This is a genomic window from Candidatus Colwellia aromaticivorans (assembly GCF_003333305.1).
Lineage (GTDB): Bacteria > Pseudomonadota > Gammaproteobacteria > Enterobacterales > Alteromonadaceae > Colwellia > Colwellia aromaticivorans.
This window is the reverse complement of record NZ_QOLD01000014.1, coordinates 57,672-112,233: the sequence shown is the minus strand read 5'-3', so window position 1 is coordinate 112,233 and position 54,562 is coordinate 57,672. Positions and strand designations below refer to the sequence as shown.

Here is a 54,562-nt window from a genome sequence, read left to right as displayed (position 1 = left end):
AGCTTTTGCGTTCACTTAGACTCATATTGCAGCTCCCGAAAGTTCGGTTACATTAATTATGAGTCAACGATAGTTTTTAGGACTGACCTTGAAACAGCTAGGGTTACATTTAATGTGAGTCAATTCGTTCCCTAAGATAAATTTACACTGACTATCCGTAATGCGATTTAACTCCTATACTCAAAAATACTGTATTCTTTAAAACATAGGAAACAAATTTATGAGCCAGAAAAATATCATTGTTATCGGAAACGGTATGGTAGGTTATAAATTTTGTGAACGACTAAGCAATAAAGATACTAAAAATCACTTTAAAATCATAACCTTTTGTGAGGAGCGACGTCCTGCTTATGACCGCGTTCGCCTATCTGCTTATTTTGAAGGTAAAACCGCCGAAGATCTCAGTATGGCGAGTATTGATTGGTATAAAGAGCGTAAAATAGAGCTCTACCTCGAAGATAAAATTATCAGTATTGATCGCAAAAATAAAACAGTTACCTCCGAAAAAGGCATCACACTAGCCTATGAAAAAATAGTGATGGCTACGGGTTCAAGCCCTTTTGTTCCTCCTGTTCCGGGTATCGAAAAAGAAGGTGTTTTTGTTTACCGCACCATCGAAGATCTCGAAGAAATTATTGCTTATGCAAAAAATTGTAAAAACTGCGCCGTTATAGGGGGTGGCCTGCTAGGATTAGAAGCGGCTAAAGCAGCTCAGGAACTAGGGCTAAAAACTGATGTAGTTGAGTTTGCATCAAGACTTATGCCCAGACAGGTGGATGACGCTGGCGGAGAAATGCTCAAGCGTCTAATCGAAGCTCAGGGCATGACGGTTAATTTAAACAAAAACACTAAAAATATCGCCGGAGATACCCGTGTTACGGCAATGGAGTTTGCCGATGATAGCGTAATCAACACGGATATGATCATCATTTCTGCTGGGATCCGTCCTCGTGACGATCTCGCTAAAGCAAGCGGCCTGACTGTAGGGCCTCGTGGCGGTGTTTTAGTAAACTCTTCCTTAAAAACCTCTGATGATAATATATACGCCATTGGTGAGTGCGTACTTTATCAAGACATGATCTATGGCCTCGTTGCACCCGGATTTATGATGGCAGATGCCGTGGTTGAACAACTTACCGGCAACTCAGCAGCAACATTTACTGGTGCGGATATGTCGACCAAACTCAAGCTAATGGGCACAGACGTTGCCAGTTTTGGCGATATAGAACCACAGGATAAACCCTGCAAAGATATTGTTTTGAATAACCCACATACCGGAGTTTACAAGAAGCTGTTGATCTCAGAAGATGGTAACACGCTACTCGGTGGCGTTCTTGTCGGTGATGCTTCAGAATATGGTACTTTATTACAAATTTACCAAAACAAAATGCAGCTTCCTGCTGATCCAATGAGTCTTATTCTCCCTAGAAATGACGATGCAGAAAGTGGTATAGGCATTGGTGATCTGCCCAACACGGCGCATATCTGTTCTTGTGAAAATGTGACTAAAGGTGATGTACTTGATGCCATTGAAAATCAAGGCTGCGATTCGATAAGTGCGATCAAATCATACACCAAAGCTGGTACCGGCTGTGGGGGTTGCGTGCCAATGCTGACCGACCTTTACCAGTATAAAATGGCTCAGGACGGTATAGAAGTCAGCAATGCGCTGTGTGAACACTTTGAATTTAGTCGTGAAGAGATGTATCAGGTTGTCCGGGCTACCGGCATTAATACTTTTTCTGATCTTATTGCTCTACATGGGAAAGGCTCTGGCTGCGAAATATGCAAGCCAACGGCAGCGTCTATCTTCGCTAGCGTTTTCAATGAACCTATCCTCAACCATACACCTCTTCAGGACACCAATGACGCCTTCCTAGCCAATATTCAACAAGATGGTACTTATTCAGTTATTCCCGGTATTCCAGGCGGTGAAATCACCCCTGATATGTTGATGGTTATTGCTCAAGTGGGCAAAGATTTCGATCTTTATACTAAAATTACCGGTGGTCAGCGCATAGATTTGCTTGGCGCTCGGCTCGATCAACTACCTGCTATCTGGAAAATATTAATTGATGCCGGTTTTAAATCAGGTCATGCCTACGGTAAATCACTGCGTACCGTTAAGTCTTGCGTGGGTTCTACCTGGTGCCGATATGGTGTTCAGGACAGTACTAGCTTGGCTATTGAGCTAGAAATACGTTATAGGGGCCTGCGTTCGCCACATAAAATTAAGGGAGCTGTCAGTGGCTGCACCCGTGAATGTGCTGAAGCGCAATGTAAAGATTTTGGCGTTATTGCTACAGACAAAGGCTGGAATCTCTATGTCTGCGGTAATGGCGGTATTAAGCCTCGCCATGCTGATCTGCTAGCCTCAGATATTGACAAAGAGTCAGTAATTAAATACATCGACAGATTCTTGATGTACTACATCAAAACCGCCGACCGACTGCAAAGAACAGCGAACTGGATGATGAAACTTCCGGGTGGACTCGATCACCTAAAAGCCGTTGTTATTGACGACTCACTTGGAATAAATGGCGAACTCGAAACGCAAATGCAGCATGTGGTCGACACATACGAGTGTGAGTGGACGAGTACTATCAACGATCCTGAAAAACTCAAACGCTTTAAACACTTTATTAACTCTGATGATCAGGATGAAACGGTGCAGTTCACCAGAGATCGCGAGCAGATCCGACCGCTACAGCACAGTGAAAAAGCCTTGATAGATGTTAACAACTAAACAGAATAAACTGAGATGCTAAACACTGGCATCATTAGTACAACACAATTACAGAGACTGATATTATGAACACAGAATGGATTAATGTTGGCGCAGTTGTAAACTTTACCAAAGATCTAGGTTCCTGCGTAAAGGTCAATGGTCTGCAAATTGCAGTTTTTAACCTCTCGAAAAATAATCAATGGTTCGCAGTGCAAAACCTTTGTCCGCATGACAAGCGCATGGTTCTTTCTCGCGGCATCATAGGTGATAAGGAGGGTGAGCCGAAAGTAACTTGCCCCTTACACAAAAACAGCTTTTCCCTCAAAAGCGGTGTGCACGTCAGTGAAGGCGATGTTGACGATATAACTACTTACCCGGTAAAAGTCAAAGACGGAAATGTATTTTTGGAAGTAACTGTATAAAGTAAGCTTTATAGGCTGACGATTTTGGGTAGAAGTGGCGCTCGCTAAAAATTGTCAGGCATCAGAATATATTACGCTGGCTAGTTCGATCGTAACCTTACCACGACTTTCGAGACTCGCCATGGTATGGCAATGACACTTACTTATACCAATTACGATTACCCAAGACACTTCAAAATGCGAGTTTCAGGATACCTGAGCGGATCATGATCAAGGCGCAGCTTTTTATTAAGGGTTGTTCAGGAGAGTGTGCTCCTGAGTAACCATTCTCTTCAATCAATGCCTTGCCTAAAAACGTTTCTAATTCCAATTAAAACCTGCACTTTGAATTCACTTCGGTATAGATGGAGAAGAACTTTTTAGCACCCTATAGTTCAATCTGTCCCTTTTTTAGTAGTAAAAACTCCAGAAATAATCTTTTCCACAAAAATAGTGCTAATTTTCATTAAAAACTTACCGTTAACTATTTCAATAGTCGCTAATATTAGCAACAATAGGCTTCTATTATCCTATATACATTAACTGAAGAAGTAACCGCATCATGAAAGCTATAATAAAGTCATCTAAATTAAACAATGTTTGTTATGAAATTAGAGGGCAAATAGCAGCAGAGGCACGTCGTTTAGAAGATGAAGGGCATAAAATTCTTAAACTGAATATTGGTAACCCTGCCCCTTTTGGTTTTGAAGCGCCCGATGATATTTTAAAAGACGTGATTCATAACTTACCTAATTCGCAAGGCTATAGCGAATCTCAAGGTATTTATTCTGCTCGCGTTGCTGTAATGCAATATTTTCAACAACAAGGCATTAAAGATGTTCGTGTTGATGATGTTTTTATCGGTAATGGTGTTAGTGAGCTTATTGTGATGGCAATGCAAGGCTTATTAAATAATGGCGATGAAGTATTGATTCCTGCTCCAGATTACCCATTATGGACAGCTGCTGTCGCACTTTCTGGTGGTAACCCTGTTCATTATGTTTGTGATGATAAAAACAGTTGGTACCCTGATCTTAAAGATATGGAAAGTAAAATTTCAGATAAAACCAAAGCGATCGTTTTGATCAACCCAAATAACCCAACGGGTGCCGTTTATCCTAAAAAAATATTAGAAGGCATTATTGCTCTTGCAAAAAAACATAGTCTAATTATTTTCAGTGATGAGATTTACGATAAAATTTTATTTGACGGGGCTAAACATATTCCAACCGCATCATTGTCTCAAGATGTGTTTATTATTACCATGGGTGGCTTATCTAAAAACTACAGAGTCGCAGGTTTTAGAGCCGGTTGGATGGTATTATCGGGACCTAAAATTCACGCCGAAGATTATTTAGAAGGGTTAACCATCTTAGCTTCAATGCGCATGTGTCCTAATGTTCCAAGTCAACATGCCATTCAAACCGCCTTAGGTGGTTATCAAAGTATTAATGAACTTATTTCAGGCGATGGTCGATTATTAAAGCAACGTAATGTGGCAGCCAACATGATTAATGATATTGATGGTTTATCATGTCACCCTGCTATGGGAGCGATGTATTTATTTGTGAAAGTAGATGCTAAAAAGTTTAACATCACTAATGATGAAAAAATGATTTTAGATTTACTTAAACAAGAAAAAATACTTCTTGTTCACGGTAGCGCCTTTAATATTAAGGCACAAAATTATTTTAGATTAGTATTTTTACCGCATGTTGATGAATTAGTGCCTGCACTAGAAAAAATCAAAAACTTCTTTGCTACTTATAAGCAATTATAATTATACCCAAGCCACTTGAAGATGCGTGTTTCAGGAAGTCTGAGCAAGTTATAATCAAGGCGCATTTTTGTATTAATGGTTATCCCTTAAAAAGAAATGCAACGCAGAGTATGATTTGCTCAGCCTTCCCCGAAGGGCTGCTTTATAAACGTTTTATGCTGCGTTATTGATTTCGACAATGGCGCTACATGGATGTAGCTTATTAGAGAATGCAGGAGCATATTCTCCTGAACAACCATTATCTTCAATCAATGCCTTACCTAAAACGTTTATAATTCCAGCTGAACCTGCATCTTCAAGTGGGTTTGGGTATACACTTAATCATCTGGATGAGAAAGCTCGTCCAGTGTGTTGCATGCAAGCAGAACATTATGAATGATAATACTCATTCACTTCCCCCCCCATTATAATTTATAAAAAAACCTCTTTGGAACGCATTAGATAATGCGTTCCAAATCCCATGACTAAATGAACCTATAGTTGTCCTAAAAACAGAAGATTATAATCAATTTTATAATGTGTCTAATTATGGTTTTTGTTATCATATTTTCTTTTTATCAATATTTTATAAGGTATACGTCAGCTTATGGTTAAAAGTACATTTCTCGCATGGGTTATCAGAATGCCCTTAATAAAGCGATGGGGATTAATGCATTGTGTCAAAAAAGAAAACATAGCTGAACATTCCCATCAAGTAGCCGTTATAGCCCACCTTCTTGCAACGATAAAAAATCAATATTTTGGTGGGTCAATTAATGCTGAAAGGGCTGCAACCGTGGCTATTTATCATGAAATTTCTGAAACTAAATTACAAGATATAAACCACGTAACTAAATATCATAATCCAGAATTAACTAAAGAGTTTAAAAAACTTGAGGAAATAGCTGAACTAGAATGTTTAAGATGTTTACCAAAAGAACTTCAAAATGAATTTAAACCTTTATTAGTACAGTCAAATGTAGAACCCGAATATAAAAAAATAGTTAAAGCTGCAGATATCATTTCTGCGTATTTAAAAGCATCTGATGAGTTGAAATTTGGAAACAATGAATTCACTGACGTAAAACCTAGACTTTTAGAGATGTTAGAAACATACCGAAAAACAATGCCTGAAGTTAATTATTTACTTGATGTATTTGAAGAAAATTGTTTCGTTTCAGTTGATAAATTATCTAATAGTGATGGGTGATATTGCTTTTATTTGTATGATTTAACTTATTGATATTTGGTAAAATATCAACTCATAGCAAAGCAAATCTTAACATTATATTCATATATCGCTTCCACAGAGATATATGGACTCCACTTCCTCTAAATCAGAGACTAAGTCAACTGTCTAGGACTGAAGTTGCTCAGTGAATATGGCTACTCATTTAGGTTTAATAAACAATATTTTATAAGGAGGAGTTTGCTTTTCTGAGATAGGGTACCCATCAATATTCGCGCAGAGCGATTGTCTATATATTAGTCAGTACGATAATGCGTATATATACCCGTAATCATTCAAAGTGTTCGATTCAGAGTACTTGAGCAATTTCAGTTTGAGGCGCGTCAATTAAATCATGGTATTCCCTATTTCTTTGGCGCAACAATAAAATGGGATTGCTCAAGTGCTTCTCCGATGGGGCTAAAAACGATTTACACTGCCTTATTGATTTTGACAAGGGAACAACCATTCTCCGCAATCAACACCTTGTTTAAATCGTTTTTTTCTCCCACTGAAACCTGCACTTTGAATGGTCACGGGTATATGCACTCATTTTGTACGAATAGTGTTTCTAAATATTTGTTTATCCCTTTGCTTTCGAAACTAAAATCTTTTCTATGTTAATTAATCATCGTACCCTCAAAAAATTTTGTTTTTTCGTTAACGATTAAGGAACTTTTGATCTTTATCAACCTTTTCTTATTCAAATTAGAGCTCTCTGCCAAGTTCAACTAGACTTAAAGTAAGTCTAGTATCAGTATTATTCACAACAATCATTATAGGGGTTTAAATGAATATTAAATTTTTTGGAGCTACTCGAGAAGTCACTGGCTCTTGCTATTTAGTGCAAGTTAACAACAAAAACATACTACTTGAGTGTGGCATGTTACAAGGCTCTCATGAGAATGTTCGACATAACCATGATGACTTCCCGTTTGATGTTGCTGATCTAGATGCCGTGATTGTCAGTCATGCACACCTTGATCACACGGGTAGATTACCCATGTTAATAAAAGAGGGTTTTCATGGCTGTATCTATACCCATAATGCCACCGTAGATTTATGTGAAATTATGCTAGTAGACTCAGGTTACATTCATGAGAAGGAGGCTCATTGGGAAAATAAGAAACGCGAACGTAAAGGCTTAACATTAATAGAACCTCTTTATACAACGGCAGAAGCGGAAACAACATTACAGTATTTTAAAGGGCTTACTTATGATGAGGAGTTAGAAATATGCCAAGGCGTTAAACTAACACTCAGAGATGCGGGTCATATTATTGGATCGGCTATCGTTGAATTAGCGCTTGTTGAGAATGGTGTAAGCAAAAAAGTAGTATTTAGTGGCGATTTAGGACATAAAAATGCCCCCATTTTACGAAACCCTTATAAAGTTCAGTATGCTGACTTAGTCATAATGGAAAGTACTTATGGTGATAGGTTACATCGCAGTTGGGAGGATACTTGGCAAGAGATGGGCGAGATTATTGCCAATGCAAAAAGTAACAAAGGCAATATATTAATTCCTGCCTTTACCGTTGGTAGAACACAAGAGTTACTCTATGAATTTAAGCAACACTTTGAGCAGTGGCAGCTAGGTGATTGGCAAATTTTTCTTGATAGCCCGATGGGAATAAAAGCGACTAATGTTTATGCCAAACACCGTGAAGTTTACGATAAAAAAGCGATAAATATGGAACAACACCATGATGGAATATTTGATTTACCTAATTTACATATGTCAGAAACAACAGAATACTCAATGAAAATTAATCAAATTAACTCAGGCGCTATTATTATTGCTGGTAGCGGCATGTGTACAGGTGGCCGAATTAAACACCATTTCAAACATAATATTTGGCGTGAAAATGCTCATGTACTTATTGTTGGCTTTCAAGCTAGAGGAACACTAGGCCGATCGCTTGTTGATGGCTGTGAAAATATTCATTTATGGGGCGAGAGAATACAAGTTAAGGCGAGTATTCACACCATAGGTGGTTTTTCTGCCCATGCTGATCAGCAAGGTTTGCTAGATTGGTATCAATGTTTTGAAAATAAACCGCCAGTAGTACTCGTTCACGGCGAAGAAGATGCGATGGAAGTGCTCGCACAAAAATTAAAGCATCAACATCAAGTCAATGTTGTGCAAGCAAGCTATAAGCAAAATATTATTATCTAACAAGAAGGATATTTTCATGTATAAGCATATTTTATTTGCCACAGAGCTTAATGAAACTAAAAGCTATATCGAGGATAAAGTCACGCAATTGCAACAGCTTACTCAAGCTAAACTGAGTATTATCCATGTGGTTGAACCTATACCTAGCGCTTATTATAGTGGTGAATATGGTGTTATTTCTGGTTTAGGCTCTGTAGATAGCATAGGCACTACAAAAATATTTGAAGAGCGAGCCAAAGAGGTACTACAACCTTTGGCTAAAAGGCTCAATATTTCAGAACAAGATTTACATATACCCATAGGACATACCAATGAAGAAATATTAGCTTTTGCGAAGCAAGAAAACGTTGATTTAATTATAACAGGTAGTCATGGTGTACATGGTTTGCAATTACTATTAGGCTCAACCACTAATGCCATTTTACACGGAGCAAAGTGTGATGTATTAGCAGTGCGGTTCAAAGAGTAAGCTGAGCTGACAGTTAACTATTTATCAAAATAGAAGCTATTAAAATTCACTCTCCTTGATGTAAAGCACAGTAGTTTGCTTGTTTTTTAAACTATGCTAGTTATGACTTACTGTTTTTACTTACGCGCTGAATGAATTTTATTTTAGGAAAAGGAATTATCACCTTATGTTAAAACTAAAATCCGTTGCCATAGACACCTTCAAAGAGAATGTTGCCTACTTACACCGCGACTGCCCTCTTTACCGGACCGAGGGTTTTCAGGCATTAATGAAAATAGAAATCTACATAAAAGGCGATGGTGATCCTGTACTTGCTGTACTAAATATTGTTGATGATTGCACTATTGTTGATATTAATGAACTTGGTTTAAGCACACAAGCTTTTGGGCAATTAGGTAAAGAACAGGGAATTAGCGTAAGAATTGCGCCCGCCAAGCCGCCAATTTCTCTTAAAGCTGTACACCGAAAAATTGCTGGTGAAACGTTGAACAAAAATGAATTTCATCTTATTTGCCAAGATATTTTAGAAAACCGTTATTCCAAAATGGAAATTGCTGCATTTTTAGTTGCCTGTAGCCATAATGGTTTAGAACGTGAAGAAGTCTTCTTTTTAACGAAAGCCATGGTTGATACGGGTAAAAGCTTGAACTGGGGCGAAGCTATTGTGGTAGATAAACACTGTATTGGTGGCATTCCAGGCAATCGTACCACTATGATAGTTATGCCGATAATAGCCGCCCACGGTATGCTAATGCCTAAAACCTCTAGCCGTGCTATTACCTCACCTGCGGGTACCGCTGATACCATGGAGGTATTGGCTAACGTCGAGCTATCCATAGAAGAAATGCAAAAGGTTGTACAGCAACATCGCGGCATGTTGACTTGGGGAGGAACGGCAAGATTAGCGCCCGTGGATGATATTTTAATTTCAGTTGAGCGACCATTATCTATGGACTCAACTGGACAATTAGTTGCGTCTATCTTGTCTAAAAAAATAGCAGCAGGTTCCACTCATCTGCTCATTGATATCCCCGTAGGCGCTTCGGCTAAAATTCATAATAATCAAGAAGCGTTAGCCTTAAGAAAATTATTTGAATATATTGGCGATCTCTTTGCTTTACATATCGATGTGGTGATTAGTGATGGCTCTCAACCCATAGGTAACGGTATTGGTCCTGCGTTAGAAGCAAGAGATGTAGAGCAAGTTTTAAGCAACCAAAAAAAGGCTCCTAGTGATTTACGAGAAAAATCTTTACGCCTAGCGGGCAGAATTTTAGAGTTTGATCCCGATGTTAGGGGTGGCCAAGGTTATATTATTGCAAGAGATATTTTAGAATCTGGCCGTGCTTTTGAAAAAATGCAAGCCATTATCTCAGCACAAGGAGTACAGCAGAAAAAACAAAGTAAGGCCGCGTTAGAGTACTCAGTGATTGCGCCAAAAAGTGGATATGTTTATGCAATAGATAACTTAAAAATAGCACATATAGCAAGCCTCGCTGGTGCCCCTATAGATAAAAATGCTGGCATTGATCTCATTAAAAAAGTAGGCGATAAAATAAAAAAAGGGGACACTCTTTTTACTATATATGCCTGTTTTAAAAGTGACTTTGAATTTTCCACACAATTTGCAAATGAAAATAATGCTTATATCATAGAGAAAAATCCACCCTCGACAGACGATAACTACTTTATTTGATTTTATATATTAGGGTCTGTTGATCTTTCGAGATTGCTTTTGCAGCAGTTTGTTGGGTATTTGTACAAGGCAGAGCCTTTGTCATGTGGTTGTTCAGGACAATATGCTCCTGTATTGTCTTATAAGCTACATCCATGTAGCGCCACATAAAAAGGCGATAACGCCGTAAAAATGACCAACAAACGCTGTCCGAAGGATCCGGCTAAAAGCGTTTTACTCTTTGTTGAGTAGTCTTTGCTTAGAGTGACTAGGCTACACACTACTCGCCGCGATTAAAACGCTTTTATCTCGAACAAAAATTAACCGCGAAAGGTCAACAGACCCTAGGAGTTACAATGGCCATAATATTGGGCTTTGACGATTATTTATCCCCTGCTCAGCAACTAGCAGAAAGTTTATCGATACCGTTTAAACAGGTTGAACTGCATCAATTTCCCGATGGTGAAACAAAAGTGACACTGCCGATGAATTTACCAAAGAAAATTATTATTTGCCGTACATTAAACCAACCTAATGCTAAGCTCATTGAACTGATCATTACTGCTTCAGCAGCAAGAGCGCAAGGTGTTGAGCATATTACCTTAGTAGCGCCCTACTTGTGTTATATGCGCCAAGATATTGCTTTTCATCAAGGAGAGGCTATTAGTCAAAAAATAATAGGGAAATTGCTCGGTGACTATTTTGACCGTGTGATTACTATCGACCCACATCTGCACCGCATAAACAACTTAAATGAGGCAATTCCAAGCAATCAAGCCATTGCTTTACACGCTAGCAGCGCCATGTCTGCCTTTTTAAAAAAACAGTTTAGTCAACCTGTGCTGATTGGCCCTGACGAAGAGTCTGAACAATGGGTTAAAGCGATAGCCAAGCCTCATCAATGGGATTATGCCATCGCCACTAAAGAGCGTTTTGGCGATAAAAGTGTTGCTATAAATTTAGAGAGCAATAATAAAGAAAATATCAACAAAGTAAGCCTGACAAATAGAGATGTTATTATTGTTGACGATATTGCCAGTACAGGAAAAACGCTTGAACAAGCAGTAAAACAAATACAACAACAAGCACCAACTAGCATTTCAATCATAGTTACACATGCATTTTTTGTTGATGACGCCATAACAAGGCTAACCAATATGGACGTCGCTCACATTTGGAGTTCTGATAGTGTACTGCATAACAGTAATGCCTTTAGTATTATAGATATCATAGCAGAACAACTCGAAAAGCTTGATAAAACCATGGTAAACAATTAGTTACAAACATTACAAAGCACCATCAGATGTATGCTCTGTTGGTGCTTTATTTTATACTAAATTCTAGCTAACTAAAATATTTAAGGCACAAGGACAATAGGTATGCCGACATAATGAGCTAATTTATTAGCCACACTACCAAGTAAAATATCAACAAGCTGCGACCTACCTCGTCGACCAACAAAGATCATATTAGCATGATGTTCCTTTTCATATTGATGTAAAGCATCTACTGGCTCCCCCCAAATATATTCACTGGTTAAATGAAGACCTTTTACTTGGTACTTTTCAACCAGAGGCTGTAAAATCTTTTTGTTGGCGTCATGCTCTATTTGTTCTTTATCTAACATAGGTGGTGCAACCCCTTCAACCATCACAGGCTGAAAATCTTGCCAAGTAATCACATACACCAATTTAACACTCGCGCCAGTTTGTTGTGCCAAATGAACAGCTCGCTCAACGGCTCGTTCACTCCATTCACTGCCATCAACGCCGACTAAATATAAAAGCTTACTCATCTAAGTTCTCCTTCTGATAACGTCACTGTTAATACCCATAAAATTGATAGTTGGTGCTGCGATAAGGGACTAATTTATAATGAGGTTGCAAAAATTCGACTAAATCAACCAATTCAGCTATTGTCATTACATCATTAAAATTTCTCATTTTAGATTCACCATCAACAGTAACAATAGCGAGGGGATAACCTCGAGCCAGTTTATGTGAAGGGTTAATAACACTGGTCACAAGCTCAGCATAAGTTTTTACTTTGGTCGAGTTCCCTCCTAATCGAACATTTAAACCAGGGTTGTTTATACCTGCAGCTTGTTCTATGCCATTGATATGATGGCATGCTAAACATTGATATTTCGTCAACACCATGGCTCCCTTATCAACATCACCTTGAGGTAAACTAAAACCTTGGGGTGAATCAGGACCTAGATCACAACTGACGAGGCTAATGCTAATAAAAGCAAAGTAACAAAAAAGTAAATATTTCATAACGGCTCCTTTATACACTATCCAAAAAACTCGTTGAGCAAGGGTTTTATACCCGTGATACCTCAAAATGCGTGTTTCAGGATGCCTGAGCGATTCATGATCAAGGCGCATCTTTTTATTAAGGGTTATTCTCTTAAAAACAGATGCAACGAAGAGCATGATTTACTCAGACATCCCCGTAGGGCTGGTTTAGAAACGTTTTATGCAGCGTTATTGATTTCGACAATAGAACAACTATTATCTTCAATCAATGCCTTGCCTAAAGACGTTTCTAATTCCAGCTGAATCCTGTATTTTGAAGTATCACGGGTATATTTAACTCTAGTTCACAAATTGGTTAAGCTCTACTTTCCTAATACAGAATAATGAGCTGGATCAACTTATAACCATTAATGATGGAAATATTTGTGTAACTCATCTACAACAATAAGAAATAGAGCAATGCCAAGTAAACTAGACCATTGGCTTAATGACACTGGTGCTAACTGTAATAACTCGCGAATTCCGGGTGTATACATGGCACCAATATGTATCCCTTGTGCTGCCAACATACCAAAAAGTAGAAATTTATTACCAAAAAAGTATTGTTTAAAAATAGACAATTTTTCAGAGCGGCTATTAAGCACATGTACGTTCTCAAATAACACCATCAATAATAAAGTGATATTACGTGCTTCTTGCTCAGCGACACCTGAATCTATTTGCCATTTAAAAAGTACAAAAGCTAAAGACCCCATAACAAAAGCATTGACGATAATACGCTCTATCATCAAACGATTAAATATCGGTTCATTGGGCTGACGTGCCGCTTGTTTTAATTCATTACCTTCAGCAGGCTCAAATGCTAATGCAACGTCTTGAATACCGTTAGTAACCAAATTAAGCCACAATAATTGCAATGGGAATAAAGGTAATGGCGTGCCAAAAATCAGGGAAAACATCACCAGCAATATTTCGGCTGCGCCAGTAGAAATCAACAAGAAGATCACTTTACGAATATTGTTATAAACAATACGGCCTTGAGTAATTCCATCCACAATGGAGGAAAAATGATCATCGGTTAAAATAATATCAGCATTTTCTCTTGCTACATCTGTACCGCGAAGCCCCATGGCAATCCCAACATGGGCTTGATTTAACGCAGGTGCATCATTAACGCCATCGCCAGTAACGGCAACAAAATCACCATCAAACATAATTTGCTCTATTATCTGCCTTTTTTGATGAGGTGATATCCGAGCAAATACTTGGGTACTATGAACACAAGTACTGAATGCTGTTTTTCCCTGAGTAAAAGCCAGTTCTAATTGTTCACCTGTCACTGCAGGCATCCCCGCTGTTGCTATGCCTGATTGTTCAGCTAAGGCCAGCGCTGTTTTAGGATGGTCGCCAGTGATCATAGCAACTTTAATCTTCGCCGTTTTACACGCTGCTACAGCTGAAACAACATCATGTCGCAGTGGATCTATCATGCCAACCATACCAATAAAGGTTAAATCAATTAGCGCACTTTCTAGCTTATTTGGCACAGTTTCTAATACTTTATAAGCTAAACCCAATACTCGATAACCGTTACTGGCAAGTTGATCAACTTGTTGTTCTAACCGTTTTTTATCATGTTCATTTCCGCTAAAGTCACACATATCCACTAAGGTTTCAACACTACCTTTAACAAAAAGTATCTGCCTGCCCTGAAACTGATTAACACTAGCACAATAAGCATTTTCTGATTCGTAGGGGATCTGTGCTAATTCTTTATAACGAACTCGAGCATTTTGATAATCAATATTAAATTTTGACGCCAACACTAAAAAGGCCGCATCAACCATATCTCCCTGAGCGCACCAACCATTTGCTGTTTTCTCCAGGTAAGACTCATTCGCCAATAAACCGGCATTAATTAATAAAGTCAGCGCTTCGCTTGATTGTTGACTTATATTTTCTTCCGTCTGAGGGCCATTTTCCCGCAATGACATATCGGTTTGTTCGACTAAGGATACGACCTCACCATGGAGATCAAGGCCATCACCCGTCACCTTAAATGCACTACCATCAACTAGAATTATGTGCTGTATGGTCATTTCATTCACTGTTAACGTGCCCGTTTTATCAGAAGCTATATATGTACAAGATCCCAAAGCCTCCACCGCCAGTAAATTTCGAATGATCACTCGAACTTTTGCCATTCTGCGCATACCAATAGCCAGTGCAACAGTAATTGCTGCTGGTAAACCTTCAGGAATTGCAGACACAGCTAAAGCAACACCGAGCAAAAATACACTACCAAGCTCATCGCCACGCATTAAAGTAATAATAAAGATAAGACTGATCAAAACTAATATGCCGTAAGTAATACGTAAGGTGAAGGCTTCAATACGCAGTAATAATGGCGGCTTTGTTTGCTCACTTTCAATATCTTGAGAGATTTTTCCTATTTCTGTATCTGTTCCAGTAGCAATAACATAACCGCTACCACGCCCATTGAGTACCACGGTGCCAGCAAAACAAGTTTGCTGTTTATTAACTTCACTTTGCTTTTCATCCCTAATATCAATGACATTCGTTGCTTTAATGATAACTTTATCAACCGCCATAGACTCACCAGTAAGCATAGATTCATCTATTTTAAGGCCATTACTTGTATGTAAGACCATATCAGCGGGTATTTTATCTCCAGAGGATAGTTGTACCAAATCACCTGGTACAACCGATTGGCTATCAATTTTTATCAGCTTATTATTACGAATCACATTGGCAAACGAGGGCACCATTTTTTTTAAAGCACCAGCGGCTTTTTCAGCAGAAAATTCTTGCACCGTACCTATAATGGCATTGATGACTAATACCGCTAGAATAAAAGCAGCATTAATTTTTTGTCCAAGAAAAAAGGACAAAATTGCCGCTGCAAATAATACATAAATAAAAGGGCCTTTAAACTGACGCAGAAAAATTAACAGCATTCCTGGTGTTGTAGCTTCAGGCAAAACATTCAAGCCAAACCTAGCTAATGCTTTTTTGGCTTGCTGGTCAGTTAAATTTTTCGGGTAGGAATTCACTAGCTATCAGTGAGTTTTTTAGCAATATCCGGAAAAATAACCGCCATTGCCTCATAGAATATATTCAGTTCTTCATTGTTAACCCCATTAACGGCAATTAACTGAAGTAACTTTTTCATTAGCATCATGCGTAAATTGGGATTATCTTTAAGGTAATCGTTAACCGTTAACAAATCAGATTTCAGATCGCTTTTAAGCGTTTTTACATAGCTATAAAGAACCATTATTTGTTGATCTGACAATTGGAATTCATTTGCCATAATAAGTTTAAATTCTTGCTTTTCATTATCATTTTCAACGCTATCTGAACGAATGATATGATAGAGCAATGATGCTAGAGCAATATGAATAACCTCTGAGTCAGCATGCTCAAATAATTGACTTTCTTCATCTAAATTCTCTAACCAGTGTTTTAATGATTCAAACATACTTTACTCCTGTCCTTAAAATTAATTAACCTGAGATTCAACCAGAAAAACTGAACTGCTGATGGCAATGCAGCCTTTTTTTATCCACAGCAAAACAATAGCAACATCTTCGCCATTACTATTGATAATATTAGGTAGTTTTTCAATCAATCCAATATCAGTACGATTAAATTCATAATAACGAGTATTGTTGGCAAAGGGGTCTGCAATTAACACTATCTTATTAGCGTCATGAGGGTGCTTCCCTAATGCACCAGAAAAAGCTACATGCCCATCTTTAAATTCATTTATGTTAAAAGAGATTTGATATTTAACTAAGTTAGTACGTTGTGGTTCAATAATAAAATATGACATAGTTAACCTTATTTAGATGTTAGCGCTTCATTTTTTAGGATATTGTTTAATATTGTTCTGATAAGTAATGTGATAAATCAAAGTATCAAATAAACTGCCGCCAACTTTATTTCCCATAATTACTGGAATTAAATGACTAAAAACTCGGCCAAATTACAGTAGCAATAACACCACTGTTTATTTCATTTTTTACCGTAAATAAATGATCAATACCGCTAGGCTTGCTGCGCCAATAAAACTAACCACATAGTGCCAATTGAAATATCACAAGACTTCTGATATTCATGCAGATTTACGCCACTCCTGCTGTATGACACCTTATTTATTATATTTTCAGACATGAACAAATATTCAATGAATCATACGATGTAGAAAGTATAGTATTTATCTAGCTTTTTACGTGATATTTTGTTGACTTACATCAAGTGAAAATATAATAAACAGAGGAGGAAACAAATAGTTTGGATGTTCTACATCTATACCCAAGTGAATTCAAAGTGCAGGTTTTAGTTGGAATTAGAAACGTCTTTAGGCAAGGCATTGATTGAAGAGAATGGTTACTCCCTTGTCGAAATCAATAACGAAGTATAAAACGTTTCTAAACCAGCCCTACGGGGACAACTGAACAAACCATCTACTTCGTTTCATCCTTTTTTAAGGGAGTAACCATTAATAAAAAGATGTGCCTTGTATATGGCTCGCTCAGTTGCCCTGAAATCCGCATTTTGAGTTCACTTGGGTATAAAGAGAAAACAATAATAAAATTCACTCACCGAACTTTAGCAATCTCACCGAAAAAACAATACCTATTTTATTAGAAATCGAACCTTAACTATTCCTCGCTTAGTCGGTTAATACTTAATGCACTAATGACACTAAACTTTAACAAAAAAAAAGCAGCCTAAGCTGCTTTTTATAAATTAATAACTAAACTTAAATTAGTTAAATTAGTTAAATTAGTTAAATTAGTTAAATTGAGTTACCACTTTATTAACTATATCTTTAATCATTGATGATGGTGCTTCTTTATCATCAGAGGTAATTCGCTTCACTGCCCAACCATGCCATGCTGGTTGATGAGATTTAACATCATAAACATCAATAGCTAACTTACCTTCAGTGTATTGACGAACATGGGTTTCTGTACTCATTTGTGTACCGTACATACCGCCATAGCGACCACCATAGTAGCTTCCTCCCCAACCAAAACCTGTATTGTAAGTTGTAGGATAACTACTTACTTTGATTTTATCACGATTACCAACAGTATAAGAAATAGCAAAATCTGCTTTTTCAGCATCATCAATTAACTGATAACCTTTAGCCATAAAAGCTTTCTCAATTTCTTCATCAACACGCTGTTTCATTACTGGGTTAATGTCTGCCGGCGGTGCCATTATTTTACCTGAACTTAACCAGGCAAAAGTTTTATAATTTAAGGTGTCAACTTTACTATTTTTATCAAAGTCGACTTTTGCCTCGTAGGTAGTTGAACAACTAGCAACTGTAATAAGCAATACAGCAGCAAATATTTTTTTTATCAAAATCATAACTTTCCCGTTTAATCATAATTATTAGATACGCATACCTTATCTCATGTATTCAGATAATGATGTACCAAATTGTAACTATTAACATATAGTAGAATTATAACTATAAAACATATTTCAATATTTAAACAGATAATCAATTACCGTTATTGTTATAAGATCAACATTCATTAGAACAGCTAATTTCTAATAAATTCTTTGACTTTTTTATTTAATGGTTGACAGCCATAAGTAAACCCTTTAAAAATAGAGCTAAGCATTAACCTTATTTTATAAAATAATTAAATTCAAATAACGCATGATTTTATATACTCATAACCTCAACGTCGTCCTCATGGTCGTAGTGATAGTCAAATCATTACGGGGTTCTGGTTATGCGAAATACTAATTATTAAACAAGTAAGTAAGCAATTAAATAATCAAACCCTCGCTCTGATAAAGATCGGGGGTTTTTTATTTTTGACAATAAGTTAATTCAACTGAAAAGGAATCAACATGACAACAGAACTTTTTACCGGTGCAGAAATGGTAGTAAAAGCGCTATCTGCACTTAAAGTAAAGTACATTTTTGGCTACCCTGGTGGTTCTATTTTAGATCTATATGATGCTATATTTCAGCAAGATGAGATTGAGCATATTTTAGTTCGCCATGAACAAGCAGCAACCCATATGGCTGACGGTTATACTCGTGCTACAGGTAAAGTAGGTGTAGTATTAGCAACTTCAGGCCCAGGTGCTACCAATTGTGTTACGGGTATTGCTACTGCCTATATGGATTCTATTCCTATGGTTGTATTAGCGGGTCAGGTACCTACGACACTTATCGGTAATGATGCTTTTCAAGAAACTGATATTGTTGGTTGCACACGTCCAATTATCAAACATAGCTTTAACTGTCGTGATTTATCCGATATTCCTAATATTATTGCCAAAGCTTTTTATATAGCCAGCACGGGTAGACCAGGTCCGGTAGTAGTTGAACTTCCTAAAGATATGCTAATTCCACAAAACACAGCGCCTTTTAGTATTGAAACTAATGTCAATATACGCTCTTATAATCCCAATATTAAAGGCCATCCAAAACAAATTCGCAAAGCAGCTAAAACAATAAGTGAAGCGAAAAAGTTAGTGGTATATTCAGGCGGTGGCATTGTATTAGCCGATGCATCTCAACTGTTAACCACGTTAGTTGAAACTTTAAAAGCGCCGATTACTAATACGTTAATGGGGCTTGGTGGCATTTCTGGAACGCACGAAAACTTTATCGGCATGTTAGGTATGCACGGAAGCCTAGAAGCGAATAAATCAATGGCTAATGCTGATGTGATTTTAGCCCTTGGTGCTCGATTTGATGACAGAGTCACCAACAACGTTGATAAATTTTGCCCTAACGCTACCATTATTCACGTAGATATTGATCCAACCTCTATCTCCAAAACCATAAACGCCCACATTCCTGTCGTTGGTTTAGTTGATATTGTTATGCAACAGTTACTTGATGAACTTAACGTAATTAACTTCAGCCCTGATGAAGAAGCATTAACAGAGTGGTGGCAACAAATTCATTTATGGCGTGACATGCGTAGCGTAAGTTACAAACAAGTAGCGGGTGAAAAAATTAAGCCGCAGCGTGTTATCGAAGCCATGTATAAAATTACTAATGGTGAAGCTTACGTTGCTTCTGATGTTGGCCAACATCAAATGTTTGCCGCGCAATTTTATCCCTTTGCTAAACCACGTCAATGGATAAATTCTGGCGGCGCTGGCACCATGGGTTTTGGCTTACCTGCAGCGATGGGGGTTAAACTTGCTTTTCCAGATAAGCATGTTATTTGTATTACTGGTGATGGCTCTATCCAAATGAATATTCAAGAGTTATCTACTTGTAAGCAGTACAACTTACCTGTTGTGATTATCACATTAAATAACCGCTCACTTGGTATGGTTCGTCAATGGCAAGATATGGTTTACGGTGGAAGGCACTCTTCTTCTTATATGGAATCATTACCCGATTTCTGTAAAGTGGCTGAGGCTTATGGCCACATAGGCATTAAAATAGATACCTTAGAAGAACTTGATTCTAAACTAGAAGAAGCATTCAGCATAAAAGACAAATTAGTTTTTGTTGACGTTTTAGTTGATGAAAAAGAGCATGTGTACCCTATGCATATTCGCCATGGTGGCATTGATGAAATGTGGATTAAAAAGGGAGTTAAAGCCTAATGACTCACTTGCTAAATAAGAGAAATTCAATCAAAGAAATACATAACATCTTGGCCAATACAAGCAATAAAGGAGTGAAAGCATAATGCGTCATATTTTAGCTATTTTATTAGAAAATGAAGCCGGAGCATTATCCCGTATTGTTGGATTGTTTTCACAGCGCGCTTTTAATATTGAAAGCTTAACCGTTGCTCCAACTGACGATAATAGCTTATCTAGAATTACCATCGCCACCATAGGTGATGACAAAGTTTTAGAGCAAATAGTAAAGCAAGTTAACAAGTTAGTTGATGTGATTAAAATCTCTGAATTAACCGATCGTAAACATGTAGAACGCGAATTACTGTTAGTAAAGGTTGCTGCGATGGGTGATAAAACTCGTACTGAAGTAAAACGCATTACTGATATATTTCGTGGCTCCATAGTCGACATAGGTAAACAAATTTATACGATTGAATTAACCGGCAGTAGTGAAAAGCTAAATGCTTTTATTGAAACATTGAGTAATGAAACTGAAATAATTGAATCAGTACGCTCTGGCTGTGTTGGTATCGCTCGTGGTGAAAAAGCGATGCGAGTATAAAACTGATAACATTACCGAACTCAGCTGCAGGCCTCAGTAGTTTGCAGCGTTACCACAATAGGAAATTTAATGATTAAATTGGGAAAGTATCAGCACTTCAAAGGTAATTATTATCAAGTACTTCATCTTGCTAGACATAGCGAAACCGAAGAGACATTTGTTGTATATCACCCCTTTGATAACAAAGGTGATATATGGGTACGGCCTTTAACTATGTTTAATGAAACTATTACTCGAGATGGGAAAACCTTACAACGTTTTCAGTTTATAGAAGATTAGCGCTCGATTGAGAAATGCTGGTTATTAGCATTGGGGGTAACGCAGCCTTGGAGTATTTTAGCCAGTACAAGTGTGCAATAATTTATTAACATTGATATAAACTAGTTAATTGAAAAAAAGCTATGCTCTTGCCAGTCTACTTTTTTTTGTTGCATTTTGGTTACTTGTGCCTGTTCAGGTCCATGCTTTAACCAAGCTAACATTTTATCCACATTTTCCTGATCGCCTGATAAAAAAACTTCAACATCACCATCGGCTAAATTCTTAGCATAACCACTCAAGCCATAATCAATGGCTTTTTGCTGGCTAGACACTCTAAAATACACACCCTGTACTTTGCCCGACATATGCGCAATATAACTAACATTCATGGTTTATACTCATTTTATTATTACTCTAAAATGAGTATAGACGGTTAAATACAAGACAGGAGAAAATTCACTAACTTAAGTCTGGTTAATCATCTGATTCTAATTATGACTAAGTAACCGTCTGTCGGATTTTTTAATTGAACGGGCATTAAATTGATAACATAGCGCCTAATCGCTGACCACCGAGTAAATGCATATGAATATGTGGTACTTCTTGTCCACCATCTTCATTACAATTTATGATCAAACGATAACCATTTTCAGCAATACCTTCTTGCTTAGCGAGCTTTTTCGCTACACTGATCATACGTCCCATCGTTAACTCATCCGCATCAGTAACCTCATTAATAGTTGGAATATGCTTATTGGGTACAATTAAAATATGGGTACTAACGCGAGGTGATATATCTCTAAAAGCACTCACTAATTCGTCTTGATATAAAAGTGGCGTTGGAATTTCTTGTCTAATAATTTTAGAAAATATGGTTTCTTCAGTCATAAACTACTCATCTGATTAGGAAATATATCAACAGTTTACGTTAAAAAAAATTCCGACTAAACAATTATCATATTTTTTAAATAAATAAGCACTGTGTAATCACTTTTGTTGACCTTAATCAACACGGAGTAAGCCAAAGGTATGACATGCTAATACCATCGGTTATTTAACCCTCCTTGTCCCACTTGTGTAGGTAATGATATGGAAATAGACTTTAGCGAGATCAACTATATACAAGATCCAAACTGGCGTGATTTACATGCTGATTATGAACAGTTTTTATTGTCAATGACCGGTCCAACCGTTATTGATATTACTGGATTAGAGACCAAAAAATGCAGGGTAATCACGACACTTTTACAAGGTAGTGAACCATCAGGTTTAATTGCACTACACCGTTGGTTAACTACCCGAAATGTAAAAGAGCTTCCAAAAACCAATTTACGTTTTATTATTTGCTCTGTAGAAGCGGCTTGTGTCAAACCATTATTATCTAAACGATTTATTGATGGCAGCAAAGATATCAACCGTTGTTTCGGGGAGAAAGAACCTGATAAAATTCAAATAGAAAAATATAAAGGCTGTTACGAAAGGGCACAGTTAATTGAGCAAGCCGTTAAAGAGGTAAATCCTGAGGTGATGGTCGATCTTCACAATGCACCTAACCCCTGTCCTACTTTTGCTGTCAGCTCTAAAATAACGACAGAGACGCTATCACTAACCTCATTTTTTTGCCAAACATTAGTTCTCTCTGATTTACAACTATGTTCACTGATGGAACAAGATTTCTCATGTCCAACTATTACTATAGAATGCGGTGGCCGTGTTGATGAGCAAGCTCATGAGGTCGCTTATGCAGGAATATGCCAAATTGCAAACTGTGAGGACATTGGCTATATTCAACAAGAAAGAGGTGTTGAAGTAATTTACCTACCCCTCAGATTACAGGCTAGAGAAGGTGTCAATTTATCTTATGCTGATCATGATGAAGGTTATAGCGGCATAACACTTAAACAAAATATAGACTACTTCAATTTTGGTGGTGCTAATCAAGGTGAAATGATCGGTTGGATTGATGGTAATGGTCTTGAAAATTTACACTTACTCAATAAACACGGTTGTGATGTTATTGATGAGTATTTTTACATTCGTGAAAATCAATTAGTGTGTAAACAAAACTTACGACTATTCAAAGCAACCTCTGATAAACAAATCGCGTTAAATGATTGCTTATTTTATGTGGTAAAAAAAACAAATAATCGACTTTAAACAAATATTAAAAACGATAAATAATTTTTGGCTCAGCTAAAGCAACATCTGAAAACTTAAGCGCTTTAATATATTGATTACTAGCAAGTTCTGCACTCACTTTAGAAGACGCGTGTACTCTTGCTAATATATCCCCCTTATTGACATGAGTGCCAATAGATAAAATACGATCAAAGCCAACACTGTGATCTATTATTTGATCATTGCTCATTCTTCCACCGCCTAAACCAACCACAGATATACCTATATCACGAGTTTGCATAGTACTAATGTAGCCATGGCACGGTGCTAACACGTCAATAATAACTTCAGCCTTATTCATTGATTGCCATGGTTTCTCTAATAAGTCATTTGGCCCTCCGAGTGCGCTAATCATCTTAGCAAATATTTCTGCTGCCTTACCTGATGCTAAAGCCCGATCAATTTGAAAATTAGCACTATCTTCATCTGCTGCTAATTTACTATTGAGCAACATCGCTTTTGCTAAGCTGACAACGACTTCATGTAACCTAGGCTCACAGAACTCTCCGGTCAAGTATTTCACCGTTTCATCTATTTCTAATGCATTACCTGCGGTATTACCCAATACTTGATTCATGTCAGTGATAATGGCTTGAGTATTAACACCTGCGTCATTCGCAACGGTGGTGATACTTTGTGCTAAAGCGCGCGCTTGATTAAGGTCTGTCATCATTGCGCCATTACCTACCTTGATATCCATCACGAGTACATCAAGCCCCGCAGCTAACTTTTTAGATAAAATAGAAGCGGTAATTAACGGTATTGAAGCAACCGTAGCGGTAACATCGCGAATAGCATACAAACGCCTATCAGCTGGCGCTAGCTCAGGAGTTTGTGAAATAATGGCCATACCTAAATTTGCAACTATGCGTTTAAATTGTTCTAACTTAGGTTGTACATTAAAGCCGGCAATACTTTCCAATTTATCCGCAGTACCGCCGGTATGTCCTAAGCCTCGACCTGAAATCATTGGCACGTATCCGCCACATGCAGCCACTATCGCTGCCAGCATAAAACTGACTTTATCACCAACACCACCTGTAGAGTGTTTATCGACTATAGGGCCGTTGAGCAACAGACCTTCAGCATTTTTAACATCTCCCCAAGAAAGCACTTTTCCTGATTTCATCATGGCACTAGTTAAATATACCGTTTCTTGTTTATTTAAGCCTTGCAGAAATATAGCCATCGCCATCGCGCCCACTTGCGCATCATTAAAATTTGTCGACGTTAAACCATCAACAAATAAACCGATCTCGCTCTCGCTAAGTATTTGACCATTACATTTTTTTGCAATAATTTCTTGAGGTAACATCATGATACAAGCACCTTATACGCGTATGGTCTGTTATGTTTTATTGAGTAAACTATCAGGAGTGAAAGCATCAGGCAGTAATTGTTCTACTGTCCATTTTTGCTGTTCGTTAAGATGATTTACCGCCATCACTAACGCATTTTTTGGAAAAAATTCACTGATCACTTGTCGACAGGCGCCACACGGTGGCGTTAACTTTTCTTGTGCGGTGTAAATCACCAAAGCAGTAAACTTAACCTTTTTATTACTTTGGGTCGCAATAACGCCATGTGCAATGCAATTTCTTTCCGCACATACGGTTAGCCCATACGATGCATTCTCAACATTACAACCTTGAACAATTTTTTTGTCCGCTGTTAAGGCGGCAGCACCTACCTTAAAATCACTATAAGGCGCATAGGCTTTACTAAAAGCAATTTCAGCCGCTTTAGATAATTCAAGCCATTGCTCAACAGTAACGTCTACATTATTTGCAAAAGACATTGGTTTCTCTTATTAACTTAGGTATAAAAAACTGACTAACAAGTCAAAACAGTATAACGAAAAAGTTTCTTATGCTAGTAGCATTGAAAAATCAGTTGGTATGAATTCAAAAAAAAACCGCGCGATTAAGCACGGCTTTAATGCAACTTATCGTATAAAGTTTAAAAGTCGTAACTTATACCAACACGCATTTCCCAAAGAGAAGCATCTTTGTAGAAGTTTTGTTCTTCATTACCCGCATTGAAGCTTTCGTAAACGTATTTACCATCATCTTGAATCGACATTTCGACCATGCGATTACCAACAAATTCACCTTGCTTCATTACACCCCAATCATCATTTAACATATTTCCTACGTTTTTAATGATAAAGAATGCATTACCTCGGTGCCCTTCCATTAAACCAGGGATTTCTTGGTTAACCTTGATATCAAAGCTTACATGCCAATCAGCATTTTGTGCGTTTCGACCCGTAGTTTGACCACGTGCAAGCCCCTCTGCAGCAACAAAAGCGTCAAAAGCGTCCTTATCAAAATCGGCTCCATAAACAACATTTGCATCATCAAGTGTAGGTATATAAACTAATTGACGATCACCGTTCCAGTTACTATCACCAAAAGCGCCATCCGAATCATCATAAGTAAATGAATAAGCTTGTCCTTCACTTGCCTGTCCGAATAAACTAAAGCGAGTTTCAAGACCATCAAAAAGTTCAATACCATAACTAAGGTTCATAGTGAAACGGTGCGGAATTTCATAGTTAGAGGTTGTAATAGGTGGGTTAAGTGCATCTGTTGTCGCTAAATTTCCGTAGTTAGAACCCGCAACTGCGCTTGTCATTGGGTTAGCATCTTCAGATTTGGTAAATGAATAACCAAATGAAGCATCTAAACCAAAATCAAAACTTTTGCTTAATGCTAATGAAATAATAGTAGAGCTACCATCACTGCTTGTATTCGTTAAGACATACTCGTTTGATACATTATCAACACCACTTGCATGAGTTACTGACTGATAAGTAGGACGGCCATCAAACGTATTAGGGCCATATTCTAAATTATAGTCAAGAATCGTCGCTGAATCTTGCTTACGGTTATGGAGTATATCTGCCGAAATAATATAATCATTATCAGTGGTATAAGTCGCACCTAGTGTATATTTCCACTCAGAAGGGATTTCAAAGTTTGGATCAGTCGCATTAACAGAGCCGTTTCCACTGAGTTCATCTAAACCTTGGATGTCATCATGCATCACTTGTGGCACACCAAAACCAGGGCCACGCGGGTCAACTGAAGGTGTATTAAATAAATCTATCTTCGTCCCACTATAACTCACACCAGAATTTGTACAGCTATCCCATGGGTTTATATTCATACACTCTTTAAGCCCAATATTCACTAAACCATCATTCGAATAGGAGTTAGATAACCAAACGTTAGGGTTACCACCAGAATATAAACCGAAACCACCGCGTATTTCTAAATTATCTTCAACTGCCCAATTAAAGCCAACACGAGGTTGTATTAAGTCAATACCGTCCATATTTTTATCATTTCTAACACCATAACGTTCTTCAAATTGTGCATTATAGCGCGGGTTATCACTACTGGTGTAACGGTCATAACGTAAACCAAAGGTTAACGTTATATCAACATCTGTTAGCGTATATTCATCTTGAATATAGAAAGTATGCAGACCATAGGTAAATTCTTGGCTAGCGTCACTAGGGTTATTAGTGCCCGCTGAATTATTATAATAAACACGATCAGCTAGAGCATCTTCATAAGCGTCAATAGAACTAAAACGATATTCACCAACGGTATGTTGCATAAACAAGTTAAATGCCGTTAAACTTTCGTATTCATATCCCGCTGTTATTGTATGTTCATCAAGGTAATAACTACCGGACAATTTGAAGTTAGTACTTTCCCAATTCATTTCATTTGATTGGCGTGAATCATCAGGCCCTAAGAAAATAGTAGTACCACCATGTTTAATTTGTACTTCACCAAAACCACTTGCCGCATCCAATGAAACTTGTCTATTTTCTAGCTCTGTATGACCGACTCTAATTTCAGTAGAAAAGTTATCACTCCAATCAGAGTTAACAGAAGCTACAAAAGAATTTAGTTCCGCACCTGACTCATAGAAGTGATTATCTAAAGTCATACCCCATTCATCAGATTGATCTAATTTAAAGCCGTCATTATAGTTGTAAATAAAACTAGCGCGGTGGTCTTCATTAATGTTCCAATCTAATTTGATTAAGATTTTTTCATCATCAACCGGCATACTTGCAGGAGTGCCGCCAGCGGTATAACCGTATTTATCAATTGATATTTGATTTACACGATCTATATCAGCTTGTGTGACTTGATCACCTAGCGGTGAATACTCAAAAAGCTGAGCACCCTCTAATGTCTCATAAGAGGCAAATAAAAATAAGGTATCATTAATTAATGGTAAGCCAAAATTAAAGCCATAACGTTTTTCAGAATATGAACCATTATCTTGATGCTCACCTTCAATACTGTCACCTTTCATCGAGTCATTGCTGTAGTCGTAAAACACGCTACCGTGCACTTCATTAGTGCCTGACTTTGTTACAGCGTTGATGTTACAAGAGGTGAAACCACCATATTTGACATCAAACGGTGCTAATTCTACCGATACTTGATCAATTGAATCATAAGAAAAAGGAATACGTGTAGTCGGATAGCCATTATCATTTAAACCAAAGCTGTCATTCATACGAACGCCATCAACGGTTAAGCTGTTAAATCTTGGGTTCCCACCACCGCACTGAATAGCATCACTGCGACTTTCATCAATATAAATACGTGGATCTATACGTACAATATCTTTGATATCACGATTTATTGATGGCGCATATTTCAGATCATCAGCATTAAAGTGAGCTGCAGGTCCTGTTCCACCTGAATTCATACTAACAGAACGTCCTGTTACAACAATGGTTTCAGTATTTTCTTGAGGACTTAAGGCCATGCTCACAGGGTATGTTTCACCCAAAGTTAAATAAACATCTTTAACCGTAGTATCTTCAAATTTATTAGAGTGTAGAATAATTTTATATGGACCACCAACACGTAAACCTTTAGCGGTAAATAATCCAGAGTTATTAACCGTCGCGGTTTTTGTCGTTCCTGAAGGCAAATGAATAATAGTAACTTTTGTACCAACAGCAGCATTACCTTTTGGCCCAACAACTTGACCTTTTACTGCTGAAGTAGTGATATTGGCCATTACATCAATTGATATAACCGATGTTGATAAACCAAGCGCAACAACTAATGCTCCAGCTATTCGTGATAGAGAGTAGGTAATCATCTTAGTGTTCCTATGTGTTTCTGTGGGTTAATTATTATTTTTATTCATACTGTAATCGTTTTAAAATTTTTCTGTAAAGTGTGACAAAATCGATTTAAGCAAGATTATTTTATACTTTTATTACATAGCACTATAAATTAACTTAATTTGAGCAAAAAAAATAGAATAAAGTTAAAAACACACCAAAAGGTCAGCTTTTGTATTTCTTGATAAATACCGATATGATTAAACTATTAGAGTACGAATATAACCAACGAAGAATAGCTACTGTTATTTATCACAAAATATAAAGCATTTATCATTGGCAATGTAACGCTATTCAACACTAAATAATTAATAATCAACAAGAAAATTTTGTTCATTATTAGCACTACCATCAAAATTTAATGAAAAAACACCATGAAAAAAAACCAAAAAAAATTAGAGCGATTAGTATTAACAAAATTTTATCTTCTGCCCAAGATGAATTCATCTTGCAAGGCTATAAAGGCGCTACTGTGCAAGCAATTGCTGACAATGCCGGTATGCCAAAAGCTAATGTGCTGTATTATTTTAAAAATAAAGAGAATATTTATCATGCCGTGCTAGAACAAACGTTGAACATGTGGGATGAAGGAATTGGTGATATTTTGCCTGAAGACGGCCCTAAACTTGCCATCGAAAAATTCGTTAAAGCTAAAATAACCATGTCATTTACTTACCCCAAAACATCTAAAATTTACGCCTTGGAAATAATTCAAGGGGCGCAACACTTGCAAGGTTTAACGCGCACCTATCTTAATACATGGGTTCAAGAGAAAGCCAAAATATTCCAGTGTTGGATTGATAATAGTCAAATGCAACCAGTTGATCCCGTAAACTTAATTTTTCTTATTTGGTCATCAACACAACATTATGCTGATTTTGACAATCAAATTTTAACTATTATGAATCGCGATGATTACAAAGAAGATGATATTACCCATGTGACTAATTTTCTCACTGATTTTATTCTTCGCGGTTGTGGCTTAAAACAATGAAACTATTTATTCTTCACGGCAGTGTTAAGTTACTCGTACTTATCTTTTGTAGCTTAGTAATTTCGAGTAAAGGTATGACAATAGAAACACCAACTAACCTGAGAGTAGCCACGTTTAATGTCAGTATGGAAGCACTAAACTATGCTGAAAAAACAAAGCAGGGGGCGACAAAGATTAAGCGTAATGAACTAACGCATGCCTTACAAAATGATAATCAGCAAATTAAAAACATTGCAGAAATCATTCAACGAGTTAACCCTGATATTATATTATTAAATGAATTTGATCGTGTTGATGATAGTGCTACCAATATTCGTTATTTCATTAATAAATATTTAGGCAAGTCGCAACGTAATCAACAAACGATAAACTATCCTTATTTTTATCAAGGCGCTGTTAATACTGGCGTAAAAGTAAACAGTGATTTGAATCATGATGGTAGAAGTAATCAGCTACCTACTGATGCCCATGGTTTTGGTCATTTTATTGGTCATTTTGGTATGGTGTTATTATCTAAATATCCGATTGATGAAAAAGCTATCAGAACGTTTCAAAAATTTAAATGGCATAATATGCCTAACGCATTAAAACCTATAAACCCTGAAACAAATCAGCCTTGGTATACAGAAGAAACTTGGAAAGCACTAAGGTTATCATCTAAATCTCATTGGGATATCCCAATCAGTATCAATGATGAAACAATCCATATCCTTGCTAGTCACCCTACTCCACCCGTTTTTGATGGCCCAGAAAATCGTAATGGAAATCGCAATCATGACGAAATTCGCTTCTGGTTTGACTATATTAATACTAAACAAGGTGATTATATTTATGATGATAATCACCACAAAGGTGCTTTAAAAGCTAATGAACGTTTTATTATTATTGGCGATCAAAATGCTTCTCGTGTTGAAGGAGATGCTGTTATAACGAAAACAAGCCAAGGTATCATTGCGCTACTAAGCAGCGATAAAATTCAAGATTCTCTACCGACAAGCCTTGGTGGCAAATATCATTCAAGTGATAATATTAACGGTATACATCATACGGCCGACTGGAGGATGAGAGCTGATTATGTATTACCTTCAACATTTGGTTTCATTATCAAACAATCTGGTGTATTTTGGCCGCAACAAGATGAAGATACTTACCGTTTAATTAAAAATAGGCAAGCCTCATCCGATCATCGTTTGGTATGGGTTGATGTAGAATTAATACCAAATAAAGTAATGAATTAGTCAATTTGTTACTATATTTGGTATAACTAAATAACAGGAAAAAAATGAGACATTTTCTACCACTTTTATTACTCTTTTTAAGTACAGCATCTTGTGTTAGCACAGCAACACCTAAAAAAGAAACTACACCTAAAAATATTATCATGGTTATCGGTGATGGTATGGGGCCAGCTTACACAACGGCATATCGCTACTTTAGTGATAACCCAAACACAAATGATATTGAAAAAACCGTTTTTGACCGTCATTTCGTCGGTTCGAGTAGTACATACCCTGCGCGAGTATCTGGATATATCACCGATTCTGCTGCCAGTGCTACTGCATTAGCAACAGGTGTAAAAACTTACAACAACGCTGTTGGTGTCGATGTTAATAAAAAAGAACTTCAAACCGTATTAGAATGGGCAAAATTACAAGGAAAAAAAACAGGTGTAGTAGTCACTTCTCAAATTAATCATGCTACTCCTGCCTCTTACTTAGCTCATAATGAACATCGTTATAATTATAATAAAATTGCCGATAGCTATATTGATGATGGCATAAAAGCTGATTTATATTTAGGTGGTGGTTGGAAGTATTTCATTCGCGATGATCGTAATCTCGTTAATGAATTTAAACAAGCTGGCTTCCACTATATTGACAGTTATGATGGATTAAATTACTTACCTTCCCAAAAGCCGGTTTTAGGTTTATTTGCTAAAGTAGGTCTTCCGTGGGCATTGGATGATGTCAACAATCATAAATTAATGACCATGACTAAAGCGGCTGTAACGAAATTAGAAAACACGCAAGGCTTTTTCTTATTAGTCGAAGGAAGCAAAATTGATTGGGCTGGCCATAGTAATGATATTGCTGCTGCAATGGGGGAAATGGATGATTTAGCAAAAACGGTTGAGTATTTAGAAACATACGTTTCCACACACCCCGATACTCTAGTGGTAATGACCGCAGACCATAGTACCGGAGGTCTCGCTTTAGGAAAAATAACTGGGTACTCAGGTAAGGAAGTTAAAAGTAAATATTTATGGCATCCACAGGTCATTAGAAAAATGAACATGTCTCCAGAAGCTATATCTAAAAAAATTGCGGTAGAAGTATTAAGTATTGATGAAATTAGTACGTTACTGACCTTCGACATAACACCAGAAGAATACACTTTACTAGCAAATGCTAAACTTGAAGGTAAAACTGCGGCAACTAGCTATAACCAAATTCAACCTAGTGCACATAAATTGAAATATCCAACTAAGATCAATTCGATGTTATTAAAATCTATAAAAAAGATTATAGATAAAAGAACAAATACAGGATGGGGCTCTATTAGTGCCTCAGCTTCACACAACCCTGTTGATGTTCAGGTATTTTCCTTCGGAGCCAAAAGCGAAATATTTCGTGGCTTTCAAGATAATACAGATATTGCAAAAAAAATATTTACCTTATTAGGAAAATAGCCTACTACAGTGAAGTAATTTTTATTATATGATTTTGTAAATTAAATAATAAAAAAAGCTGAATAAATATTTTTATTCAGCTTTTTTTATCAATCATTAGTGTTAAATGAGAGCAGCACGATAGCTGTCAATAATGAACTAATATAAAGTTAGCTGTCAGCAAGTACCTGATTAAACAACTCAAAACCCTGCTCAAGATCTTCAATTAAATCATCAACATCTTCTAAACCAATATGCAAACGAATTAATGGGAATTCAGCGGTCCACTTAGTAGCACTACGAATAGAATCCACACTAGTAATGCCTAAAACTAAAGACTCAAAACCTCCCCATGAGTACCCCATTTTAAAATGAGTTAAACCATCAAGAAATGCAGTTAATGCCTCTCTATTGCCACAATTTAAGGTAAAAGAAAACAAACCATTAGAGCCAGTAAAGTCACGCTTGAAAAACTCATGTCCCGGACAAGAGTCAAATGCAGGATGTAAAATAGTATCAACCTCAGGTCTACCTTTTAACCAATTAGCTACCTTTAAAGCGCTTTGTTGATGCTGTTTTAAACGTACGCCAATAGTACGAATACCACGTAAAGCAAGATAAAGATCATCAGGTGAAGTACATTGCCCCATTAAGTAGCTATTGTCGCGCAATTGTGGCCAATACTTTTCTGTAGCCGTTGCAGTGCCTAACATAACGTCTGAGTGACCTACAATATACTTGGTCGCCGCTTGTACGCTAATATCAACACCGTAATCAAAGGGTTTAAAATTAATACCGGCGCCCCACGTATTATCAAGCATAACAATACAATCATGCTTATGAGCTATAGCACTAATTGTTGGTACATCTTGAACTTCCATGGTAATTGAGCCAGGCGATTCTAAAAAGACAATAACGGTATTCGGTTGAATCAATGCTTCAATGCCTGCACCAATCAATGGGTCATAATAAGTTGTTTCTACGCCCATTTTAGCCAGAATTTTATCGCAGTAATCGCGCGTTGGCTCATAGGCACTATCAACCATTAAGATGTGATCGCCACTTTTCACAAAAGAAATTATCGCATTAGTAATCGCTGCAGTGCCAGAAGGATAAAGAGCACAGCCCGCGCCACCTTCAAGCTCTGTCATGGCATCACTAAAGGCAAATGCTGTCGTTGTACCACGTCTGCCATATACCATCGTTTGGTTATTACGGTTTTTTAAGGCATTATTCATTTCTGCAACAGTATTAAATACCACGGTAGAAGCACGAGTAACGCTTGGGTTTACTACACCGTTAGTCCACTTAGTTTTACGGCCTGCGGTAACAATTTTCGTATCTTGTTTCATCTTTTTTAAAAGCCTTTTTATACTTATTATATTAACAAAGAAATTGGCTATCTAGCCATCTAAAACATAACTATCTTTATACATTGAAACGGACTTTCTTTCACCTGTTATCTTATTAAAATAAAAAATAACTTATGACAGAACAAAGAAAATAGCACATTACACTTACCTATGCTGTGTTAGCGCCTATTTGTATATTTTTAGATAGGACAAATTTTGTGGGATCAGTAATAGCTCATCAAACTAACGATAAACTAACTGTAATACCAATTGAAATAACGAATCGACCAACTTAGAGTTACGTAGCGAGCTTAGAACAAACAAAATGAGTTAAACATAGTTATTTCTATATTTCATTCATTTTGTGATGTTATCAGTTTGCTGCGAGACTCCCGAAGGGCGAGTTTCAAAGGCTTACATGCTGCGTTATTGATTTTGACAATGGCGCTACATGGATGTAGCTTACTAGAGAATGCAGGAGCACATTCTCCTGAATAACCATTATATTCAATCAATGCCTTGCCTCTAAGCCTTTTAATTCTCGCTAAGTGGTGCATTCACTAATTCAATTGGTATAACCTAGTTATAAATTAACCCAAGTAATAAAACCTATCCAACTTATGACTAATAATATCCAAGGTAATAGTTTACTTTCTAATTTAGTAACAGTGATAACTTCAGGTTTATCAACGGTATATTTTAATTTAGCTTTACGCGCTTTATCTCGTTCACGTGATTTCTTGTTCTGTTGTTTTTTATACTCCGCAATACCCTTTTCTATCCCCTGAGCGATAAGTTTAGTCTGTTCTTTGGTTTGATGTGGGCGTTGAGTGCTCTTTGCCACCTTCATTGCTTTTTCTTGAGTTTCTTCCGATATTTTATTCATATAATTACTTGACTATGTACTTTACTCAGGAGTTCATTAATAACGTCATCTTCGAAGTATCTTGTCGAAGATCCATTGTCTTTTTGCTTGGATTCTTTTCCAATAGTAAGCTTTTCCTAATTGTTCTGCATAGGCATGTATAATTATAATTTCAACTCTATGGATCTAGGACAGTGTTCAATCAAAGATAAACTTAGTTTTTTGGTATACTTAACTCTAATGTACTTACAACTAAATACTAGCTGAATAAACTAATCAGCCACGTAGCTTTGTTCTGGTCAAGCTACATGATACACCAATATCATCATCTTTTAATTATTCAGTCTAAATAGAGAATATTAGAATGGTTTTACGCTCTCATGAGATGAGTATTGTTAAAATAAGTTGATTTGCTTACTTACAATTATTTCAAATGATTTGCCAATAAAAGGTAATACATCATCAGCTATGGGTTTAATTTGCTTATCAATATAATGTTCATAATCAAGATTACCTTTTGATAATTCTACCGGCATAACACTATTTAGCGTCATAACGTACTCAATCTTACTGCCTTTTCTATACTTAGGTTTACGTCCTAAATCCATTAACGCTTTATTGGCAATTAAACACGCTTTTATGTGAGGTGGTGTATTGACGTAATCCTCAAGCTTTCTTCTAATTTTCTTCATGTAAATAAGCTGACCATCGTGCACTCCTGCCTTTATTTCATTAACTGTCGTGCAAATATACTCATCAACAGGTAAGTCATTAAATATAAGCCTGAATAGTTCCTGCTGAAACACTTTACTTATCTGTGTCCAATCACTCCTGACTGTCTCTAGCCCTTTAAATATCAGTTTTCCTTCACTTAAACCAACATACCTTTTCTTTGTGCCAACTTTCTGTCCCTTGACAGCATCTTGTCCACGAATTGTTGGCATTAAAAACTTGGTAAAATGCGTTTCAAATTCAATTTCTAAATAACAGTCTAAGGCTAGTTTTTCATTTAAATACTGCCGCCATTTTTTATTAATAAAGTGCTGTAACTCATTGCCCAATACTTTACTTTGTGCCAACGACTGCTCAGAGCCAACATGCACAAAAATAGAATCAGTATCGCCATAAATAACACGATAGCCTTTGGTTTCAATCCATGACTTAGTCGTTTTTAAAATTTCATGGCTACGCTTAGTAATAGAGCCTGATAATCGCGGATCGAAAAACCGACAACCGGTAGAGCCTAATACGCCATAAAAACTATTCATAATAATTTTAATCGCTTGCGATAAGGCTGCATTTTTTTGTAATTTGGCTTTGTCACGTTCTAACCAAAGAGAGGTGATAATGTCAGGCAAAAAGTGCTTCTCTCTTGAAAAACAAGCGCCATCAAAACCCGATATGTATTTGTCACTTATTTGTGCCGTTTCCACTGTTTTTTCATTCATCCCTTCAATAAGTCCCATAGGGTCTATTTTGAAACTGCGAATAATACTGGGATAAAGTGACTTAAAATCTAGTACTAAAATATTCTCATACAGACCCGGAATTGAGTCCATAACATAACCACCAGGGGAGATAAGATCTGATTCACCATCGCCCATATTAGGGGCAACATAACCACTTCGATGTAACTTAGGCAAATATAAATTAGTAAAAGCGGCCACAGAGCCACCTATTCTATCAATAGCGAGCCCGGTTAATTGTGCCCTAAGTTGAGCAAATTCTAATAGTTGAGTTTTCTCAAATATTAACCAAACCAAACGACAATCTTCTAAGTTATAAACCGCTAATGCAGCTTTGTCATGGTTAAAGTTATGATTAATTTCAGCAATTCTACTTTCCGGTGTGCTATTAGCGGTACTCTTTATTTTTTTACCAATACCTAGCAACGTATTAGCAACATTATCTAGTGAAAAACTGGGAAAGCTATAAGTTGCTGTTTTCAGTAAATCAATGCCGTCTAGTACCACACGTCCCGCTATTTCAATAAACATTTGATCTGTATTATTGTTGTTTTTTCGCCAACGAGGAGCACTACCATCTCGGCCAATTGCAAATTTTATTCCGTGCAAATCCATGCGTTTTTGTAATAAACGAAAGTCAAAATTGATGACATTCCAACCAATAAAAATATCCGCATCAATAAGAGATACTTGCTTAATTAACTCGATTAATAGTTGTTTTTCATCTTCAAGCCAAACAATATATGAGTCAGCACCCGCTTGTGGCTCACCTATCATTAATACCCGTTTAAGTTCACCTTCATCAATGTTTGACCTTTTATTATTGGCACTCTTATTTTTTGAATAAAGTCCAATGGAATAAAGCTCACCAGCCATTGAACATTCAATATCAAGCGATAACATAGACAACACAATCACTGATTTTTCAGCCGAGACTTTGCACTTGGCCTGATTAACCCGATCAAAACTAACACAATCAAAATTAGCTATAGTCTGGCTATCACCAATAAAATCAATATCTGAAGTAATAAACCGCTCCATCAAATACCGGTCATCAGGGCGGATATCATCCTCATAACATTTTATTTGTGCTGACTTTAAACAGTCACGGGCACGATAAAATTGTCCTAAGGTATTAAAATAGAAACCGTGCACAGATTGTTGACCAAACGTTTTTAAGGCTAATAGTTGCTGTTTAACAAGGAAAATTCCCTGTTGTTGTAATAACTGTTCAGCTTGGGCGACTTGCTGCTCTTCAACAAAAAATACCGTTAACTCATTATCAATAATAAGTTTTTTAGCGCCAAAGGCTGTTTTTAGCCATAATGTTATTTGTAAACTATTACCTCGGTCTTTTGCTTGACGCGTTAATAGAAAACCATTTTCAATTTGCTGTTGCATTGTTGGCATCTGTTTTTTTGTGTTGTCAGTTAAATTTATCGACTAGCTTGTTTATAAAAAAACAAAACCTGTTAATATATACAGCAGTGTACTTTATTATTTAAACTTTGGAAACTGCCGTTAAATGTTAACTGACAAGTTAAAACAAGTGATCCGTCAAGCGTATAAAACTATCGGAGAAAACTTAAGCAATTTCAACCCGCGCAAACAGCAAACCTTTTTAATTGCCGAAATAGCAAAAACATTGGCGGGTGAATACAATAAAGATAGAAAAATAATTACCATTGAAGCCGGCACTGGTACGGGTAAGTCATTAGCGTATAGCTTAGGGGCTATACCACTAGCGTTAACACGTGACAAAAAAGTATGTATTTCTACTGCTACCGTGGCATTACAAGAACAATTAGTAGACAAAGACTTACCTTTTTTAAAGAAACATTCAGGTCTTAAATTCGAGTTTACCTTAGCTAAAGGTCGACAACGTTATGTTTGTCGACAAAAGCTCACCCAAGCAGTTTCACATAACTCAGATTCTCCACAAGTAGGCTTCACCTTTGCTGAAAAACCAAAAGCCAGTGATATACGCACGTTAAATGCCATGCACAAAGCATTAACTGATGGGAGTTGGTTAGGCGATATTGATTCATGGAAAACCCAACTCCCTCACCATATATGGTCACAAGTACAAAGTGATAAGCACAGCTGCTTAAAAGGGTTGAGTGAGCATAGCCATTGTCCGTTTCATAAAGCGCGCGAAACCATGGATCAAGCCCATGTTTTAGTGGTGAACCATAGTTTATTATTGGCTGATCTCGAACTAGGAGGCGGTAGAATATTGTCTGCGCCTGATGAAACGTATTACATTATTGACGAAGCTCATCACCTTCCCAAAGTAACACGCGATCATTCCAGTGCTAGCATCACCTTGCGTGGCGCAATAGATTGGCTCACTAAGCTCAGAGAAACTGGCGATAAAATGGCAAAGCTGATTAAATCGCAACGAGCAATTTCACCTGCTTTAAAACTAAGTGATGATTGCCAAGATTTATTGCTAGAAATGCAAAAAGTACTTACCTTTATTGATAATAATGCTAGCGTTTATTTTGCTGAAAACCAAGACAGCAACACCTTTAAAGGTAACAATAAGAATGACGAACAAGTGTATCGTTTTGATAATGGTATTATCCCAAAAACATTAAAAAATTGGGCAGAAGATATTCATGAACTCAGTAAAAAATCACTAAGCCATTTAAATAAACTATACAGCGCCTTAATGGAAGCGGTTAAAGATGGTGATACACAAATGTACTTAGCCGAGCCGGTACTAGGTGAAGCAGGTTTTATGCTACAACGATTAGAAAATTTAACCGCACTTTGGAAAATGTACGCCAAAACTGACAGTGAAAAAGCCGCACCTATGGCGCGTTGGCTACAAAAACAAAACCCAAATAAAGGTAATGCCCGCCAAGATTATTTAGTTTGTGCTTCTCCCATTGAAGTGGGTTTTACATTAGAAGATAAACTATGGAGCCAATGTGAAGGAGCCGTGTTATGTTCAGCCACCTTATTAGCACTCAACTCTTTTGATCACTTTCGTTTTCAAGCGGGTTTAAAAAATGACGATGGTAGCCAATATCAACAAGTCGGCTCACCTTTTGACTATCAAAATAATTCACAGCTAGTTGTTGCCAAGATGACCAATGAGCCAAGTGCAGCAGAATTTACTGACGAGCTCATTAAAAAATTACCCAAATACCTAGCGCAAGGCAATGCGAGTCTGGTGTTGTTTTCATCTTACTGGCAAATGGAAAAAGTAGCGCAAGCATTACGTGAACAACATAAACTCGATATTGTGGTACAAGGTGAGCATTCTCGCCAACATATTATTGAAAGCCACAAAAAACGTTGTGATGAGAATAAAGTCAGTATTATTTTTGGTACACAAAGTTTTTCAGAGGGATTAGATTTACCGGGGAATTATTTAACTAATTTAATTATCACCAAACTCCCCTTCTCAGTGCCAACTTCGCCAGTAGAACAAGCACAAGCAGAATACGTTAGCGCAAAAGGGGGTAACCCATTTATGAGCTTGTCTGTACCTGACACCTCAAAAAAACTAGTACAAGCCTGTGGTAGGCTACTGCGTAATGAGTTAGATGAAGGCGTGATCACGTTAATGGACAAACGGGTAGTGACAAAGCGTTACGGCAAGCAACTACTGGATTCTCTGCCTCCTTTTGAACGAGTCATTGAAAGATAAATTACAGAAAGAAAAATTGTCGATTCTGATAAATTAGTTTGTATTAGGTTATTCTTAACTTATGTTTAACAAAGCAGACAACTTAGTGCACAATGCGGATATTAATTATAAAAGCATATACTTGTTACACTACCTTTTATTGACAATATTTATAAGACTAAACTAGATAGTAAAATGCAAAGACAAAAACCAATAGGAATATTTGATTCTGGCGTCGGAGGGCTTTCAATTGTTAGCGCTATCAAACGTATGATCCCAGATGAAAATTTAATTTACTTCGCGGATACCGAGTTTTCTCCGTATGGAAATAAGTCAAAAGAAATAATTAACCAACGTTCAGAAGATATTATTAATTTTCTCATTAACCAAGGTTGCAAAATGGTTGTGATGGCGTGCAACACTGCTACTGTCAATTCAATTAGTAGACTACGTTCAAAGTTTTCCATCCCTATTGTTGGCGTTGAACCTGCCATAAAACCTGCGGCATTAAATAGTAAAACTGGAACTATCGGTATTCTAGCAACTCAACAAACACTAGAAAGTGAATCTTTTCATTTGCTCAAATCTAAATACTCCCAACAGGTAAACATAGAAACCAAAACTTGTCCCAAGTTCGTTTCTTTAGTTGAAAACCTTAATCACAATAATGAGCAGGCAGTAAAAATAACAGAACAATATATTCACCCCCTTCTATCAAAAGGTTGTGACCAAATAGTGCTTGGTTGTACTCACTTTTCATTTCTCAACGTTGTTATTAAAAGTGTTGTTGGAGATAAAGCTAATATTATTGATACAGCGATTCCTGTTGCAATGGAGGTTAAAAGAAGATTACAGAGCCATAACATGGATAAAAGTGAAAGTGTTATCGGCACTGTTGAATTTTGGACAAGTGGAGATTCAACCAAAGTCATCAAGTCTATAAGTAAGTTATGGGAACAAGACATAAAAGTATTTGAAGCCAAAAATTTAACTCCTGTATCAACTAATTAGAAACACATTGATTGCCCCTGTAACACATTTTATAGGTTATAAAAATTTCAAGACTATAAAAAATATCATATATAGCCACCTATCCTACTACATTTAAAAAGTCGCTAAATGATAGGCAGACTATGAATTAAAGCCTCTTTTTTCGCTATAAAATTATAATAATCACCTCCATATATATCGTAAATACAACATCAAACCCTTCGACTGCTTCACGCTCAGGATAAACGGAAACATTATGTTTTCTCTCAGTTCTCCCCCGTTTGTCCTGAGCTTGTCGAAGGATTAGTTATTATTCGCCATTTGGTTTTCTATTGTTTGTGGGTTTTCTGTTGGCGATGGAGTATGTAATTTCAGCACGACACGGCGATCATAAAAGCTAACTTCACGCTCACTATTGGCTACCACTGGTGACTCTTCACCAAAAGCAAAGATCGCTATTTGTTGTTCGTCCACGCCTTGCGCCATTAACAAGGTTCTCACCGACTCAACTCTGGCTTGTGATAAGGTTTGATTAAGTGATTGTTCACCGGTTAAATCAGTATAACCAGACAAATCAATTTTCATCGCGGGTGAGCCATTTAATATTTGTGCTAACGCTGCCACTTGCTCTTGATAATGCGGCGCTATATCACTTGAGCCTGTAGAAAACTGTAAGCTCATTAACAGGTTGTCTGCTTGCAGTTGTCCAGTTTTATTTTGTTGGTGCTCTAACGCGACTAATTGTTGCTGATATGAGGTTTCTAAGCGCTGTAACTTAGCTTGATATTGACTTTGTACTTGCTCATTAGATAATTGCTTTTGTTGCTCTTTCACCAAGGCACTAGTTAATTCATCATTCTGGTCGTTAACATTAATAAATTTAGCAATAAACACCCCTCCTAGTCCGGCCACAAAAGCGCCTACAGGTCCAGCCACAATAGCACCAATAACAGCTCCGGTACCAAAACCAATATTCTCATTCTGAGTTTCTTGTTGATGTTTATTTACTAGTGTTGAGGTGTTTTCTGTCGCATTGACTGAAGTAGTCACTAAAGCTGCCATAACAAACGAGGTTATGAGTAATTTTTTTCCAGTAATTTTTACTAATTGACTTTGAGGTAATTGAATCGTTTTTTTCATAATGTTTCCTTTTTATACAGTATTTGCTGTTAAGTAGTGTGAATAAAACTCTATTGTTAAACTCTGTTGCTAGATATGAGTTACTAAATATGTGTTGATAAGCCAGTGTTGTTGACAGGAGTTATTAAACCGCAAAAAATAGGCATTACTCTGCTCGAATAAAGGCAAAGCAATGAGCAAATGTGGCAACAATATGGCAATTTCAAAAATTAAGCGCGTTAACGAGTAAAGTTAGATATAGTCAACGTAAGAACGAGTATGAGTGTTAATTTCAGTTTCAAGTTATCCATAAATCAAGACAATCAAAAGTGGACATAAATGAGTAAAAGAATTGCTATCGTAGAAGATGAAGCGGCTATTAGAGAAAACTATGCCGATGTATTACGTAGTCAGGGCTACCAAGTACAAACCTATGCCAATAGATCTACCGCTACCCAAGCCTTTAATCTTCGTTTACCCAACCTAGTAATTTTAGACATAGGTTTAAATGAGGAATATGACGGTGGGTTTGTTTTGTGTCAGCAGCTTAGAGCTAAATCCGCTACTTTACCGATTATATTTCTAACCGCACGTGACAATGATTTTGATACCGTATCAGGTTTGAGAATTGGTGCCGATGATTACTTAACCAAAGATATTAGCCTACCCCATTTAACCGCCCGCATATCCGCATTATTTCGCCGCCAAGAAGCACTAAAACAACCGGCTAACAATGAACATATCACTCGCTCAGGCGCCTTAACGGTTGATAGCCAACGTATGAGTATTACTTGGCAAAACAAGTCTATTGATTTAACTATTACCGAATTTTGGTTAGTTCATGCATTAGCCAAACATCCAGGTCATGTTAAAAACCGCACACAACTGATGAGTGATTCAAAAATATTTGTTGATGACAGTACAATCACTTCACATATCAAACGGATACGTAAAAAATTTATACATCACGACAGCCACTTTGACTGCATAGAAACCGTTTATGGCATGGGCTATCGCTGGTTAAGTGATAAGAGCACTACCGATGTTGAAGCCTAATATGGTTAACGGTAAACGCTTCAAACTACGTTTTGGTCTTAGATCAAAGCTATTATTACTCTCGAGTTTTCTGTTTATTATTCCTTGGTTTGGCTATCAATATGTTTGGGAAATGGAAAAGTATTTGCGCTTTGGACAAGAGCAAACATTAGTAGGCACTGCACGCGCGTTAGCTACTGCGTTGCATGAGCGTGAGAACCTATTTAATAATCAAGCGAGCTTTTTACCTAATGTTGAGCAAGGCAAAGATCTTTATGGTTATAAATTAACGCAAGCCGTTCAATTAGACGGTCTACATAACGATTGGCCTGACTTTAACCAACGCGCACACTTTTATCACCATCAACAACAGCTATTTGCCAAAGAGCCATTAAGTCTTAACTTTAAAGCAAGTGTAGGTAAATACGATAATTATTTATATTTGTTTTTTCAGATCGTTGATAACCAAATGATCTTTCGGGGTAAAAATAACCGTAGCATCACCAACAATGATCATTTAGCCCTATCATTTAGCGATAATAACAACACTTTAAATCGTTTTATTATTAGTAATAAACAAGCAGGTTGGATATCAGCCTTTAGCGTCACTGATGATGACACTAATCTTCCAGCGCCTGCACCACATATTCAAGGGCACTGGTTATTAACACCACAAGGATATAACGTCGAATTAAGAGTACCGTTAGATAATTTAGGCGATAACATTGCTTTTGCTTTTTTTGACGTAGATAAAAACGATAGCGAAGCAGTTTCAGCAATTGGCTCAGCAGATCCCAGTAAAGCCGAAAGTTTGGGGACGATTGTTGTACCCTCGCCCGAGATTGAACGTATTGTTAAAGGGATGCGTTATACTAACTCTAGTATTTGGGTGGTTGATCAACATCACCGAGTATTAGCGAGTGCGGGTTCACTAAAATCAGCCAGTGGTGTATGGCATGCGAAGGAAAAACAGCCCAAAGAAGATGAAAAGAAAAGTCTTTGGTATCAGTTTAAGCAACAACTATTATTACCTCTGTATTATAAAGTTTTAACTAAACCGTCAACAGACTTTATCGACCAACTCTATGATGCACAACATTTACAAGGCTCACATATTGTTAGTGCATTAAGTGGAGAAGCAACCTCTCAATGGCGTTTAACAACTGACAAAAAAGCCTTGGTACTTTCTGCTGCCTATCCCATCTTTATTAACAATCAGGTACAAGGTGCTGTCATTGTTGAAGAAACTACTAACGGTATTCGTACCCTAAGAAACCGCGCTTTAGAAAAGTTATTTACTGTCATTTTAGCCATTATGAGTTTAGGCGCTTTGGCCTTTATTTTGTTTGCCTCACGCATTTCATCACGTATTCGACATTTATCTAACCAAGCCGAATTAGCCATTGATAAGCAAGGACGAATTATTGGCCAAATGCAGGCTTCCAACAGTAATGATGAAATAGGTGATTTATCTCGCAGTTTTACCACGGCAGTTAACCGCTTAAGTGAGTACAATCACTATTTAGAAAACATGTCATCTCGCTTATCTCATGAATTAAGAACTCCCATTGCCGTGGTTAAAACCTCATTAGACAATTTAAGTTTACAAGAAGGACAGGCCGTTCAAACAGACAAAAATAACAGTCCTTATATTGAAAGAGCACAAACCGGCATTAATACATTAAATTTGATCCTCACCAATATGAGTGAGGCTACACGCCTTGAACAAATGTTAACAACAACTGAAAAAATTGATTTTGATTTAATACAGGTGCTTACTGGCTGTATTTCAGGTTATCAACAAGTATATCCAACCATAAAGTTTAGCTTTAACAATAAAATAAAAGATTTTAAAAGCAAAAAATTACTTTTACATGGTTCACCTGAACACATAGTACAGCTGTTAGACAAGGTGATCAGTAATGGGGTTGAATTTAGTCAAGACAAACTCATCACTATTGAGTTACAAAAGAACAATAATAATGCTGAACTATTCATTAGTAATAATGGCATTTTATTACCAGAGAAACTAAGCGAAAGTTTATTCGACTCTATGGTGTCATTAAGAAATATAAACCAAAAAGATGATAACAAGCAAGATGTGCCACACCTTGGCTTAGGTTTATATATTTCTCGATTAATTTGCCAGTTTCATCACGGGAAAATCAGCGCTTATAATCATCAAGCACCTGATGGGGTTACGGTTCATGTTAGCTTGCCTACCAAGGTCTAATAACACCTTTTTTTGACCCGCGCCTATAATGTTAAACTCATATGTACTTAAGGTGTTGTAATTATTTTAATAAATAAAATATCTAGTAAGCACCTTAAAGGTGACATCTTTGGTGGCTTAACCGCTGCAGTTATCGCGCTACCATTAGCATTAGCATTTGGCGTGTCATCGGGAGCAGGTGCTATTGCCGGTGTATACGGCGCCATTTTTGTAGGCTTTTTTGCGGCATTATTTGGTGGAACCGCCACACAAGTATCAGGGCCAACAGGGCCGATGAGTGTGGTAATGGCATTAGTATTAACACAATTAATTGCGAGTCATCCTGACACTGGGTTAGTACTCGCTTTTACCTGCGTAATTTTAGCTGGCTTATTTCAAATATTATTTGGTTTACTCAAACTAGGTAAATATTTTGTGATGGTTCCTTACCCTGTTATTTCTGGCTTTATGACAGGCATTGGCATTATTATTATTTTGCTGCAAATATCACCACTCTTAGGTAACGCAGGCTATAGCAACGCGTTAGCTGCGCTAACAAATATTCCCAACGCATTTAATCAGCAAAATATTTATGCTACTTCACTTGGTGTGATCACACTTTTAATCGTGATATATTGGCCTGAAAAATGGTCTAAAGTAGTTCCAGCACCACTATTTGCATTACTTTCACTATCACTCATTAGCTCAACCTTTTTAACCCAACAAGGCATTTCTGTTATCGGTGAAATTCCGACCGGCTTTCCTAATTTAATAATGCCTAACCTATCTTTAGAGTCACTTTATAATGTTAGTTATTTCGCCTTTTTATTAGCAGTATTAGGCGCTATTGACTCATTACTAACCTCAATGGTTGCTGATACCATGACAGAGACTCATCACAACAGTGACAAAGAGCTTATCGGCCAAGGAATTGCGAATACAATTGCTGGTTTTTTTGGTGCATTACCGGGCGCAGGGGCGACTATGCGCACTGCAATTAATATTCGAGCTGGCGGTAAAACCCCCCTGTCTGGCATCATACACTCTCTGACCTTATTAATTGTAATTCTCTGGGCAGGCGATTACGCTCAGTATATTCCTCATACTGTTCTCGCAGGTATGTTAATTAAAGTTGGTATTGATATTATTGATTGGCGCTTTATTTTTCAGATAAAAAAAGTAGGATTATTTTCGGCTTCTTTAATGTTATTAGTTTTACTACTAACCGTTTTTGTTGATTTAATTACTGCGGTATTAGTTGGGATGTTTGTCGCTAATTTAGTTACCTTAGATCGCTTAACTAATATCCAACTTGACAGCATTACCTTTACACAAGGGAGTGAATTAATAAGTGAAATATCATCAAGTAACATGAATACAGATTTCACTGATGATATTCAAAAAAGCTTGAGTAAAGCCTTAGATAATACTTTGCTATTAGCAATTGACGGCCCTGTTAGCTTTGCTGTTTCTAGGGAGTTATCTCGACGCTTTACTGACAACTTAGCGTTTACCACCTTAGTAATAGATTTATCGCAAGCTAAGTTAATAGGTACAACAACCGGTCTGATGATTATAGATCTTATTGAGCGTACTAAAGCAAACAATAAAACAGTATTGGTTATCACTGGCAACGAGAAGATTAATCAATCATTACACAAATTATCATTAGAAACGTTATTAGATAAAAAATATCAATTCAACAATAGAGAACAAGCACTTAAAACTATCATTTAAAAATTCAAAAATGAAACTATTTGTCATAAGGCATAAATTTACTTCATGACCCGATAAATTAGTAGACGTATCACTAATTACCTATAGGACTATTGATTTAAACACTTTTTTTCATTAATAATAAAATTTTCCTAGACATAAGCCTAGTTTTTAATACAATCACGCATCTTATCAATTTTGATAGATTTCGATTTAATATAATTACCGTCTTGGAGAAGTAAAAATGAATGTTGACCAACATATCAAAGTAGCACAATGGCACTTAGAACAAGCTCGTTTACACAATGTAAGTGCGCACACTTGTGGTTGTCCTGCTAACAAGCATGACCAACGTGCAATCGATGCTGTTGAAGCGGGTATAATCGAAGAAGAAAAAGCTTGTTCTTTAGATGCTAAAGAAGCGCGTGCTTAAGCTTTATTAAAGTATTAAATTTTAATACAGAATAAATTTAAAAAGAGTGATAACAATAGTATTGTCATCACTCTTTTTATTTATACTCGTTCACTGAAACAGGTATCAGCACCCTTTAATCAATACCTCTACTCGCAATAATTTCTCTGTTACTGCCTAATTCGAAAAGTATATCAACTGTTGTAGGTAATACGTTTAAGCCATGAATTGTTAATCTTTGAAAAAACAGGATAAATTCATTCACTTCTGAGGTAGTCATCACTCCATTAGCGCTACCATTATTGATATTAGCTTTTGCTAACTTTTGTTCTTGCTCTAAACGCCATTGAAAAACAACATCAAAGCTTGGCGCCTTTAACATTAGCCAAATATCCATAAAAGAATATAGCGGTTGATAATCATGTTCTAATGAGTAATTTACTTGCCTTCGCCAAATCCCCTGCTGATCAAATTGTGCTTCTAGTGCATTTATCGGTAAGTTTAAGTCATTTGAATTTTCTGCGGGTATACCCCAACACCAGCCCTCAAACAAGACAATATCAACACCTGATGTCACCGTTAACCCATTTTTCATCGGCAAAGGGTTATCTTGGGCTTTATCAAATTGTGGTAAACAAATGGCTTTATTTGTATTTTTAGAATTTTTTAACTGTGCTAACACTGACTTTAATGAATTCACATCATGAGTACCAGGTACACCACGAATTTTAAATAATGGATGATATTGTTGTGCTAATTGTTGACGCTGAAGTTTACCAAAGTAAAAGTCATCAAGTGATAACACGACTACAGATAAATTAAATGTCTTGTTAAGGTAATCTGCTAAGAACTCGGCCAACGTTGATTTACCTGAGCCCTGACAACCATTTATACCAACAAAAAAAGTACTTTTATGTTGGCGGTTAAGCTGCAGATAGTCTTTAGCTAGCTTGTTAGCTAAAGGAATATAATAATCATTAGCTGTATCGCAAAAACTTTTTGTTAGTGAGTGTTTTTGTATAAAGTTTAATAACATAAATTACCTGGTGTTTAGTTATTACCAATATATGTTGCAAAAGCTTCATCAGTAATTGGTTTGCTAAATAGATAACCATGAACAAATTGAAAGTTCTGTTTAGCTAATATGTCACACTGCGTTTTATTTTTCGGTTAAGTAAATCACTGTACAATCGTATATTATCGTTTAACAAACTTTTTATCACCAACGATAAAAGGTTTGAATAAATTTTAATGTTGATGAGTTATTACGAACAAAAGGGAATTTAAGCATAGCAACATAAAACAGTTACCTTGAATAACTCGCTAATGTGTTATTCAAGGTAATAAAGAAAGATTACTTTGCCAACACTAGCCCTTCTCTTCTAGGATCTGCGCCACCAACCAAACCTGAGTTGGTCAGTTCAATGGCATGTAAACCACTATTCAAGTCCCTAATATGCACAGTATGACCTTTGGCTTCCAATATTGGCTGTAGCGTTTGAGCTGTTGTTCCACGTTCTAATGTTGTTACATAATTTCGATTGGTTATCTTCGGTAAATTAATCGCTTCTTGAGGATTTAATTGCCAATCAAGCACCCCAATAATGGTTTGCGAGACATAATTAATAATACGGCTACCACCAGGAGAGCCTACCAACAACTTCAACGATTTGTCTTTATTAAAAATCATCATAGGCGCCATTGAACTTCTTGGACGTTTATTGGCTTGTACTCTGTTGGCAAGCAATTGCTCATTTTTCTTAGGAATAAAAGAAAAGTCAGTCAGTTGATTATTTAAAATAAAACCTTCAACCATCAACGCAGAGCCAAATGCATTTTCGATACTACTCGTCATAGAAATCGCATTACCCTGGGCATCAATAATGGATAAGTGACTCGTAGAAGGTCGCTCAATTGAGTTACCGTCGGTTAATGCTGCTGCACCCTCTGGTATACCGGCATAAGCCTTGAACATATCTTTTTGAGGGTTAATTAATGCTGACCGCTTAGCTAAGTACTCAGGTGACAGTAATCCCGCAACGGGTACAGAAACATAATCGTCATCAGCAATATAGCGATCTCTATCTGCAAAAGCTAACCGAGAACTTTGCGTATACAAATGTATCGCTTGTGCCGAATTAACAGGGTAATTAGCTAAATGAAAACGTTGTAATTGGGCCAGAATTTGAATAACCGCAACGCCGCCTGAACTAGGAGGTGCCATGCCACAAAGAGTATACTCTCGGTAGGGACCACACACAGGCGCTCTTTCTTTAGTCTGATATGCAGCCATATCTTTCATTGTTAATAATCCAGGCGCTATTGCTGAATTTTGAACGGTATCAACTATTTTTTTTGCTATCCAACCTTGATAAAAAACATCAACACCTTCTTTTGCTAGGCTTCGATAAACCTTAGCAAGTTTTTTATTTACTAGAATATCGCCCTTTTTTAATGACTTTCCATTTGGAAAAAAATATTGGTTAATTTCAGTCAGCTTATAAATGCCTGGATTAAAATTAATAGACAGTAGTTTCTCTAAGCGCGGTGAAACCACAAAACCATTTTCTGCCAAAGCAATTGCTGGCTCAAATAAAGCAGCCCATGGCAATTTTCCATATTTACTATGTGCCTTTTTAAATGTAGCCATTACTCCTGGTACGCCAACTGAACGACCACCAACTACTGCGTCAATCCATTTCAAGGGCTTACTCTGTTTGTCTAAAAATAGAGAACTCGTTGCTGCTGAGGGCGCTGTTTCTCTACCATCAAAAGTGGTCATTTCTTTTCGTTTATTATCCCAATACAGCATAAACGTACCACCACCAATACCAGATGATTGTGGCTCCACTAATGTTAAAACTAATTGCACTGCAATAGCTGCATCAACAGCACTACCACCTTGCTCTAAAATAGTATATCCAGCGTGGCTAGCATAGGGATTAGCAGCAGCTACCATAAACTCTTTGCCATACACAGCTTTTTTAGCCTGATAACCAGTTGCGGCTTCAGGTTCACGAATTTCTCGTTTTATATCAGTCGTTTTCAATAGAGAACTTGGCGGTAAAACTGTTGCTGATAAAGAGCTAACAAGTAATAAAAAACTCGCCGTAGTCAAACGGGTAAAACGGGTAAAACTGTGAAACATATACTTTTTTGGCATTGAAATGGGTGTCCATTAAAGAAATTTAAAATATTATGTTGACGGTCTAAACGATAACTGAAACTGATTAAATTGTGCAAACTTATTCAATAAGTCTTGATAAAGACCACAATCAACACTTTGTTTCATATTATTTAATACTTTATCACCTAATTGATTATCATCTAGCTCATTCTCACCTAACTCGTTATCAAGTAATGCGAGAGCAAAACAACATGCTTCAAGGCTTGATAATGCATTTTTTTTAGCCACTTTACGAATTAAGTATTGGCCATTATTGGCAAGCGTATCAGGTAAACGAACTTGTTTTAATGCCTGTAGGTTAGAAGATAACATAAACATACGAAAGGCTTTTTTCCATGTGCCATCGAGGATTATCAGTAATTTTGGCTGTTTACTCTTTTCATCATGGTTGATATTAGTACTATTAAACTCATATTTAGTCAATGATAGTACTTCTGACTCGGCGCTTGGGTAAAGTAACAATGCTTGATGATTCGCAAGCATAATATTCAGTTCATCATGTTCTGAGAAGTCTTCACCAACTAATACTTGGCAATGATTTAGTGAACGACTTAATAAGGCAACAGTACCCTTGGTTTGCTTAACTTCACTAGGATGTTGTAACACTAAAACAGCTGTTGGATTATCAATTTTACAAATGAAGTTACAAATACAAGCAATGATTGGACGTTGACATTTCTCACATAAAATTCTAGACATAAAAAGAAAAGCGCCAATGAGTTTAAACTTTATAAAGCACCATTGTATACTCATGTATACTCAAGCCCTAATAACTTCAGCTTTTAAAACTCTAAACTAAATGAAATTAAACACCTTAGCTATTTCTAGACAACATTTTCAAGTTGTATTAATCATCGCATTACTGTCGGTTATCGCTTTTATTGGTGAATATTTTATAGGTAACTCATTTACTCAAACCTTGGTTTATCAAAGGGAATTAATCACTCAAGGTGAAGTTTGGCGACTTTTTTCTGGCCATATATTACATACCAATGGTTATCATTTGTTACTAAACCTAGCAGCCTTATTTATGCTGTGGGCTTTACATGGACGTTTTTATAGCATAAAAAATTATACCCTTTTATTTTTATTGTGCTCATTAACCACTAGTGTTGGTATCTATTACTTTGAGCCTACATTGATACAATATGTAGGTTTATCTGGCGTGTTGCATGGTGTTTTTGTTTTTGGCGCGCTAATGGATATTAACGCTAAAGACAAAACCGGCTACTTATTATTTTTAGGGGTTTGCCTTAAAATTGCTCATGAGCAATTCTATGGTGCAAGTTCTGATGTGAGCAATTTAATAGAGGCAAGTGTCGCTGTAAATGCTCATTTATGGGGTGCGCTGGGCGGTTTACTATTTTCTGTTATTTACCTTTACATGCTTCATGCACGGTTACCCCTTAAAAATAAATATTAAGTCGCAACCATTCAAGACCGATTCAGTGAACATTGGCATTAAGGTTAAGAAGCCAACAGCTACCGTCATTTTGCGGCCAATGATGATAAACTAAGAGAAAATTTTATTTTACCAAAATCTATGAACACTAATTCTATAAACACTACTCAAGCCTGTTTCTGTGGCGCCAACTGTGATTTTTCATCCTGTTGTCAGCCTTATATTAATAAAGAAATGCTCGTGCAAACAGCAGAGCAATTAATGCGATCTCGCTTTAGTGCATACGCCCTTGGCAATGCACAGTATATTTATGATACCTACGCAAAAAGCAGCCAAGCAGCACAATCAGTTGAAAACATTGATGATTGGAGTAAGGCTTGTGTATGGATAGCGCTTAAAGTATACCCTGTCGTAAATAACGTAAATAACACAACAGAGCAATTCGTTGAGTTTTCGGCTTTTTATATAATAAATAACACCTTATGTGAACTTCGAGAAAAATCACGTTTTATCTTAGAAGAAAGCATGTCACCAACTATAACCGAAAACACAGAAGTCAAAGAACAATTGTCTCTTAATGCTCCCTTAAAGCAATGGCGTTATATTGACGGTGATATTATTTCACATAGTGAGTTGGCAAACATAAAGCGCAATGATCTTTGCCCTTGTAATCATTACCCAACAGCATGGCAATCAAAAAAAGGGAAAAAATTTAAACATTGCTGTGGGAAATAACGTGCAGAATATACAGAACTAACAGAACTAAGCAGTAATAGCGTTGACTAGAGTCGATTTTACTAATGCTGTTTGTACCGTTTTAAGCCAACCTTCTACATTCATCTTTACACGTTTATTGAGTACTTTTGATGACTGCTGATGGGTATGTTTTTCTTGGCAAGTTAGGCTAGTATTACCTAAAACATTACTGGCTATGTGGTGGTTATCATCACGAAAAGTTAACGGCTTTGGTGACAAGGCATTACTTAATTTAATTGACACAAAATCATTATCAGCAATTAATTGACTTTGATTATACTGACTAATTTGTTCAATATTTTTCAATGCTAACGGCGCTTGTTCAGGTAAATCAAAATGCTTTCTTAATGATTGGGTAGTCTGTTTAGATTCATCACTAACATCTGATTGCGGTAATATAAATTGACTGTGTTCCCTAACATCATCACAAAGCATCGCTAACATCAAAGAAAAATCTGCACGTCTTGCTTGATGAACGCTTTCATTTAGCTGTTCACCTAATTGCAGTTCATGCAATAATATTTCTGAATTGGGCGCTATATTATTGTCAGGTATGTTGTTAGCAGCATTAACAGCCAATGAATCACTCTCTTTTTCGTAAAATTATGCTAGTAAAGAGATTATCGACTGACATTATTAAAACTTAACAATTAATTGCTAATATACAGAAAATTAATTAAATGTTTGATTGAACCATTCATCAATAGATTCAAATAATTCAACCGTTGCTTTACGGCTAGGATCAAGCAATTCATCACTGCTTTGCTCAATACTATCTAATACGTCTGAACTTGTTTCTTTTACACTCTGCCAAGCTTCATTGGCAAAATCGGCTGAGTCTTGTTTACCCTGCTCCAGACAAGCGTTCATATCAAACTGTTTGTCGGTATCAAATAAAATATTGGCTTCTTCATTGAGCACTTGTTTATCTTCACAATACTGGCTTATTTCTAAATAAGTTAATGTCCCTATTACCGCTACGGTACCTATTGTTGCCGCCGAAACAGCAGTTACTGCCACTTTTTTACCTGAACGTTTAATAAAACGCTTCGACACATTCGCACTTTTAACTTTGTTTCTGTGCTGCATTTTTTGCACTATTTTTTTAGAGTGCGTTAAATTTTTTAAGCTTTCAATAGGTAAAACGGCATAGCCAAAAAAGGTTAATAAGCTACTAAAAAAAAATTTAATGACAATAACACCTGTAAATATAGTTGCCATTAATGTTGAAATAACCGCTTTCATTATCATTCCTTAAAGCTAGTTTTTAGTGAACTAGCATCTTTAAATTGTTTTTTATCCCACCATGAAATAACTCGCAATAAAGTAAGCTATAAGCGCTAGACTACCACCAAAAACAGAGTAAGGTAATTGTGTTTTAACATGCTCAAGCAGATCACACCCCGACGCAATTGCAGATACACAGGTAGTATCAGATATTGGTGAGCAATGATCACCAAAAACCCCACCACCTAAAATTGCGGCAATAACCAACGATGGTGGTAATCCTAATGATTGAATTAGCGGGACGCCAATCGGAATTAATATAGCAAAGGTGCCCCATGAGGTTCCTGTACTAAATGATATAATACCGCCAACAATAAATAACATCGGTACCACAAAAATAAGCGGTAAATTTTCACCGACAAACCCCGCGATAAAAAGGCCTGTACCTAATTCTTTTAAACTTGAACCCAACGCAAGAGAAAACAAGACGATAGTCACTAAAGGTAATAACTCAGACAGCCCTTCAAAGCCTACTTCTACCAACTCTTTATGAGAGTAGCGTTTTGCCAAAAGAAGTAAAAAATAAGCAACAGCTAAAGCTAAACATGTGGCATAAAGTACTGATTTACTACCGCTACCTTGAGTAATATCACCATTACCTGTCCAGTACATAAAAAAGAACATCCCGCCAATCATACTTAATAATGGTACTAACATAAAACGCGCTTTAGTGGGTTTAACTAATTCTTCTTTTAAATACTCTTCATCCTTCACTTCTTGCTTATGCAATGCTAATTCTGATTGCTTCATTGGACCATGAATTTTATCTGTTATGACCGTATAAGCCACCATCAATAGCGCTATAATCGCATAAAAATTATAAGGAATAGTGCCCCATAATACTGACATAGATGATTGCTCTAACTCATAAGTGTTAAGCAAGCCCAACACATAAGCTCCCCAACCATTAAGCAGCACCAAAATACACACAGGGGCAGAG

At 36.8% G+C, this 54,562-nt stretch carries 45 protein-coding genes and 1 pseudogene (1 of these 46 running past the window's edge); 24 read left to right on the top strand and 22 right to left on the bottom strand.

Features of this window, described 5'->3' with window-relative positions:
* Nucleotides 1–220: 220 nt before the first annotated feature.
* From nirB to DWA31_RS02535, 8 genes are all read left to right on the top strand, one after another.
* A complete protein-coding gene (gene nirB, locus DWA31_RS02570; protein ID WP_114325105.1) occupies nt 221–2,746 on the top strand; it encodes a nitrite reductase large subunit NirB in 2,526 nt (841 codons plus the stop codon).
* Between the two features lie 65 nt (nt 2,747–2,811).
* Nucleotides 2,812–3,150 carry a nitrite reductase small subunit NirD gene (gene nirD, locus DWA31_RS02565; RefSeq protein ID WP_114325104.1) on the top strand — a complete coding sequence of 113 codons (339 nt, stop codon included), beginning with the start codon at nt 2,812–2,814 and terminating at the stop codon, nt 3,148–3,150.
* Between the two features lie 541 nt (nt 3,151–3,691).
* Complete coding sequence (locus DWA31_RS02560; protein WP_114325103.1) at nt 3,692–4,909, top strand: pyridoxal phosphate-dependent aminotransferase; 1,218 nt, start codon at nt 3,692–3,694, stop codon at nt 4,907–4,909.
* Between the two features lie 178 nt (nt 4,910–5,087).
* Entirely contained in the window at nt 5,088–5,288 is a 201-nt protein-coding gene (locus DWA31_RS17095) for a hypothetical protein (RefSeq protein ID WP_168427272.1), read from the top strand.
* 207 nt (nt 5,289–5,495) lie between these two features.
* The gene (gene yfbR / locus DWA31_RS02555; protein ID WP_114325102.1) at nt 5,496–6,098 is read left to right on the top strand and encodes a 5'-deoxynucleotidase; all 603 of its coding nucleotides are present in this window, start codon (nt 5,496–5,498) and stop codon (nt 6,096–6,098) included.
* Nucleotides 6,099–6,906: 808 nt separating this feature from the next.
* The gene (locus tag DWA31_RS02545) at nt 6,907–8,295 is read left to right on the top strand and encodes an MBL fold metallo-hydrolase RNA specificity domain-containing protein (RefSeq protein ID WP_114325100.1); all 1,389 of its coding nucleotides are present in this window, start codon (nt 6,907–6,909) and stop codon (nt 8,293–8,295) included.
* A 16-nt stretch (nt 8,296–8,311) separates the two neighbouring features.
* A complete protein-coding gene (locus DWA31_RS02540; RefSeq protein WP_168427271.1) occupies nt 8,312–8,764 on the top strand; it encodes a universal stress protein in 453 nt (150 codons plus the stop codon).
* Nucleotides 8,765–8,930: 166 nt separating this feature from the next.
* Nucleotides 8,931–10,460 (top strand): thymidine phosphorylase family protein, encoded by a 1,530-nt coding sequence (locus DWA31_RS02535; RefSeq protein ID WP_114325098.1) that lies wholly within the window; start codon nt 8,931–8,933, stop codon nt 10,458–10,460.
* A gap of 2 nt (nt 10,461–10,462) precedes the next feature.
* Here the strand turns inward: DWA31_RS02535 and DWA31_RS17400 are convergent.
* A pseudogene (locus DWA31_RS17400) lies at nt 10,463–10,720 on the bottom strand (hypothetical protein).
* 75 nt (nt 10,721–10,795) lie between these two features.
* Between DWA31_RS17400 and DWA31_RS02525 the strand changes: the two are divergent.
* Nucleotides 10,796–11,716 (top strand): ribose-phosphate diphosphokinase, encoded by a 921-nt coding sequence (locus tag DWA31_RS02525; RefSeq protein ID WP_114325097.1) that lies wholly within the window; start codon nt 10,796–10,798, stop codon nt 11,714–11,716.
* An 80-nt stretch (nt 11,717–11,796) separates the two neighbouring features.
* Here DWA31_RS02525 and DWA31_RS02520 read toward each other — a convergent pair whose 3' ends face one another.
* The 6 genes from DWA31_RS02520 to DWA31_RS02490 form a co-directional block, all read right to left on the bottom strand.
* Nucleotides 11,797–12,234 (bottom strand): universal stress protein, encoded by a 438-nt coding sequence (locus DWA31_RS02520; RefSeq protein ID WP_114325096.1) that lies wholly within the window; start codon nt 12,232–12,234, stop codon nt 11,797–11,799.
* A gap of 28 nt (nt 12,235–12,262) precedes the next feature.
* Complete coding sequence (locus DWA31_RS02515; protein WP_114325095.1) at nt 12,263–12,718, bottom strand: cytochrome C; 456 nt, start codon at nt 12,716–12,718, stop codon at nt 12,263–12,265.
* 389 nt (nt 12,719–13,107) lie between these two features.
* A complete protein-coding gene (locus tag DWA31_RS02505; protein ID WP_245942448.1) occupies nt 13,108–15,774 on the bottom strand; it encodes a cation-translocating P-type ATPase in 2,667 nt (888 codons plus the stop codon).
* Complete coding sequence (locus DWA31_RS02500; RefSeq protein WP_114325093.1) at nt 15,774–16,202, bottom strand: TerB family tellurite resistance protein; 429 nt, start codon at nt 16,200–16,202, stop codon at nt 15,774–15,776. Before DWA31_RS02500 ends, DWA31_RS02505 begins: the two co-directional genes overlap by 1 nt.
* A 21-nt stretch (nt 16,203–16,223) precedes the next feature.
* Nucleotides 16,224–16,556: an inorganic pyrophosphatase Ppa gene (locus tag DWA31_RS02495; protein WP_114325092.1), complete on the bottom strand. Its 333-nt coding sequence runs from the start codon at nt 16,554–16,556 to the stop codon at nt 16,224–16,226.
* A 965-nt stretch (nt 16,557–17,521) separates the two neighbouring features.
* Complete coding sequence (locus tag DWA31_RS02490) at nt 17,522–18,106, bottom strand: DUF4136 domain-containing protein (RefSeq protein WP_114325091.1); 585 nt, start codon at nt 18,104–18,106, stop codon at nt 17,522–17,524.
* 495 nt (nt 18,107–18,601) lie between these two features.
* Here DWA31_RS02490 and DWA31_RS02485 point away from each other — a divergent pair, with 495 nt between their 5' ends.
* The 3 genes from DWA31_RS02485 (at nt 18,602) to DWA31_RS02475 (ending at nt 21,191) form a co-directional block, all read left to right on the top strand.
* Nucleotides 18,602–20,329 carry an acetolactate synthase 3 large subunit gene (locus tag DWA31_RS02485; protein WP_114325090.1) on the top strand — a complete coding sequence of 576 codons (1,728 nt, stop codon included), beginning with the start codon at nt 18,602–18,604 and terminating at the stop codon, nt 20,327–20,329.
* Between the two features lie 85 nt (nt 20,330–20,414).
* Complete coding sequence (ilvN, locus tag DWA31_RS02480; protein WP_114325089.1) at nt 20,415–20,912, top strand: acetolactate synthase small subunit; 498 nt, start codon at nt 20,415–20,417, stop codon at nt 20,910–20,912.
* Between the two features lie 69 nt (nt 20,913–20,981).
* Nucleotides 20,982–21,191, top strand: a complete 210-nt coding sequence (locus DWA31_RS02475; RefSeq protein WP_114325088.1) for a DUF1653 domain-containing protein — start codon at nt 20,982–20,984, stop codon at nt 21,189–21,191.
* 101 nt (nt 21,192–21,292) lie between these two features.
* Here DWA31_RS02475 and DWA31_RS02470 read toward each other — a convergent pair whose 3' ends face one another.
* Entirely contained in the window at nt 21,293–21,562 is a 270-nt protein-coding gene (locus tag DWA31_RS02470; protein ID WP_114325087.1) for an acylphosphatase, read from the bottom strand.
* A 148-nt stretch (nt 21,563–21,710) separates the two neighbouring features.
* Nucleotides 21,711–22,061 (bottom strand): HIT domain-containing protein, encoded by a 351-nt coding sequence (locus DWA31_RS02465; protein WP_114325086.1) that lies wholly within the window; start codon nt 22,059–22,061, stop codon nt 21,711–21,713.
* 201 nt (nt 22,062–22,262) lie between these two features.
* Here DWA31_RS02465 and DWA31_RS02460 point away from each other — a divergent pair, with 201 nt between their 5' ends.
* Entirely contained in the window at nt 22,263–23,330 is a 1,068-nt protein-coding gene (locus DWA31_RS02460; RefSeq protein WP_114325085.1) for a M14 family metallopeptidase, read from the top strand.
* Between the two features lie 7 nt (nt 23,331–23,337).
* Here DWA31_RS02460 and deoA read toward each other — a convergent pair whose 3' ends face one another.
* The 3 genes from deoA to DWA31_RS02445 form a co-directional block, all read right to left on the bottom strand.
* Entirely contained in the window at nt 23,338–24,669 is a 1,332-nt protein-coding gene (deoA, locus tag DWA31_RS02455; protein WP_114325084.1) for a thymidine phosphorylase, read from the bottom strand.
* A 30-nt stretch (nt 24,670–24,699) separates the two neighbouring features.
* Nucleotides 24,700–25,149 (bottom strand): cytidine deaminase, encoded by a 450-nt coding sequence (locus DWA31_RS02450; protein ID WP_114325083.1) that lies wholly within the window; start codon nt 25,147–25,149, stop codon nt 24,700–24,702.
* Between the two features lie 161 nt (nt 25,150–25,310).
* Nucleotides 25,311–28,496 (bottom strand): TonB-dependent receptor, encoded by a 3,186-nt coding sequence (locus DWA31_RS02445; protein WP_114325082.1) that lies wholly within the window; start codon nt 28,494–28,496, stop codon nt 25,311–25,313.
* A gap of 386 nt (nt 28,497–28,882) precedes the next feature.
* Here DWA31_RS02445 and DWA31_RS02440 point away from each other — a divergent pair, with 386 nt between their 5' ends.
* Genes DWA31_RS02440 through DWA31_RS02430 form a run of 3 tightly spaced genes read left to right on the top strand, consistent with a single transcriptional unit; the run spans nt 28,883 to nt 32,204 of the window.
* Nucleotides 28,883–29,515, top strand: a complete 633-nt coding sequence (locus tag DWA31_RS02440) for a TetR/AcrR family transcriptional regulator (protein WP_114325081.1) — start codon at nt 28,883–28,885, stop codon at nt 29,513–29,515.
* On the top strand, nt 29,512–30,753 hold the full coding sequence (locus DWA31_RS02435; RefSeq protein ID WP_114325080.1) for an endonuclease/exonuclease/phosphatase family protein: 1,242 nt from the start codon (nt 29,512–29,514) through the stop codon (nt 30,751–30,753). The genes DWA31_RS02440 and DWA31_RS02435 overlap by 4 nt, the downstream gene beginning before the upstream one ends.
* 44 nt (nt 30,754–30,797) lie before the next feature.
* The gene (locus tag DWA31_RS02430) at nt 30,798–32,204 is read left to right on the top strand and encodes an alkaline phosphatase (protein ID WP_114325079.1); all 1,407 of its coding nucleotides are present in this window, start codon (nt 30,798–30,800) and stop codon (nt 32,202–32,204) included.
* Nucleotides 32,205–32,353: 149 nt separating this feature from the next.
* Here DWA31_RS02430 and DWA31_RS02425 read toward each other — a convergent pair whose 3' ends face one another.
* The 3 genes from DWA31_RS02425 to DWA31_RS02410 form a co-directional block, all read right to left on the bottom strand.
* On the bottom strand, nt 32,354–33,535 hold the full coding sequence (locus DWA31_RS02425) for a cystathionine beta-lyase (protein WP_114325078.1): 1,182 nt from the start codon (nt 33,533–33,535) through the stop codon (nt 32,354–32,356).
* Nucleotides 33,536–34,118: 583 nt separating this feature from the next.
* A complete protein-coding gene (locus tag DWA31_RS02415; RefSeq protein ID WP_114325076.1) occupies nt 34,119–34,421 on the bottom strand; it encodes a DUF2956 domain-containing protein in 303 nt (100 codons plus the stop codon).
* Nucleotides 34,422–34,795: 374 nt separating this feature from the next.
* Nucleotides 34,796–37,267, bottom strand: coding sequence for a DNA polymerase II (locus DWA31_RS02410; RefSeq protein WP_114325075.1), 2,472 nt, complete (start codon nt 37,265–37,267; stop codon nt 34,796–34,798).
* 124 nt (nt 37,268–37,391) lie between these two features.
* Here DWA31_RS02410 and dinG point away from each other — a divergent pair, with 124 nt between their 5' ends.
* Complete coding sequence (dinG, locus tag DWA31_RS02405) at nt 37,392–39,527, top strand: ATP-dependent DNA helicase DinG (RefSeq protein ID WP_114325074.1); 2,136 nt, start codon at nt 37,392–37,394, stop codon at nt 39,525–39,527.
* 174 nt (nt 39,528–39,701) lie between these two features.
* The gene (gene murI / locus DWA31_RS02400; protein WP_114325073.1) at nt 39,702–40,517 is read left to right on the top strand and encodes a glutamate racemase; all 816 of its coding nucleotides are present in this window, start codon (nt 39,702–39,704) and stop codon (nt 40,515–40,517) included.
* A gap of 282 nt (nt 40,518–40,799) precedes the next feature.
* Here murI and pdsO read toward each other — a convergent pair whose 3' ends face one another.
* Nucleotides 40,800–41,636: a sortase-associated OmpA-like protein PdsO gene (gene pdsO / locus DWA31_RS02395; RefSeq protein ID WP_114325072.1), complete on the bottom strand. Its 837-nt coding sequence runs from the start codon at nt 41,634–41,636 to the stop codon at nt 40,800–40,802.
* 318 nt (nt 41,637–41,954) lie between these two features.
* Between pdsO and pdsR the strand changes: the two genes are divergently transcribed.
* The 4 genes from pdsR to DWA31_RS02375 all read left to right on the top strand — a co-directional run bounded on the left by pdsR (nt 41,955) and on the right by DWA31_RS02375 (nt 47,011).
* A complete protein-coding gene (pdsR, locus tag DWA31_RS02390) occupies nt 41,955–42,671 on the top strand; it encodes a proteobacterial dedicated sortase system response regulator (RefSeq protein WP_114325071.1) in 717 nt (238 codons plus the stop codon).
* A complete protein-coding gene (gene pdsS, locus DWA31_RS02385; protein ID WP_245942447.1) occupies nt 42,658–44,883 on the top strand; it encodes a proteobacterial dedicated sortase system histidine kinase in 2,226 nt (741 codons plus the stop codon). The genes pdsR and pdsS overlap by 14 nt, the downstream gene beginning before the upstream one ends.
* A gap of 60 nt (nt 44,884–44,943) precedes the next feature.
* Nucleotides 44,944–46,599, top strand: coding sequence for a SulP family inorganic anion transporter (locus DWA31_RS02380; protein WP_114325070.1), 1,656 nt, complete (start codon nt 44,944–44,946; stop codon nt 46,597–46,599).
* Nucleotides 46,600–46,822: 223 nt separating this feature from the next.
* Nucleotides 46,823–47,011 (top strand): hypothetical protein, encoded by a 189-nt coding sequence (locus tag DWA31_RS02375; protein WP_114325069.1) that lies wholly within the window; start codon nt 46,823–46,825, stop codon nt 47,009–47,011.
* Between the two features lie 115 nt (nt 47,012–47,126).
* Here the strand turns inward: DWA31_RS02375 and DWA31_RS02370 are convergent, their stop codons facing one another.
* The 3 genes from DWA31_RS02370 to DWA31_RS02360 all read right to left on the bottom strand — a co-directional run bounded on the left by DWA31_RS02370 (nt 47,127) and on the right by DWA31_RS02360 (nt 50,876).
* The gene (locus DWA31_RS02370) at nt 47,127–48,026 is read right to left on the bottom strand and encodes a kinase (protein WP_114325068.1); all 900 of its coding nucleotides are present in this window, start codon (nt 48,024–48,026) and stop codon (nt 47,127–47,129) included.
* Between the two features lie 318 nt (nt 48,027–48,344).
* Nucleotides 48,345–50,153 (bottom strand): gamma-glutamyltransferase, encoded by a 1,809-nt coding sequence (gene ggt, locus DWA31_RS02365; RefSeq protein WP_245942446.1) that lies wholly within the window; start codon nt 50,151–50,153, stop codon nt 48,345–48,347.
* Between the two features lie 33 nt (nt 50,154–50,186).
* Nucleotides 50,187–50,876, bottom strand: a complete 690-nt coding sequence (locus DWA31_RS02360) for a tRNA-uridine aminocarboxypropyltransferase (protein ID WP_114325110.1) — start codon at nt 50,874–50,876, stop codon at nt 50,187–50,189.
* Between the two features lie 100 nt (nt 50,877–50,976).
* On the opposite strand from DWA31_RS02360, the gene rrtA reads away from it, so the two are divergent.
* Nucleotides 50,977–51,600: a rhombosortase gene (gene rrtA, locus DWA31_RS02355; protein WP_114325067.1), complete on the top strand. Its 624-nt coding sequence runs from the start codon at nt 50,977–50,979 to the stop codon at nt 51,598–51,600.
* 120 nt (nt 51,601–51,720) lie between these two features.
* The gene (locus DWA31_RS02350) at nt 51,721–52,314 is read left to right on the top strand and encodes a YchJ family protein (RefSeq protein WP_114325066.1); all 594 of its coding nucleotides are present in this window, start codon (nt 51,721–51,723) and stop codon (nt 52,312–52,314) included.
* Between the two features lie 27 nt (nt 52,315–52,341).
* On the opposite strand, the gene DWA31_RS02345 is transcribed toward DWA31_RS02350, so the two are convergent.
* The 3 genes from DWA31_RS02345 to DWA31_RS02335 form a co-directional block, all read right to left on the bottom strand.
* Nucleotides 52,342–52,914 carry a VC2046/SO_2500 family protein gene (locus tag DWA31_RS02345; protein ID WP_245942445.1) on the bottom strand — a complete coding sequence of 191 codons (573 nt, stop codon included), beginning with the start codon at nt 52,912–52,914 and terminating at the stop codon, nt 52,342–52,344.
* 93 nt (nt 52,915–53,007) lie between these two features.
* Complete coding sequence (locus DWA31_RS02340) at nt 53,008–53,580, bottom strand: hypothetical protein (RefSeq protein WP_114325065.1); 573 nt, start codon at nt 53,578–53,580, stop codon at nt 53,008–53,010.
* A 51-nt stretch (nt 53,581–53,631) separates the two neighbouring features.
* Nucleotides 53,632–54,562, bottom strand: partial view of a Na+/H+ antiporter NhaC family protein gene (locus tag DWA31_RS02335; RefSeq protein ID WP_114325064.1) — the 3' portion only. Its footprint extends 464 nt past the window's final position; 931 of the gene's 1,395 nt are visible here — the last part of the coding sequence; its start codon lies beyond the right edge, outside the window; it ends in the stop codon at nt 53,632–53,634.

Bases quoted from the DNA above. Each gene is read 5' to 3' on its own strand.
- nirB (WP_114325105.1), top strand. From the start codon at position 221: ATGAGCCAGAAAAATATCATTGTTATCGGAAACGGTATGGTAGGTTAT.
- nirD (WP_114325104.1), top strand. From the start codon at position 2,812: ATGAACACAGAATGGATTAATGTTGGCGCAGTTGTAAACTTTACCAAA.
- DWA31_RS02560 (WP_114325103.1), top strand. From the start codon at position 3,692: ATGAAAGCTATAATAAAGTCATCTAAATTAAACAATGTTTGTTATGAA.
- DWA31_RS17095 (WP_168427272.1), top strand. From the start codon at position 5,088: ATGGCGCTACATGGATGTAGCTTATTAGAGAATGCAGGAGCATATTCT.
- yfbR (WP_114325102.1), top strand. From the start codon at position 5,496: ATGGTTAAAAGTACATTTCTCGCATGGGTTATCAGAATGCCCTTAATA.
- DWA31_RS02545 (WP_114325100.1), top strand. From the start codon at position 6,907: ATGAATATTAAATTTTTTGGAGCTACTCGAGAAGTCACTGGCTCTTGC.
- DWA31_RS02540 (WP_168427271.1), top strand. From the start codon at position 8,312: ATGTATAAGCATATTTTATTTGCCACAGAGCTTAATGAAACTAAAAGC.
- DWA31_RS02535 (WP_114325098.1), top strand. From the start codon at position 8,931: ATGTTAAAACTAAAATCCGTTGCCATAGACACCTTCAAAGAGAATGTT.
- DWA31_RS02525 (WP_114325097.1), top strand. From the start codon at position 10,796: ATGGCCATAATATTGGGCTTTGACGATTATTTATCCCCTGCTCAGCAA.
- DWA31_RS02520 (WP_114325096.1), bottom strand. From the start codon at position 12,234: ATGAGTAAGCTTTTATATTTAGTCGGCGTTGATGGCAGTGAATGGAGT.
- DWA31_RS02515 (WP_114325095.1), bottom strand. From the start codon at position 12,718: ATGAAATATTTACTTTTTTGTTACTTTGCTTTTATTAGCATTAGCCTC.
- DWA31_RS02500 (WP_114325093.1), bottom strand. From the start codon at position 16,202: ATGTTTGAATCATTAAAACACTGGTTAGAGAATTTAGATGAAGAAAGT.
- DWA31_RS02495 (WP_114325092.1), bottom strand. From the start codon at position 16,556: ATGTCATATTTTATTATTGAACCACAACGTACTAACTTAGTTAAATAT.
- DWA31_RS02490 (WP_114325091.1), bottom strand. From the start codon at position 18,106: ATGATTTTGATAAAAAAAATATTTGCTGCTGTATTGCTTATTACAGTT.
- DWA31_RS02485 (WP_114325090.1), top strand. From the start codon at position 18,602: ATGACAACAGAACTTTTTACCGGTGCAGAAATGGTAGTAAAAGCGCTA.
- ilvN (WP_114325089.1), top strand. From the start codon at position 20,415: ATGCGTCATATTTTAGCTATTTTATTAGAAAATGAAGCCGGAGCATTA.
- DWA31_RS02475 (WP_114325088.1), top strand. From the start codon at position 20,982: ATGATTAAATTGGGAAAGTATCAGCACTTCAAAGGTAATTATTATCAA.
- DWA31_RS02470 (WP_114325087.1), bottom strand. From the start codon at position 21,562: ATGAATGTTAGTTATATTGCGCATATGTCGGGCAAAGTACAGGGTGTG.
- DWA31_RS02465 (WP_114325086.1), bottom strand. From the start codon at position 22,061: ATGACTGAAGAAACCATATTTTCTAAAATTATTAGACAAGAAATTCCA.
- DWA31_RS02460 (WP_114325085.1), top strand. From the start codon at position 22,263: ATGGAAATAGACTTTAGCGAGATCAACTATATACAAGATCCAAACTGG.
- deoA (WP_114325084.1), bottom strand. From the start codon at position 24,669: ATGATGTTACCTCAAGAAATTATTGCAAAAAAATGTAATGGTCAAATA.
- DWA31_RS02450 (WP_114325083.1), bottom strand. From the start codon at position 25,149: ATGTCTTTTGCAAATAATGTAGACGTTACTGTTGAGCAATGGCTTGAA.
- DWA31_RS02445 (WP_114325082.1), bottom strand. From the start codon at position 28,496: ATGATTACCTACTCTCTATCACGAATAGCTGGAGCATTAGTTGTTGCG.
- DWA31_RS02440 (WP_114325081.1), top strand. From the start codon at position 28,883: ATGAAAAAACACCATGAAAAAAAACCAAAAAAAATTAGAGCGATTAGT.
- DWA31_RS02435 (WP_114325080.1), top strand. From the start codon at position 29,512: ATGAAACTATTTATTCTTCACGGCAGTGTTAAGTTACTCGTACTTATC.
- DWA31_RS02430 (WP_114325079.1), top strand. From the start codon at position 30,798: ATGAGACATTTTCTACCACTTTTATTACTCTTTTTAAGTACAGCATCT.
- DWA31_RS02425 (WP_114325078.1), bottom strand. From the start codon at position 33,535: ATGAAACAAGATACGAAAATTGTTACCGCAGGCCGTAAAACTAAGTGG.
- DWA31_RS02415 (WP_114325076.1), bottom strand. From the start codon at position 34,421: ATGAATAAAATATCGGAAGAAACTCAAGAAAAAGCAATGAAGGTGGCA.
- DWA31_RS02410 (WP_114325075.1), bottom strand. From the start codon at position 37,267: ATGCAACAGCAAATTGAAAATGGTTTTCTATTAACGCGTCAAGCAAAA.
- dinG (WP_114325074.1), top strand. From the start codon at position 37,392: ATGTTAACTGACAAGTTAAAACAAGTGATCCGTCAAGCGTATAAAACT.
- murI (WP_114325073.1), top strand. From the start codon at position 39,702: ATGCAAAGACAAAAACCAATAGGAATATTTGATTCTGGCGTCGGAGGG.
- pdsO (WP_114325072.1), bottom strand. From the start codon at position 41,636: ATGAAAAAAACGATTCAATTACCTCAAAGTCAATTAGTAAAAATTACT.
- pdsR (WP_114325071.1), top strand. From the start codon at position 41,955: ATGAGTAAAAGAATTGCTATCGTAGAAGATGAAGCGGCTATTAGAGAA.
- pdsS (WP_245942447.1), top strand. From the start codon at position 42,658: ATGTTGAAGCCTAATATGGTTAACGGTAAACGCTTCAAACTACGTTTT.
- DWA31_RS02375 (WP_114325069.1), top strand. From the start codon at position 46,823: ATGAATGTTGACCAACATATCAAAGTAGCACAATGGCACTTAGAACAA.
- DWA31_RS02370 (WP_114325068.1), bottom strand. From the start codon at position 48,026: ATGTTATTAAACTTTATACAAAAACACTCACTAACAAAAAGTTTTTGC.
- ggt (WP_245942446.1), bottom strand. From the start codon at position 50,153: ATGCCAAAAAAGTATATGTTTCACAGTTTTACCCGTTTTACCCGTTTG.
- DWA31_RS02360 (WP_114325110.1), bottom strand. From the start codon at position 50,876: ATGTCTAGAATTTTATGTGAGAAATGTCAACGTCCAATCATTGCTTGT.
- rrtA (WP_114325067.1), top strand. From the start codon at position 50,977: ATGAAATTAAACACCTTAGCTATTTCTAGACAACATTTTCAAGTTGTA.
- DWA31_RS02350 (WP_114325066.1), top strand. From the start codon at position 51,721: ATGAACACTAATTCTATAAACACTACTCAAGCCTGTTTCTGTGGCGCC.
- DWA31_RS02340 (WP_114325065.1), bottom strand. From the start codon at position 53,580: ATGAAAGCGGTTATTTCAACATTAATGGCAACTATATTTACAGGTGTT.